Source organism: Verminephrobacter eiseniae EF01-2, from assembly GCF_000015565.1.
Taxonomy (GTDB): Bacteria; Pseudomonadota; Gammaproteobacteria; order Burkholderiales; family Burkholderiaceae_C; genus Acidovorax; species Acidovorax eiseniae.
Genome location: NC_008786.1, coordinates 1,134,470 through 1,190,192, shown reverse-complemented (window position 1 = coordinate 1,190,192; position 55,723 = coordinate 1,134,470). Strand labels below are relative to the sequence as shown.

52 protein-coding genes, 2 tRNA genes and 2 pseudogenes (2 of these 56 cut by a window edge) are annotated in these 55,723 nt (G+C 66.5%); 30 read left to right on the top strand and 26 right to left on the bottom strand.

The genetic code is table 11. From position 1 onward, the window contains the following. From bamE to mnmG, 7 genes and pseudogenes are all read right to left on the bottom strand, one after another. Positions 1–181: the beginning of an outer membrane protein assembly factor BamE gene (bamE, locus tag VEIS_RS05270; RefSeq protein ID WP_011808856.1), read on the bottom strand. The gene continues 419 nt to the left of window position 1, outside the view; the window shows 181 of its 600 coding nt (coding positions 1–181); its start codon is at positions 179–181; the stop codon falls past the left edge of the window. Positions 182–365: 184 nt separating this feature from the next. Beyond that, positions 366–1,277, bottom strand: a complete 912-nt coding sequence (locus VEIS_RS05265) for a ParB/RepB/Spo0J family partition protein (RefSeq protein ID WP_011808855.1) — start codon at positions 1,275–1,277, stop codon at positions 366–368. Between the two features lie 115 nt (positions 1,278–1,392). Then, positions 1,393–1,926, bottom strand: a pseudogene (locus tag VEIS_RS05260) (RBBP9/YdeN family alpha/beta hydrolase); the annotation flags it as partial. Between the two features lie 68 nt (positions 1,927–1,994). Beyond that, a complete protein-coding gene (locus VEIS_RS05255; protein WP_011808853.1) occupies positions 1,995–2,774 on the bottom strand; it encodes a ParA family protein in 780 nt (259 codons plus the stop codon). A gap of 20 nt (positions 2,775–2,794) precedes the next feature. Then, positions 2,795–3,409 (bottom strand): LysE family transporter, encoded by a 615-nt coding sequence (locus VEIS_RS05250; protein WP_011808852.1) that lies wholly within the window; start codon positions 3,407–3,409, stop codon positions 2,795–2,797. A 94-nt stretch (positions 3,410–3,503) separates the two neighbouring features. After that, the gene (rsmG, locus tag VEIS_RS05245; RefSeq protein WP_041949825.1) at positions 3,504–4,220 is read right to left on the bottom strand and encodes a 16S rRNA (guanine(527)-N(7))-methyltransferase RsmG; all 717 of its coding nucleotides are present in this window, start codon (positions 4,218–4,220) and stop codon (positions 3,504–3,506) included. Next, complete coding sequence (gene mnmG, locus VEIS_RS05240) at positions 4,220–6,196, bottom strand: tRNA uridine-5-carboxymethylaminomethyl(34) synthesis enzyme MnmG (protein WP_041949824.1); 1,977 nt, start codon at positions 6,194–6,196, stop codon at positions 4,220–4,222. Before mnmG ends, rsmG begins: the two co-directional genes overlap by 1 nt. Positions 6,197–6,367: 171 nt before the next feature. On the opposite strand from mnmG, the gene VEIS_RS05235 reads away from it, so the two are divergent. The 3 genes from VEIS_RS05235 to argC all read left to right on the top strand — a co-directional run bounded on the left by VEIS_RS05235 (position 6,368) and on the right by argC (position 8,713). Next, positions 6,368–6,973 carry an NADPH-dependent FMN reductase gene (locus VEIS_RS05235; RefSeq protein ID WP_011808849.1) on the top strand — a complete coding sequence of 202 codons (606 nt, stop codon included), beginning with the start codon at positions 6,368–6,370 and terminating at the stop codon, positions 6,971–6,973. Positions 6,974–7,420: 447 nt separating this feature from the next. Further along, positions 7,421–7,702 carry a GNAT family N-acetyltransferase gene (locus VEIS_RS31465; RefSeq protein ID WP_011808848.1) on the top strand — a complete coding sequence of 94 codons (282 nt, stop codon included), beginning with the start codon at positions 7,421–7,423 and terminating at the stop codon, positions 7,700–7,702. Positions 7,703–7,783: 81 nt separating this feature from the next. Beyond that, entirely contained in the window at positions 7,784–8,713 is a 930-nt protein-coding gene (argC, locus tag VEIS_RS05225) for an N-acetyl-gamma-glutamyl-phosphate reductase (RefSeq protein ID WP_011808847.1), read from the top strand. 180 nt (positions 8,714–8,893) lie between these two features. Here argC and VEIS_RS31075 read toward each other — a convergent pair. Together VEIS_RS31075 and VEIS_RS05215 are read right to left on the bottom strand one after the other, a co-directional pair. After that, positions 8,894–9,194 (bottom strand): annotated as a pseudogene (locus VEIS_RS31075) (methyl-accepting chemotaxis protein); the annotation flags it as partial. Between the two features lie 37 nt (positions 9,195–9,231). Beyond that, positions 9,232–11,496, bottom strand: coding sequence for a heavy metal translocating P-type ATPase (locus VEIS_RS05215; RefSeq protein ID WP_011808845.1), 2,265 nt, complete (start codon positions 11,494–11,496; stop codon positions 9,232–9,234). A 311-nt stretch (positions 11,497–11,807) separates the two neighbouring features. On the opposite strand from VEIS_RS05215, the gene VEIS_RS05210 reads away from it, so the two are divergent. From VEIS_RS05210 to mutY, 4 genes are all read left to right on the top strand, one after another. After that, positions 11,808–12,626 carry an MFS transporter gene (locus tag VEIS_RS05210; RefSeq protein ID WP_011808844.1) on the top strand — a complete coding sequence of 273 codons (819 nt, stop codon included), beginning with the start codon at positions 11,808–11,810 and terminating at the stop codon, positions 12,624–12,626. A 157-nt stretch (positions 12,627–12,783) separates the two neighbouring features. Continuing rightward, positions 12,784–13,746 carry an IS110 family RNA-guided transposase gene (locus tag VEIS_RS05205; protein ID WP_011808318.1) on the top strand — a complete coding sequence of 321 codons (963 nt, stop codon included), beginning with the start codon at positions 12,784–12,786 and terminating at the stop codon, positions 13,744–13,746. Between the two features lie 90 nt (positions 13,747–13,836). Further along, entirely contained in the window at positions 13,837–14,142 is a 306-nt protein-coding gene (locus tag VEIS_RS05200) for a hypothetical protein (protein ID WP_041949822.1), read from the top strand. A 283-nt stretch (positions 14,143–14,425) separates the two neighbouring features. After that, the gene (gene mutY, locus VEIS_RS05195) at positions 14,426–15,538 is read left to right on the top strand and encodes an A/G-specific adenine glycosylase (RefSeq protein WP_011808842.1); all 1,113 of its coding nucleotides are present in this window, start codon (positions 14,426–14,428) and stop codon (positions 15,536–15,538) included. A gap of 44 nt (positions 15,539–15,582) precedes the next feature. On the opposite strand, the gene rapZ is transcribed toward mutY, so the two are convergent. Genes rapZ through VEIS_RS05180 form a run of 3 tightly spaced genes read right to left on the bottom strand, consistent with a single transcriptional unit; the run spans position 15,583 to position 19,045 of the window. Then, positions 15,583–16,449: an RNase adapter RapZ gene (rapZ, locus tag VEIS_RS05190; RefSeq protein ID WP_011808841.1), complete on the bottom strand. Its 867-nt coding sequence runs from the start codon at positions 16,447–16,449 to the stop codon at positions 15,583–15,585. Continuing rightward, positions 16,449–18,146, bottom strand: a complete 1,698-nt coding sequence (recN, locus tag VEIS_RS05185; RefSeq protein ID WP_011808840.1) for a DNA repair protein RecN — start codon at positions 18,144–18,146, stop codon at positions 16,449–16,451. The genes rapZ and recN overlap by 1 nt, the downstream gene beginning before the upstream one ends. A gap of 2 nt (positions 18,147–18,148) precedes the next feature. Beyond that, the gene (locus VEIS_RS05180; RefSeq protein ID WP_011808839.1) at positions 18,149–19,045 is read right to left on the bottom strand and encodes an NAD kinase; all 897 of its coding nucleotides are present in this window, start codon (positions 19,043–19,045) and stop codon (positions 18,149–18,151) included. 28 nt (positions 19,046–19,073) lie between these two features. Here VEIS_RS05180 and hrcA point away from each other — a divergent pair, with 28 nt between their 5' ends. From hrcA to VEIS_RS05135, 9 genes are all read left to right on the top strand, one after another. Further along, positions 19,074–20,078 (top strand): heat-inducible transcriptional repressor HrcA, encoded by a 1,005-nt coding sequence (gene hrcA, locus VEIS_RS05175; RefSeq protein WP_011808838.1) that lies wholly within the window; start codon positions 19,074–19,076, stop codon positions 20,076–20,078. A 52-nt stretch (positions 20,079–20,130) separates the two neighbouring features. Next, positions 20,131–20,207: transfer RNA gene (locus VEIS_RS05170), tRNA-Ile, on the top strand. Positions 20,208–20,353: 146 nt separating this feature from the next. After that, entirely contained in the window at positions 20,354–21,775 is a 1,422-nt protein-coding gene (gene leuC, locus VEIS_RS05165; RefSeq protein WP_041950552.1) for a 3-isopropylmalate dehydratase large subunit, read from the top strand. 13 nt (positions 21,776–21,788) lie between these two features. After that, entirely contained in the window at positions 21,789–21,920 is a 132-nt protein-coding gene (locus tag VEIS_RS05160; protein WP_041949820.1) for an entericidin A/B family lipoprotein, read from the top strand. A 34-nt stretch (positions 21,921–21,954) separates the two neighbouring features. Continuing rightward, complete coding sequence (leuD, locus tag VEIS_RS05155) at positions 21,955–22,605, top strand: 3-isopropylmalate dehydratase small subunit (protein WP_011808836.1); 651 nt, start codon at positions 21,955–21,957, stop codon at positions 22,603–22,605. A gap of 71 nt (positions 22,606–22,676) precedes the next feature. Continuing rightward, positions 22,677–23,750, top strand: coding sequence for a 3-isopropylmalate dehydrogenase (gene leuB, locus VEIS_RS05150; protein WP_011808835.1), 1,074 nt, complete (start codon positions 22,677–22,679; stop codon positions 23,748–23,750). A 425-nt stretch (positions 23,751–24,175) separates the two neighbouring features. Next, positions 24,176–25,090: a dihydrodipicolinate synthase family protein gene (locus VEIS_RS05145; RefSeq protein ID WP_011808834.1), complete on the top strand. Its 915-nt coding sequence runs from the start codon at positions 24,176–24,178 to the stop codon at positions 25,088–25,090. Between the two features lie 55 nt (positions 25,091–25,145). Beyond that, on the top strand, positions 25,146–26,282 hold the full coding sequence (locus VEIS_RS05140; protein WP_011808833.1) for a branched-chain amino acid ABC transporter substrate-binding protein: 1,137 nt from the start codon (positions 25,146–25,148) through the stop codon (positions 26,280–26,282). A gap of 21 nt (positions 26,283–26,303) precedes the next feature. Continuing rightward, positions 26,304–27,257, top strand: a complete 954-nt coding sequence (locus VEIS_RS05135; RefSeq protein WP_011808832.1) for a 4-hydroxyproline epimerase — start codon at positions 26,304–26,306, stop codon at positions 27,255–27,257. Positions 27,258–27,268: 11 nt separating this feature from the next. Here VEIS_RS05135 and VEIS_RS28290 read toward each other — a convergent pair whose 3' ends face one another. The 4 genes from VEIS_RS28290 to ppc all read right to left on the bottom strand — a co-directional run bounded on the left by VEIS_RS28290 (position 27,269) and on the right by ppc (position 33,815). Beyond that, a complete protein-coding gene (locus tag VEIS_RS28290) occupies positions 27,269–27,451 on the bottom strand; it encodes a hypothetical protein (protein ID WP_157048404.1) in 183 nt (60 codons plus the stop codon). Between the two features lie 175 nt (positions 27,452–27,626). After that, complete coding sequence (locus tag VEIS_RS05130) at positions 27,627–28,493, bottom strand: HDOD domain-containing protein (RefSeq protein ID WP_011808831.1); 867 nt, start codon at positions 28,491–28,493, stop codon at positions 27,627–27,629. Positions 28,494–28,553: 60 nt separating this feature from the next. Next, on the bottom strand, positions 28,554–30,932 hold the full coding sequence (locus tag VEIS_RS05125) for a Tex family protein (protein WP_041950550.1): 2,379 nt from the start codon (positions 30,930–30,932) through the stop codon (positions 28,554–28,556). A 90-nt stretch (positions 30,933–31,022) separates the two neighbouring features. Next, on the bottom strand, positions 31,023–33,815 hold the full coding sequence (ppc, locus tag VEIS_RS05120; protein ID WP_011808829.1) for a phosphoenolpyruvate carboxylase: 2,793 nt from the start codon (positions 33,813–33,815) through the stop codon (positions 31,023–31,025). A 106-nt stretch (positions 33,816–33,921) separates the two neighbouring features. Between ppc and hemC the strand changes: the two genes are divergently transcribed. The 7 genes from hemC to galU all read left to right on the top strand — a co-directional run bounded on the left by hemC (position 33,922) and on the right by galU (position 43,196). Beyond that, positions 33,922–34,959, top strand: coding sequence for a hydroxymethylbilane synthase (gene hemC / locus VEIS_RS05115; protein WP_011808828.1), 1,038 nt, complete (start codon positions 33,922–33,924; stop codon positions 34,957–34,959). 5 nt (positions 34,960–34,964) lie between these two features. Next, positions 34,965–35,813, top strand: a complete 849-nt coding sequence (locus VEIS_RS05110) for a uroporphyrinogen-III synthase (RefSeq protein ID WP_011808827.1) — start codon at positions 34,965–34,967, stop codon at positions 35,811–35,813. After that, positions 35,810–36,883: a uroporphyrinogen-III C-methyltransferase gene (locus tag VEIS_RS05105; protein WP_011808826.1), complete on the top strand. Its 1,074-nt coding sequence runs from the start codon at positions 35,810–35,812 to the stop codon at positions 36,881–36,883. The genes VEIS_RS05110 and VEIS_RS05105 overlap by 4 nt, the downstream gene beginning before the upstream one ends. Positions 36,884–36,899: 16 nt before the next feature. Next, positions 36,900–38,195 (top strand): heme biosynthesis protein HemY, encoded by a 1,296-nt coding sequence (locus VEIS_RS05100; protein WP_011808825.1) that lies wholly within the window; start codon positions 36,900–36,902, stop codon positions 38,193–38,195. A 259-nt stretch (positions 38,196–38,454) separates the two neighbouring features. Next, on the top strand, positions 38,455–39,075 hold the full coding sequence (locus VEIS_RS05095) for a VOC family protein (RefSeq protein WP_011808824.1): 621 nt from the start codon (positions 38,455–38,457) through the stop codon (positions 39,073–39,075). Positions 39,076–39,345: 270 nt separating this feature from the next. Then, positions 39,346–42,264 carry a valine--tRNA ligase gene (locus tag VEIS_RS05090; protein ID WP_011808823.1) on the top strand — a complete coding sequence of 973 codons (2,919 nt, stop codon included), beginning with the start codon at positions 39,346–39,348 and terminating at the stop codon, positions 42,262–42,264. Between the two features lie 41 nt (positions 42,265–42,305). Next, the gene (gene galU, locus VEIS_RS05085) at positions 42,306–43,196 is read left to right on the top strand and encodes a UTP--glucose-1-phosphate uridylyltransferase GalU (protein WP_011808822.1); all 891 of its coding nucleotides are present in this window, start codon (positions 42,306–42,308) and stop codon (positions 43,194–43,196) included. Positions 43,197–43,325: 129 nt separating this feature from the next. Here galU and VEIS_RS05080 read toward each other — a convergent pair whose 3' ends face one another. The 4 genes from VEIS_RS05080 to VEIS_RS05065 all read right to left on the bottom strand — a co-directional run bounded on the left by VEIS_RS05080 (position 43,326) and on the right by VEIS_RS05065 (position 47,789). Next, positions 43,326–44,567, bottom strand: a complete 1,242-nt coding sequence (locus VEIS_RS05080) for an MFS transporter (RefSeq protein ID WP_011808821.1) — start codon at positions 44,565–44,567, stop codon at positions 43,326–43,328. Positions 44,568–44,578: 11 nt separating this feature from the next. Then, complete coding sequence (locus VEIS_RS05075) at positions 44,579–45,178, bottom strand: TetR/AcrR family transcriptional regulator (protein ID WP_041949819.1); 600 nt, start codon at positions 45,176–45,178, stop codon at positions 44,579–44,581. Positions 45,179–45,434: 256 nt separating this feature from the next. Further along, a complete protein-coding gene (locus VEIS_RS05070) occupies positions 45,435–46,421 on the bottom strand; it encodes a Bug family tripartite tricarboxylate transporter substrate binding protein (protein WP_011808819.1) in 987 nt (328 codons plus the stop codon). Between the two features lie 39 nt (positions 46,422–46,460). After that, positions 46,461–47,789 carry an arylsulfatase gene (locus VEIS_RS05065; protein WP_041949818.1) on the bottom strand — a complete coding sequence of 443 codons (1,329 nt, stop codon included), beginning with the start codon at positions 47,787–47,789 and terminating at the stop codon, positions 46,461–46,463. A gap of 95 nt (positions 47,790–47,884) precedes the next feature. On the opposite strand from VEIS_RS05065, the gene VEIS_RS05060 reads away from it, so the two are divergent. Further along, positions 47,885–48,805, top strand: coding sequence for a LysR family transcriptional regulator (locus VEIS_RS05060; protein WP_011808817.1), 921 nt, complete (start codon positions 47,885–47,887; stop codon positions 48,803–48,805). Positions 48,806–48,819: 14 nt separating this feature from the next. Here the strand turns inward: VEIS_RS05060 and VEIS_RS05055 are convergent, their stop codons facing one another. The 3 genes from VEIS_RS05055 to cysM form a co-directional block, all read right to left on the bottom strand. Beyond that, positions 48,820–49,047, bottom strand: a complete 228-nt coding sequence (locus tag VEIS_RS05055; RefSeq protein WP_011808816.1) for a sulfurtransferase TusA family protein — start codon at positions 49,045–49,047, stop codon at positions 48,820–48,822. 3 nt (positions 49,048–49,050) lie between these two features. Continuing rightward, positions 49,051–49,620 (bottom strand): NUDIX hydrolase, encoded by a 570-nt coding sequence (locus VEIS_RS05050; RefSeq protein WP_011808815.1) that lies wholly within the window; start codon positions 49,618–49,620, stop codon positions 49,051–49,053. Positions 49,621–49,806: 186 nt separating this feature from the next. Beyond that, positions 49,807–50,709, bottom strand: a complete 903-nt coding sequence (gene cysM, locus VEIS_RS05045; RefSeq protein ID WP_011808814.1) for a cysteine synthase CysM — start codon at positions 50,707–50,709, stop codon at positions 49,807–49,809. Between the two features lie 40 nt (positions 50,710–50,749). Between cysM and VEIS_RS05040 the strand changes: the two genes are divergently transcribed. Further along, positions 50,750–50,834: transfer RNA gene (locus VEIS_RS05040), tRNA-Leu, on the top strand. Positions 50,835–51,257: 423 nt separating this feature from the next. After that, the gene (locus VEIS_RS29580) at positions 51,258–51,551 is read left to right on the top strand and encodes a site-specific integrase (RefSeq protein ID WP_041949817.1); all 294 of its coding nucleotides are present in this window, start codon (positions 51,258–51,260) and stop codon (positions 51,549–51,551) included. Here the strand turns inward: VEIS_RS29580 and VEIS_RS28280 are convergent. After that, complete coding sequence (locus VEIS_RS28280) at positions 51,526–52,017, bottom strand: hypothetical protein (RefSeq protein ID WP_157048402.1); 492 nt, start codon at positions 52,015–52,017, stop codon at positions 51,526–51,528. The two genes, VEIS_RS29580 and VEIS_RS28280, sit on opposite strands and share 26 nt — an antisense overlap. Before the next feature lie 79 nt (positions 52,018–52,096). On the opposite strand from VEIS_RS28280, the gene VEIS_RS05030 reads away from it, so the two are divergent. Next, complete coding sequence (locus VEIS_RS05030) at positions 52,097–53,491, top strand: MATE family efflux transporter (protein ID WP_011808812.1); 1,395 nt, start codon at positions 52,097–52,099, stop codon at positions 53,489–53,491. Next, on the top strand, positions 53,481–54,125 hold the full coding sequence (locus VEIS_RS05025; protein WP_011808811.1) for a hypothetical protein: 645 nt from the start codon (positions 53,481–53,483) through the stop codon (positions 54,123–54,125). The genes VEIS_RS05030 and VEIS_RS05025 overlap by 11 nt, the downstream gene beginning before the upstream one ends. A gap of 99 nt (positions 54,126–54,224) precedes the next feature. On the opposite strand, the gene VEIS_RS31460 is transcribed toward VEIS_RS05025, so the two are convergent. After that, a complete protein-coding gene (locus VEIS_RS31460; RefSeq protein ID WP_407831854.1) occupies positions 54,225–54,497 on the bottom strand; it encodes a transposase in 273 nt (90 codons plus the stop codon). Between the two features lie 84 nt (positions 54,498–54,581). On the opposite strand from VEIS_RS31460, the gene VEIS_RS05020 reads away from it, so the two are divergent. Next, positions 54,582–54,779, top strand: coding sequence for a heavy-metal-associated domain-containing protein (locus VEIS_RS05020; RefSeq protein WP_011808810.1), 198 nt, complete (start codon positions 54,582–54,584; stop codon positions 54,777–54,779). Between the two features lie 323 nt (positions 54,780–55,102). Here VEIS_RS05020 and VEIS_RS28275 read toward each other — a convergent pair whose 3' ends face one another. Then, positions 55,103–55,255 (bottom strand): hypothetical protein, encoded by a 153-nt coding sequence (locus VEIS_RS28275; protein WP_232287849.1) that lies wholly within the window; start codon positions 55,253–55,255, stop codon positions 55,103–55,105. Positions 55,256–55,455: 200 nt separating this feature from the next. Between VEIS_RS28275 and VEIS_RS05015 the strand changes: the two genes are divergently transcribed. Continuing rightward, positions 55,456–55,723, top strand: the 5' portion of a protein-coding gene (locus VEIS_RS05015; protein ID WP_011808808.1) for a recombination-associated protein RdgC. The gene runs 713 nt beyond the window's last position; only the first 268 of its 981 coding nucleotides appear in the window; its start codon is at positions 55,456–55,458; the stop codon falls past the right edge of the window.

Below are 55,723 nucleotides of genomic sequence, written 5' to 3'. Positions count from 1 at the left end.
CCTGAACCTGCTCGCGGGCAACGAAATTGCCCTGCACCACATCCACCCGGTAGGGCTTGACGATGCCGGCGATGCGGCTACTGGCGCTGTCCAGACTGCTGCAAGCGGTCAGGGCCGCGATGCTGGCGCCGATCAACACCACCAGGCCCGGACGGGCGCGGCAACGGGCTTTGACGAGCATGGGTGAAGGCAGGTGAGGGGGTCACAAGGGGGTGAGCGCCCGATTGTAGCGGCTGTCCCCCGGGCCTTCAGGTGCCGGTTCAGTGCCGGTTCAGGTGCCGGTTCAGACGCCAGTTCAGGTGCCGGCCTTGGCGCGCCTCGTGCGCCCTGCCCCGGGCCTGGCCGGCCCTGCGGCAAAGACGCGATCAAGCCGCCCTGAGCCGTTCGATCAAGCCGTTGAGCGCTTCCAGCGAGCCAAACCGGATGGCCAGCTCGCCCATCTCCTCCACGCGGGCGTTGCGCTTGACGCGCTTTTTCACCCGCACTTGCACCTCGGCCATCAGCAGGTCGGACAGTTCTTCTTCCACGCGGCGCAGGTCGGGCGACTTTTCTTTCCGGGGCTTGGGTCGCGCCGGGCTGGACTCGGCGCCGATCTTCCTGACCAGCGCCTCGGCCTGGCGCACCGAGAGCTTTTTCGCTGCAATCTGGTTGCCGGCCGTGATCTGTGCGGCACGCTCGAGCGCCAGCAGCGCACGCGCATGGCCCATGTCGATGTCGCCGGCCATCAACATGGTTTGCACCGGCTCGGCCAGGTTCAGCAGGCGCAGCAGGTTGCTGGCGGCGCTGCGCGAGCGGCCCACGGCCTGGGCGGCCAGTTCATGCGTCAGGCCGAACTCCTTGACCAGGCGCTGCAGGCCCTGGGCCTCTTCGAGCGGGTTCAGGTCTTCGCGCTGTATGTTCTCGATCAGCGCCATGGCCGCAGCGGACTCGTCGGGCACGTCGCGCACCAGCACTGGCACCGTGGCCAGCCCGGCCAGCCGGGCCGCGCGGAAGCGCCGCTCGCCGGCGATGATCTCGTACTTGCCCGCGTTCTGGCCTGCGCTCAGACGACGCACCAGGATGGGCTGCAAGATGCCCTGGACCTTGATCGACTCGGCCAGTTCGTACAAAGCCCCCTCGTCCATGCGCGTGCGCGGCTGGTACATGCCGGGGACGATTTCGTCCAATGGCAGCGCGCCGGGCAGACCGGCATCGGCCGCCTGGGCCAGTTCGGCGACCTTGGGGCCGAGCAGGGCTTCAAGGCCGCGGCCCAGGCCCTTGGGTTTTTTCGTGACCATTGGAATATGCTTTCTTCGGTGTGGCGCAGCGCCCGGCGGGGCATGGGGCTGATGGGGCTGATGGGGTGGATGGGACTGATGGGCTGGCGCGCTGATCGGTGGGTGCACTGGCAGCGAGCTGGCGCAACCAGGCATGGCCCTGCTGCCAGTCGCCCAGGCCCGCCTGGGCATTGATATGTCCGCGCTGGCCCAGGTCGATGAAACGCGCGCCCCAGGACTGCGCCAAGCCTTCGGCACGCGCCCAACTGCAATACGGGTCATTGCGGCTGGCCACCAGCAGGGCGGGAAATGGCAGCACCTGGCGGGCAATGGGGCTCCAGCGGTGGAGCTGTGCGGCCAGATCGGCGCGCTCCACATCGCCGGGCGCGACCAGCAATGCGCCCTGCACCCGGTGGGTGTTGCCCGAATGGGCCGCCCACCACGCCGCCAAAATGCAACCCAGGCTGTGCGCCACCAGCAGCACCGGGCCATCCGCATCAACCACGGTTTCTTCCAGCCGCGCTGTCCAGTCGCCGCGCAGCGGGCGCAGCCAGTCGTGCTGCTCGACGCGGCGGTAGCCATGCCGGGCCTGCCACAGGCTTTGCCAATGGCCGGGGCCGGAGTTCTGCCAGCCGGGCAGCAGCAGGATGTTGGACGGCTTGAAGACCATGGAAAACTATTGTTTTGATAGCTGATGGCAAAGATGGACCATGCGCCAGAGGCAGTCTTCGCTCTGGATCACGGGGCGCCGGACATGCTGCGCACGCGCTCGACCATCTCCTGCGCAAATTCGACAAAGGCCACGCTGCCCTTGGCGGCCGGGTCGAACACCACGCCCGGCAGGCCGTAGCTCGGCGCCTCGGCCAGGCGCACGTTGCGCGGAATCACGGTGCGGAACACCTTGTCGCCAAAATGGCTCTGCAACTGGTCGCTGACCTGTTGTTGCAGCGTGGTGCGCGGATCGAACATCACGCGCAGCAGGCCGATGATTTGCAAATCGGCATTCAGGTTGGCGTGCACCTGCCGGATGGTGTTGACCAGATCGCTCAGACCTTCGAGCGCAAAGTATTCGCACTGCATCGGCACGATCACGCCGTGGGCGCTGCACAGGCCGTTGAGCGTGAGCATCGACAGTGACGGCGGGCAGTCGACGAGCACAAAGTCATACTCTGCATCGACGGCGGCCAGCGCCACCTTCAGGCGTTTTTCGCGCTGCTCGAGCGCCACCAGTTCGACCTCGGCGCCAGCCAGTTCGCGGTTCGCACCCAGCACCCGGTAGCCGCATGGCGAGGCCACGGACGCCTCTTGCACCGAGGCCGATTCGAGCAACACGTCGTACACCGTCAGCGCCAGTTGGCGCTTGTCCACGCCCGAGCCCATCGTGGCATTGCCCTGGGGATCCATGTCCACCATCAGCACGCGCTGGCCGACGCGGGCCAGACCGGCGGCCAGGTTGACGGTGGTGGTGGTCTTGCCAACGCCACCCTTTTGGTTGGCGATGCAAAAAATCTTGGCCATGGGACTGCCGTCGGGCGGGTTTATTTGGCGATGGCCAGCTTGATGCCAAAGCCGATCAAAAAGACGCCAGCCAGTTTTTCCAGCACCCGGGCCGCCATGGGGTTGGCGCGCATGCGCGCGGCCAGATGCTGCGTGAGCAGCACCACGACAAGGCCGTAGGCAAAGGTCAGCGCAGCAATCGTTGCCGCCATCAGCGCAAAGGTCAGCAGGCCCTGGTGGCGCGCCGGATCGACGAACAGCGGGAAAAAAGCCATGTAGAAAACGATCGCCTTGGGGTTGAGCAGCGTGATCAGCGCCGCCTGCCTGAAGTAATGGTGCGGCCGGATGTGGAGCACCGGCGGGGCGCCGGGAGCAGCCGTCAGCATCTTGCAGCCCAGCCAGGCCAGGTACGCGGCACCGAGCCACTGCACGGCAGCAAAGGCCGCCGGGTAAGCGCTCAGCAGCGTGGCCACACCGGCCACCGCCAACCACATCAGCAGTTGGTCGCCGGCAATCACGCCCAGCGTTGCGGCCAGGCCGGCGCGCACGCCCCCCTTGGTGGTGGAAGTGATCAAGGCCAGATTCCCCGGGCCGGGAATGGCCAGAAACAACACAATGGCGGCGACAAAGGCGCCGTAATCTGCAATACCGAACATGGGCTCTTTTCTCCCGGCGGGGCGAAGGGCAATGGAGCAATGGAGCAATGGGAGGGGTCGGCGGCGGCGCCAGCCCTTGAATGAGGCGCAGAGTTTACGCGAGCGCAGCAGGCCGCAGCCAGACGATGCAGCGCTCGGCGGCAAGCCCCGGAACCGTCAGTCGTTCCACGTGAAACACCTGCACATCGGCAGGCAGGGCGGCGATTTCGGCCCCCGGGTGCTTGCCCTTGAGCGCCAACCAGACGCCATCGGGCGCCCGCAGCGCAGACCGCGTCCAGCGCACAAAGTCGGGCAGCGCTGCAAACGCGCGGCAGCAGATGATCTCGAACGGCGTGGTCAGCGTTTCGACCCGCGCGTGCACGCCATGCAGGTTGCGCAGCCTGAGCTGCAACGCCACCTGCCCAATGAAAGCGGCCTTCTTGCCCACGCTGTCGACGCAGTGCACATCCAACTGCGGGCAGCAGATGGCAAACACCACGCCCGGCAGGCCAGCGCCCGAACCCACATCGAGCAAGCGCCGAGGCCCGGCGCCCTGCCCCGGCCCGGCCAGACCGGTCGAATGGGCCAAGTGGGCCAAGTGGGCCAACTGGCGGCGCAACGGAGCCAGCGCCGCCAGGCTGTCGAGCAGATGCTGCGTGAGCATTTCCTGCGGATCCTGCAACGCCGTCAGGTTGTAGACCCGGTTCCACTTTTGCAGCAGCGCCAGAAAATCCATCAAGCGATCGATCTGCGCAGCGTCCAAACCCGGCGCCAACACCTCGGCCCCCGATTGCAGTCGGGCACGCAGCACATCATTGCCCAGGCTGGTCATCATGCCTGCGCGTCAGCGTTGGCGGACATGAACCCCTTGAATCCGCCCTTCTTCAAATGCACCAACAGCAGCGAAATGGCCGCAGGCGTGATGCCGGTGATGCGCGAAGCCTGGCCCAGGGTCTCCGGGCGATGGCGGCTGAGCACCTGGCGCGCCTCGATGCTCAGGGCCGTGACCTGCGCATAATCCAGGCCGGCAGGCAGGCGCAGCGTCTCGAAATGGGCGGCGCGTTCGACCTCCCCCTTCTGGCGCTCGATGTAGCCCGCGTACTTGGCGGCAATCTCCACCTGCTCGACCACCGATTCGCTCAACATGCCCAATGTTTCACGTGAAACGTCGGCCGCCGCGTATTTGCCGCCGTCGAGCGACATCAGCCCGGCATAGTCCACATCGGGGCGGCGCAGCAACTCGAACAGGCTGTACTCGTGCGCCATCGGCTTGCCCAACACGCGCCCGGATTCGATGTCAGGCAGGTTGCGCGGGTTCACCCAGGTCGCCTTCAGGCGCTCAGTTTCGCGCAAAACAGCATCGCGCTTGCGGCTGAAAACCTCCCAGCGCGCGTCATCGACCAAGCCCATGCGGCGCCCCACTTCGGTCAGGCGCATGTCGGCGTTGTCTTCACGCAGTTGCAGGCGGAACTCGGCCCGGCTGGTGAACATGCGGTAAGGCTCGGTCACGCCCTTGGTGATCAGATCGTCGACCAGCACCCCCAGATACGCCTGATCGCGACCGGGCAGCCAGGGCGCATCGCCCCGGCATTGCAGCGCGGCGTTGACGCCGGCAAACAAGCCCTGCGCAGCCGCCTCCTCATAGCCCGTGGTGCCATTGATCTGGCCGGCAAAAAACAGGCCCCGGATCTGCCGCGTCTCGAAATTGCTCTTGAGCGCACGCGGGTCGAAGTAGTCGTACTCGATGGCATAGCCAGGCCGCAAGATATGCGCGTTTTCCAGCCCCGCCATGCTGCGCACCAGTTGGTACTGAATATCGAACGGCAGGCTGGTGCTGATGCCGTTGGGGTAGACCTCGTGCGTGCCCAGGCCCTCTGGCTCCAGAAAAACCTGGTGGCTGTCCTTGTCCGCAAAGCGGTTGATCTTGTCCTCGACACTGGGGCAGTAGCGCGGGCCTACGCCCTCGATCGATCCGGTGAACATCGGGCTGCGGTCAAAGCCGCTGCGGATGATCGCATGCGTTCGCTGGTTGGTGTGGGTGATCCAGCAAGGCAACTGCTGCGGGTGCATCCGTGCCCCGCCATAGGCATGGGCCATGAAGCTGAACACCGGCACCTGGCCCGCATTCACGCCACCGGGCATACCGTCGCCCGGTTGCTCTTCGCATTGGGACCAATCGATGCTGCGCCCATCGATGCGCGGGGGCGTGCCGGTCTTCAGGCGGCCCTGCGGCAGCTTGAGCTCCTTCAGACGGGCCGACAGGCCGATCGCCGACGGCTCCCCGGCGCGGCCGGCGGCGTAATGGCTCAGACCCACATGAATCTTGCCGTCGAGAAAGGTGCCCGCCGTCAGCACCACCGCGCGCGCGCAAAAGACCACGCCCACCTGCGTGACAGCACCCACCACCCGGTCGCCCTCGAGCATCAGGTCATCCACGGCCTGCTGGAACAGCCACAGCCCGGGCTGGTTCTCCAGCCTGCGGCGGATCGCGGCCTTGTACAGCAGGCGATCGGCCTGCGCGCGCGTGGCCCGCACCGCCGGGCCTTTGGAACGGTTGAGAATGCGAAACTGTATGCCGCTCTCGTCCGTGGCCAGCGCCATCGCGCCACCGAGCGCATCCACCTCCTTGACCAGATGGCCCTTGCCAATGCCGCCAATGGAGGGGTTGCAGCTCATCTGGCCCAGAGTCTCCAGGCTCTGGGTCAGCAGCAGCGTCCTTTGCCCCAGGCGCGCAGCAGCCAACGCGGCCTCGGTGCCCGCATGGCCAGCGCCGACGACGATCACATCGAATTCCTGCGGATACAGCATGAAAGCACTCCGGGGCCAGCGCCCCCATCACCAAAACACCCGGCCCGCGCAGCCGCCGGAAGGCCACCGGCCCTGCCACACCCCCGGCCAATGCAGCCGGCATCCCGGGCAGGCGGGCCGCAATTTTCCCACTTTGCGCAGACCCATGCGCCGCCGTGCTTCAATCGGGCCATGCCCACCGCACTGCCACTTCTGATCTTTGCCGGCAGCACGCGCCAGCAATCCTTGAACCGTCGCCTGGCCCGGGCCAGCGCCACCATCGCGCGCGACGCGGGCGCCAGCGTCACGCTGCTGGAGCTGTCAGACTTCGACATCCCGCTGTACCACGCCGACCTTCCAAGCACCCCCGCCGACGTGATCCGGCTCAAAGAGGTTTTGTGGCAACACCCGGCCTGGATCATCTGCTCGCCCGAATACAACGGCAGCTACACCGCCCTGCTCAAAAACACCATCGACTGGGCGTCCTGCCCGGTGCCAGCCCACGCCGACTGGCAAGACGGCATCAAACCCTTGCGCGGCAAGGTGGTGGGCCTGCTCAGCGCATCCCCCGGCGCAATGGGCGGGCGGCGCTCACAAAGCCACCTGGCATCCCTGCTCATCAACCTGGAATGCTGGCTCGCACCCAAGGCCTTTGCGCTGGGCCAGGCCAACAGCGCATTCGACGCCCAGGGCGCATTGGTGCAGCAGACCGACCGCGACCGCGTGCGCGCCGTCGTCAATCAGGTGCTATGGGCTGCGGGCCGTCTGCATGCCGATCGGATCGGCGCAGCACCGTGATCCAGCGCCGGAATATGCATCGTGTGGTGACCGTTCTGCCTGTTCTGCCTGTGCAGTACGCTGTAATGAAATAGCAAACACCAGCCATCTGTATAGCCCGCCTGACAGCCCGGCGCCCCGCATCACCTTGCAGTGAAGGCTTTCCCGGCATCCAAAGAACCCGGCGTTTCCGCCACATGGTCATCCAGCGTTGTCCGGAAAGCATGATCTGGCTACAGGGTGCAACCGGCTTGGTCTGCTTGCCCGTGGTGCTGCTGGTGCGCGAGTCGATGCTGCCCTCAGCCCCGTCCTTGTCCCAGGCGCTGATGCAAGCACCGTTGATCGGCTGGCTGCCGGTCGCCTACGTTGTGCTGGCCTCTTTCGCCATCGCACAGGTGCTGTGGGGCCGGGCCATCGGTGCCATCGGCGTCGCTGCCACTGCACCATTTGCGCTACTCATTCCAGTGCATGAGCGGCTATTGGATTCAGCATCGCCTGTGCTATGGTCATTTCCTTTATGTAGATCATTTCATCGTCTCTGGCGCCGAACGAAGCAAAGGCATAGGCCAATGCATGTGGCAGGCGCTGGAGCGGATCGCAGATGAACGCGGCTGTGAGCACATTGCGCTGGACACATTCGTCACCAATTCGCTGGCCCAGCGCTTCTGGATGAACCAAGGCTGCAGCATCGTGGGCTTGCACTTTGGCAAGCCGCTGGCGTGCCGTCCCGTAAATGGCTGCATGAAATGAAATCGATGCATTTCGTGTCGAGGCAAGGCGCGATTTCATCTGCCGTCATTTGCGGAACGGCACACGCGCAAAAGGAGCACCATGACCCGTATTTTCATTGACGGCGAAGCCGGCACCACAGGCATGAAGTTGGCCGAGCGGGTGCGCGCCTCGGGCCGTTTCGAACTGGTCACGCTGACCGAGGCCGAACGCAAGCAGACCGAGGCGCGCCGTGCGGCGCTCGATGCTTGTGACATTGCCGTGCTGTGCCTGCCCGATGAGGCTGCGCGCGAGGCGGTGGCGCTGGTCAGCAATCCGCAGGTGAAGCTGCTCGATGCCAGTGTGGCGCACCGTGTCAGTCCGGGCTGGTGCTATGGTTTTCCAGAAATGACGGCCGGCCAGCGGCAGCGCATTGCCGGCGCGATGCGCGTAACCAACCCCGGCTGCTTTGCCACCGGCGCGCTGGCCTTGCTGCGCCCGCTGGTGGATGCGGGGCTGCTGGCGGCCGACACACCCTTGGTGCTCCATGGCGTGTCCGGCTACTCCGGCGGTGGCCGCCAACTGATCGCGGCTTTCGAGGGCGACGGCCCGGATGCGATACGCAGCAACCACTATCTGTACTCGTTGGAGCAGCCACACAAGCATTTGCCGGAGATCGTGCTGCACAGCGGCCTGGCCAGCGCGCCGGTCTTCATCCCCTCGGTCGGCCGCTACCGCCAGGGCATGCTGGTCAGCCTGGTTTTGCATGCCGGCCTGCTCAGGGCCGGCCCGCACGGCGATGTGCCCGATACCTTGCTCAGCACTTACCGCCAGCATTACAGCGCCAGCGAAGACATCGCGGTGCGTGCAACGGTGCCAGGCGGGCGGCTCGACCCCGAGGCGCTCAACGACACCAACCGGATGGAGATTTTCGTGCTGGCCGACCCCGGCCGCCGCCATGTGACGGCGATTGCGCGTCTGGACAATCTGGGCAAGGGTTCTTCCGGCGCGGCGCTGGTGAATCTGGAGTTGATGGCGCGCCTGCGGGTGTGATTTGCGGGCGCCATCGACCCGCATCGGCCCGCATCAACCCGTTTGGATTTGCGCCCCGATGATGTCGCCCACACGCTGCACGCCGGCCACGATTTCCTTCATCACCGCGCCCGCATCCTGCACATGGCGCACGCCGCCGTCCACAGCGCTGACACTGTCGTGGATCAGGCCCTCGCTGGCGGCGGCGGCGGCCGAGCGCTGGGCTAGTGTCGCGTCACCGATCATCTGTCGGTCTGCACTGGCCATCGAAGCGCATCGCGGCGTTGCATCGCTTGCCAATACAGCTCGGTATGGGCTGCGCGATGCGCCTTGCGCTGCGCTCCGATGGCTGCGCGCAGCCTACGACATCTGACCGGTGACGCGACACTAGGCTGCGCACTTCGCCGGCCACCACGGCAAAGCCGCGGCCTTGCGCGCCGGCCCTGGCCGCTGCCACTGCGGCATCGAGCGCCAGGATGTGGGTCTGAAAGGCGATCGAGTCAGCCCAAGGCTGGTTGGCGACAAAGCCTCGTGCGCATTCATTGCATGCGCCAGCGCTTGAGTAAAAGAGCGTTGGCGATCACGCTGACGGAGCTGAGCGCCATGGCCGCTCCCGCCAGCATCGGGCCGAACTGGCCCAGCGCCGCCAGCGCCAGGCCCAGCAGGTTGTAAACAAAGGCCCAAAACAGGTTTTGCCGGATCTTTACCACCGTGCGCCGTGAAATATCGAGCGCCGCCATCACCAGCCGGATGTCGCCGCGCATCAGCGTGATGCCGGCCGCGTGCATCGCGGCGTCGGTGCCATTGCCCATTGCCATGCCCACATCGGCCACAGCCAGCGCCGGCGCGTCGTTGACGCCATCGCCGACCATCGCGACGGTATGGCGCTTCCCAGGCTTGCCAAGGCCGTAGCCCCCCTGTTGCAAGTCCCGAATGCACTGCGCCTTGTCGCCGGGCAAGACCTGCGCCATCACCTCGCCGGCATCGGGGTCCAGCCCGAGCTGCCGCGCCATGGCCTCGGCGGCGCCCCGGCTGTCGCCCGAGAGCATCAGCACGCGGATGCCACGGGCCTTGAGCGCCGCCAGCGCTGCGCGCGCGCCGGGTTTGGGCGTGTCGGCAAAGGCCATCAATGCCCGTGGCTCCCATCCCTGCGCGCTGCGCTGCGCCACGGCCGACACCGTGGCCCCTGCGCGCTGCAAAGCCTCGGCCCGGGGCGCCAGAGGCCCCAGGTTCACGCCCGACTCCTGCATCCAGCGCAGACTGCCCACCCGATAGCTTTGGCCTTGCAGTTCGCCTTCGCTGCCACGCCCAGGCACGGCGCGCATATCGTCCAGCGGCAGCAGGGTCAAACCGCGCTCCCGGGCGGCCTGCACCACGGCCCGGGCCAGCGGGTGCCCGCTGCCGCTTTGCACCGAGGCCACGGCCGCCAGCAGCGCCGTTGCATCCAGGCCCGGCGCCGCCTCGAACGCCGTCAGCCGGGGTTGCCCCAGGGTCAGCGTGCCGGTCTTGTCGAACACCACCGTATCGACCCTGTGGGCCAGTTCCAGCGCCTGCGCATCCTTGATCAGAATGCCGTTGCCGGCCGCCACGCCGGTGCCCGCCATGATGGCGGCGGGCGTGGCCAGGCCCAGCGCACAGGGGCAGGCCACCACCAGCACGGTCACGGCATGGATCAGCGCCGCCTCGACACCCGCGCCCGCCCGGCACCAGCCCAGCAACGTGGCCAAGGCCAGCAGCAACACCACCGGAACGAAGATCGCCGACACCCGGTCCACCAGGCGCTGTATCGGGGCCTTGGCGGCCTGCGCATCGGCCACCAGCCGGATGATCCGGGCCAGCACCGTTTCCGCCCCCACGGCCGTCACCTCCATCACGATGCGGCCATCACCGTTGACCGAGCCACCCGTCAGGCGCTCACCCACGGCGCGCGCAACCGGCAGCGGCTCGCCAGTGAGCATGGACTCATCGACCTGCGTGCAGCCTTCATGCACCCGGCCATCCACCGGGATGCGCTCACCGGGACGCAGCACCAGTTTGTCGCCCACCAGCAATTCGGCCACGGGCACCGGCACCTCTCCGTCCGGGCCCAGCAGATGCGCCACATCGGGTCGCAGCGCATGCAGTGCCCGGATGGCCGCCATGGTCTGGCGCTTGGCGCGGGCTTCCAGCCACTTGCCCAACAGCACCAGCGTGACCACCACGGCCGAGGCCTCGAAGTAAAGCGGCGGCACATGGTCCGGATGCCCGGCCGTCAGCCACAGCCACATCGACAAACCCCAGCCCGCGCTGGTGCCGAGGGCGACCAGCAGTTCCATATTGCCCGACAGCGCCTTGAGCGCATGCCAGCCGGCCTTGTAGAGCCGGGCGCCCAGGATGAACTGCACCGGCGTGGCCAGCGCACATTGCGCCCAGGCCGGCAGCATCCAGTGCCGATCGAACAACGCTCCGAGCATCGGCAGCAGCAGCGGGGCCGACAGCAGCAGGCCCAGTCCCACCGGCAGGAAACCCGGGACAGCGGCCTGGCGCGACAGTGCCTCGGGCGCCTCCTGCGGCCCCGCAACGCGCGGCTCGTAGCCCGCGTTGCGCACCGCGCGGCACGACAGGGCCGCCATCGCTGCGGCATCGGTGCCAGCGGCAAAGGTAATGCGGGCCGACTCCGTCGCCAGATTGACCGATGCCTGCTGCACACCCGGCACCTGGCGCAGCGCGCGCTCGACGCGACCCACACAACTGGCGCAACTCATGCCGCAGATGCCCAGGTCCAGCGTCTGACCGGATGCGGCGGATGCGATCGTGGTGTTCATGGTGACAATGGTGCTCGGGAAGGCGTGACTTTGCCACGCCGTCCAGTCCGCTCATTGGCCCATGGTCATGGGCCATTCCGCCCATGGACCCGGTGCACGACCCACCCAGGAAGATAGGGTCGATCTGCCCACCGCTCTTTGTCCACGCCTTCATCCACCATTTTGGGAATACCCATGAAACAGGAAAAAGCAAGCTCCGTCCCGCAGGCCCGCCACCGTCGCGTCGACGGTGCGACCTGCTGCAGATGGCAGATATGCCCGGAAGATGTCGCTGTCTGCGCAGTCCTGCGCCCACTGCCGTCGATGCTGTCATGAACAGCCGGCATCGGGCGGCGCGCCTGGCATTCGCGTTGTTTGTCATCACCACAGGTGTCAATCTGCAGGCGCCTTTGTACGCCGCCATGGCGCGCCAGGACGGCGTTGGCCTGACGGCGACTACCGTTGCCTTTTCGTTCTACGTCGCTGGCATCGTGCCCGTTCTGCTGCTCTTGGGCGGACTGTCGGATCACATTGGCCGCCGCCCGGTGATCTGGATGTCGCTGACCCTTTCCGGTGCGAGCACGCTCTTGATGCTGATTTCACCGCACATCGTCACCTTGGGCGCGGCAAGGTGGTTATTGGGCGTAGGAACCGCATTGATGTCGGCCGCCGCCCCCGCCTACATGGCGGACATCCTCGATGTCGACCATCCAGGCTCTTCGGCTTCTTGGGTCACTGCCAGCACCTCCCTGGGTTTCGGTCTGGGCCCGGCGTTGACGGGCCTGTTCTTGTTCATCGACGATAGCCTGCGTCCGCCGAGCCTGTGGCTGCATCTCGCGGGGACCATCGTGTCTGCCGCATTGCTGTCGAAGCTGCCCAAATGCAATGTGCGCCGCCAAGGCAGCTTGGTGCTCGGACTGCCGTACTACCCGGCAGGCGCCTGGTGGTTCGGTGGCGCCATCTTGCTGGCGTGGGCAACCACCGGACTGATCATCTCCATCCTGCCGGCCGTCCTGGCCCGGGTTGGTCTGACGCAATGGTCCGGGGTCGCGACCCTCTGCGCGATCAGTTGTGGCCTCGCCTTTCAGCCCGCCGCCCGACGGCTTGTATCTTTAAACCGGCCCAGCGCGGTAGAGTCTGAACGCCGTTGAGGCGGCCAGACGGGCCCGTGCAGTTTGGTAGCGGCTGGGGTGATGGAGCCCGTGACTGAGTACAGAACGCACGGCCGCCGCGCTGGTCTTCGTGAAGCCCGAACGGTTACGCGCGCCAAGCTTGAGCGCGCATGCACAAGCAAGGGATCTGAAGATCATGTCTGTTACCTCAATGACGGTGGGCATCGACGTAGCCAAGGCGCACATCGATGTCTGTGTGCTGGAGCCCAAGAGCGGGGCCCAGCGGTTTACCAACGATGCTGAAGGCCACTCGGCCCTTGCAGCGCTTTTGCAGCCCCTGGATGTGGGCCTGGTGGTAATGGAGGCCACCGGTGGCTACGAGGTGGCGCTGGCGTGTGCCCTGCAGGCCGCAGGCCTGCCCGTGGCGGTGCTCAATCCGCGCCAGGCGCGCGACTTCGCCAAGTCCATGGGCCGGCTGGCCAAGACCGACGCGGTCGATGCACGCATGCTCGCGGAGCTGGCCGCGGTGCTGCTGCGCCGCGAAGACCTGAGCCGCTTCCTGCGCCCCCTGACCGACGAGTGCCAGCAGTGGCTGGCTGCGCTGGTCACACGCAGGCGCCAGCTGCTGACCATGCTTCATTCCGAACGCCAGCGCCTGCAGATCACCCCCGCGAAGCTGCACCCAAGCATCGAGGCCATCGTGGCTGCCATCAAGGCACAGCTCAATGAGCTGGAGACGCAGATGGTGGGCCATGTGCGGGAGCACTTCGGCGATCTGGACCGGCTGCTGCAGTCGGCCGCAGGCGTTGGTCCGGTGGCCAGCGCCACGATGATTGCCGAGTTGCCCGAACTGGGCCGGCTCAACCGGCGCGAGATCGCAGCCCTGGTAGGCGTGGCGCCCATGGCCAACGATTCCGGCAGCAGCAAGGGCCGACGACGGGTGCAAGGAGGACGCTTCGAGGTCCGGCGTGTGCTGTACATGGCAACGCTGACTGCCACTCGCTACAACCCGGCCATCAAGGCCTTCTACGAACGCCTCAAGGCTGCCGGCAAGCTGCCCAAGGTCGCTCTGGTGGCGTGCATGCGCAAACTCCTGACCACGCTCAACGCCATGGTCAGAACCGGCAAACCTTGGGATAAATCGCTGCACGGCACTTGACTCGGAAGACGGTTACTCAGTCCGACCCGCTCGACCCGAACGGGTTTGATACTGTTGCCGCCGGCATATGCCCTTCTCTCGTGGGGCGCCTTGCAAGGCAATGTGGCATTGGTGCTCGTCGGCGCCTTGGTTGCCAGCAGTGCCTGTTACGGATTTATCTATCTCGGCGGATTGTCCGGCGTTGCCGCGCTTGCCGGCGCCCGGAAAGCGCGAGCCAGTTCAGGATTTTTCCTGATGGCCTATGTGGGTTTCAGCGTGCCGGTGGTTTTCACAGGAATCCTTGCCGACAACTTTGGCCTCGAGATGGCATTGGGCACCTTCGGCGTGCTGTTGGCAGCCGGCGTGGGCCTGATGCTGATGCGGCCTGGAGAAAATTCCCCAACGAGCAATGGCTGACGCCGTATGGCGGGCCAGGCAGGAAATGCTGCGGCCCAGGCATTGCCGATTCCCGGTTTAGACTTCGGCGCACCGGCATCTGCGGTGCCGGTGCTGGCTGCGTTACACGCCGTTCATCGATTTTCGGGAGCAAAGTGGGCTTATCGTTCAAGCAGCCGTTCGACCGGCATGGCCTCTGGTGGCGGGCATTCGCTGCGCCGTTCGAGCGCCCGTTGCAGGAGTGCCGGGCCAGGCCCATTGCCTGGTCCGGGATGGCGCCGGCCAGTATGCGTGGCGTCGCGCGATGAGCGACGCACGGCCGCCCGAAGGCGCTCATACCGCAGGCGCAGGTACTCCAGTGAGTGTGCAAGGAGTCGCCGAGCGCGTGATGGCCTGGCAAGCCTCGCATGGCCGCCATCATCTGCCTTGGCAGAACAGCCGTGATCCGTATCGCGTCTGGCTGTCGGAGATCATGCTGCAGCAGACCCAGGTCCGTACCGTGCTGGAGTACTACGCCTGTTTTCTGGCGCGCTTTCCCGATGTCGGCGCTCTGGCCAAAGCGCCCCGGGACGAAGTGATGGGGCTTTGGAGCGGCCTGGGTTACTACAGCCGCGCACGCAATCTGCACCGCTGTGCGCAGCAGGTGATGGCCGAGCATGGCGGGGCGTTCCCGAATACCGCCGAGGCGTTGGCGACGCTGCCCGGCATCGGCCGATCGACAGCGGGGGCCATCGCGGCGTTCTGCTTTTCCGAGCGGGTGCCGATTCTCGATGCCAACGCACGGCGGGTGCTGACACGTTTGTCCGGTTTCGCCCGGGATCTGGCATCGGCCGGCAATGAGCGTTTGCTGTGGGAACTGGCGCAGTCCTTGTTGCCCACGCGCGACTTGGCGCAGACCATGCCCCGTTACACCCAGGGTCTGATGGACCTGGGGGCATCCCTGTGCACGGCGCAGGCGCCGCGCTGTTCACTGTGCCCGTTGACGGGCTCTTGTGTGGCCTTCAGGGACGGCGCGCCTGAGCGCTATCCGGTCAGGACGCGCAAACTGTCCCGGCGCCCGGAGTCCTGGCAGTTGCTGCTGGTGCGCGATGGCCAAGAGCAGGTGTGGCTGCAGCGGCGCCCGCCGACGGGCATTTGGGCGGGTCTGCATTGCGTGCCGGTTTTCGCCGACACGGCCTCTCTGGCGGCCTTCGTGGCTGCGCTGGGCGCCGGGCGCGATCTGGTGCAAGAGCGATTGCCGCCCTTTGTGCATGTGCTGACGCACAGGGACCTGCATTTGCATCCGGTCTTGGTCCGTGGGAATTTCGTGACCCGCCCATCCGATGATGGCCAATGGCTGGGGCCCGACCGATGGCCGGCGCTTGGTTTGCCGGCGCCGATTCGCAAACTGCTGGCCGCCACGCAAACCAGGCGGTGATTGGCGGCCAAACCAAAGCCGCCGACCAAAACCGCCACTCACGCTCACTGGCGCCCGTCCAGCTCCCTGTGCCGTTTCAATGCCGTCCAGCGATTGCCGAAGGACTGGGCCAGTCTTTCCACCAGATAGACCGAGCGGTGCTGGCCGCCGGTGCAGCCTATGGCCACCGTGACATAGCTGCGGTGGTTGCGGTCGAGCAGTTCGAGCCAATGCGCCAGGAATTGCTCGATATGGGCCCGCATCAGGTCCACATCCGGCTGGAGTTGCAGAAAGTCCGCGACCGGTTCGTCCAGGCCCGTCAGCTCGCGCAGCGCCGGTTCGTAATAGGGGTTGGCCAACATGCGCACATCGAACACATAGTCTGCATCCATGGGTATGCCGCGCTTGAAGGCGAAGGATTGGAAGACCAGCGTCAATTGCCCTTGCGCGCCGGGCATCAGGCTTTTGACGTAGCTTTGCAGTTGTGAGGCCCGTATCTGGCTGGTGTCGATGACATGCGATGCTTCGCGCAGGTCGGCCAGCAGTTCGCGCTCGAGATCGATGATCTGCACCAGGGCCTTGCGTTCTTGTTGCGGATCGTCATGCGACAGCGGGTGGCGGCGGCGCGTTTCGGAAAAGCGCCGGACCAGGGTGTCGATGGTGGCATCGAGAAAAATCGATTGCACCGCCACGCCCTGGCTGCGCAGGCGGTGCAATTCTTGCGGCACCTGGTGCAGCGAGGTCGCGCTGCGCACATCCATCGCAATCGCAACGCGGTTGCCGTGGTGGTGGTGCTCCAGCGCCACGAAGGCCGGCAGCAGTTGCGGCGGCAGGTTGTCGACGCAGTAATACCCGGCGTCTTCGAGCGCATGCAGGGCCACGGATTTTCCCGATCCCGACATGCCTGTGATCAGCACGATTTCCAGCACCATCAGTCTTGCCCTGGCGAGGTTTGCCGGGTTTGCCGGGTTTGCCGGGTCGTGCCTGCGGCGCCGAGCATCTCGCGCGCATGGGCCAGCGTGGTCTCGGTCGCGCGCTCTCCGCCGAGCATGCGGGCCATCTCGGCGATGCGCTGCTCGCCTTGCACGGCCAGCACCGTGCTGCTGGTGCCGGCTGCGCCCTTTTGCTTGGTGACCACGAGGTGCCGGTGCGCGCATGCCGCCACCTGGGGCAGGTGGGTCACGGCCAGCACTTGGCGCGCCTGGCCCAATTGCTGCATCAGCCGGCCCACGGTTTCGGCGACCGCGCCGCCGACGCCGGCATCGACTTCATCGAAGATCAGCGTAGGGGCCAGGCCCAGTTCGCTGGTCGTGACCGAAATCGCCAGCGAGATGCGCGACAGTTCGCCCCCCGAGGCCACCTTGCCAACCGGCCGGGGGCTCATGCCCGGGTGCGCGGCAACGAGGAAGGCCACCTCGTCGATGCCATGGGCGGCCGGCTCCTGGGCCTTGCTCACCGCGACCTCGAACTTTCCCCCTTCCATGCCCAGGCCCTGCATGGCCCGGGTGATGGCCGTCGATAGCCGGGGCGCAGCCTTGGCGCGGGCCACGGACAGCGCCCGCGCGGCCGCCTGATAGGCTTTGGCGCTGGCCGCTTGTGCCGCTTGCAGTGGCTCCAGATCAGTGGCGCTATCGAGCTGGCGCAGTTGGGCTTTCCAGTCGTCGAGCAGCGCGGGCAGTTGTGCCGGCGGGCGTTTGTACCGGCGGGCCAGGCCCATCCACAGCGACATGCGGGCATCGAGCGCAGCAAGGCGCTGAGGATCGAGCGGCGCGCGCCGCAGGTACGATTGCAGCGAACGCAGCACATCGCTGGCTTGCGCCAGGCTCGATGAAAGAATCTCTGCCAGGTTGGCGAACTCCGGCTCGATATGTTCCTGGGCTTGCAGCAGCGCATGGGCGCGTGCGAGACCGGCAAGGGCGCCGCTCTCGTCGTCTTGCAAGCTCCGGATCGCTCCATCGGCCCCATCGACCAGCGCCTGGGCATGCGACAGGCGCCGGTGCTGCGCATCGAGCTCATCCCATTCGCCAGCCGCTGGCGCCAATTTGTCGACTTCGCCGATTTGCCACTGCAGGCGCTCACGCTCTTGCTGCCAACCGGCCTGGGCCTGGCTGGCCTGCTGCAATGCTTTTTGATCCGCGCGCCACTGTGCCCACCGGGCGGCGGTCTCGGCGGCGCTGACTGCGGCAAAAGCGTCGAGCAGGCCGCGCACCGATTCCGGGCGGGTCAGGCTTTGCCATGCGTGCTGGCCGTGGATATCGAGCAGCATGTCGCCGAGCGCGCGCAACTGGGCGGCGGTGGCCGGCGTGGCGTTGATCCAGGCGCGGCTCTTGCCCTGCGCATCTACCGTGCGCCGCAGCAGCAACAGATCGTCGCCGTCAAAGCCGGCCTCTTGCAGCCACGGCAGCACATGGGCCGGGCAGTCGAACTCTGCGCAGATATCCGTCTTGTGCGCCCCCTCGCGCACCACGCCCGCCTCCGCGCGCGCGCCCAGTGCCAGTTGCAGCGCGTCTATCAGTATCGATTTGCCGGCGCCGGTCTCTCCGGTCAGCACCGTGAAGCCCGCATCCAGCTCCAGTTCCAGGGCCTGAACGATCACAAAGTCACGCAGCGTGATTCGTCTGAGCGCCATGGTCAGGGGTCTCCGTCGTTCCAGCGCAGTTTCTTGCGCAAGGTGGCGAAGTAGTTCCAGCCCTGCGGGTGCAAAAAGCGCACGCAATGCGCTGACCGGCTGAGCAAAATCCTGTCGCCATGGAGCAACGAGGCCAGCGACTGCATATCGAAGCTGGCGCTGACATCCCGGCCGCTGACGACTTCGACCGCCACCTCGGTGGCGTCCGACAGCACGATGGGGCGGTTGGACAAGGTATGCGGCGCGATCGGAACCAGAACCCAGCCAGGAATCGACGGATGCAGCATCGGGCCGCCAGCGGACAGCGAATAAGCGGTCGATCCGGTGGGCGATGCGATGATCAGCCCGTCCGCCCGCTGATTGGCCACGAAGCGGCCGCCGACCTCCACGCGCAGTTCCACCATGCCGGCGGTCGCCCCCCGGTTCACGACCACATCGTTCATCGCCAGCGCCTCGAACACCACCTGCCCGGCGCGCATGACGCAAGCCTGTATCAGCGGTCGCGAATCCTCCTCGTAGTCGCCTTCGAGCATCGGGGGCAAGGTGGCTTGGTAGGTATCGAACGGGATGTCGGTGATGAAGCCCAGGCGCCCCTGGTTGATGCCGACCAACGGCGTGCCGAACCGGGCCAGCCTGCGGCCTATGCCCAGCATCGTGCCGTCGCCCCCTACCACCAGACCCAGATCGCAGCGGGCGCCGATGTCCTCGACCGTCAGCGACGGGTAGTGCAGCAAGCCGGTATTGCTGGCCGTTTCCACCTCGATGGCAACGCTGCAACCCTGGTGCTGCAAAAACCGGGCAATGCCGTCGAGCGCCTGGCGCGAACTCTCACCGATGGCGCCTGCGGACGAAGCCTGGTACTTGCCAATGAGGGCAACATGGCGGAAATTGGACGTCATCGCGAAATTACATCATTAAAATCCCCCCATGCTGGATGACCGTGCCAAGTTGTTGCTCAAAGCCTTGGTCGAGCGCTATATCGCCGATGGGCAGCCCGTAGGCTCCAGAACCCTGTCGCAGGCGTCCGGGATCGACCTCTCGCCGGCGACGATCCGCCATGTGATGGCCGACCTGGAAGATTTGGGGCTGATTGCCAGCCCGCACACATCGGCAGGCCGCAGACCCACGGCGCGCGGCTACAGGCTGTTTGTCGACACCATGCTGACGGTGCAGCGCGACCCGTTGACCGCGCCCGAACTGGCGCCCGAGCAGCCGCAAAAGGTCATCGCCAATGCGGCGCAGTTGCTCTCCAGCCTGTCGCAGTTCGTGGGGGTGGTGATAGCGCCGCGCCGCAGTTCGGTGTTCCGCCACATCGAGTTTTTGCGGCTTTCGGAGCGGCGCTTTCTGGTCATCATCGTCTCGCCCGAGGGCGATGTCCAAAACCGGGTCATCTTCACCGATATCGATTATTCGCAGGCGCAGCTCATCGAAGCCTCCCATTTCCTGAACTCGCATTACACCGGCCTGGCGATGGAGCAGGTGCGCGAGCGTCTGAAGTCGGAGGTGGACATGTTGCGCAATGAGATTGCGGCGCTGATGCAGGCCGCAGTGAATGTCGGCTCGGAGGCGCTATCCGATGTGCAGGATGAAGTCGTGATCTCCGGCGAGCGCAACCTGTTGGCGGTCAGCGATTTCTCCAGCGACATGGACCACCTGCGCCGGGCCTTCGATCTGTTCGAGCAAAAGACGCAAATCCTGCGGCTGCTGGACATATCGAGCCAGGCCCAAGGCGTGCGCATCTACATCGGCGGGGAAAGCCAGGTCGTGCCTTTCGAGGAGCTCTCGGTGGTCAGCGCCTCCTACGAGGTCGACGGCACGATGGTAGGCACCTTGGGCGTGATAGGGCCGACCCGCATGCCCTACGACCGGATGATACAAATCGTGGACATCACCTCGCGGCTGCTGTCCAACGCGCTGAGCCACCGCAAATAAAGCCCCCTACAATGGGGCGCTCGCCCGGCGGCAGAAGAACCCGGCAGAACCAGGGCCGTTAGCTCAATTGGTCAGAGCAGTCGACTCATAATCGATTGGTAGCTGGTTCGAATCCAGCACGGCCCACCATCCACCCCGCGCCATGATCGTGGCCCGAACCGCGTGCGCGGCATATGGAGTGCGCGACCATGTGCCCTGCGCCCATACGCGCCAGCAGCACCCCGAACACTAAAATCCGAAACCCGGCCACCCGCCTGAACCAGGAAAGCCACGCCATGGGACGCACCCTGTACGACAAAATTTGGGACGAGCATGTCATCCACACCGAAGAGGACGGCACCGCCACCCTCTACATCGACCGCCATCTGGTGCACGAAGTCACCAGCCCCCAGGCGTTCGAGGGCCTGCGCGTGGCGGGCCGCAAGGTCTGGCGCATGAGTTCCATCGTCGCGACGGCCGACCACAACACGCCCACCACGGGCTGGGAGCGGGGCTATGACGGCATCACCGATCCGGTCAGCAAAGAGCAGATCACCACGCTGAACGACAACATGGCGCAGCTCCAGCCTGCGGCCTTCTTTCCGTTCATGCACCAGCGCCAGGGAATCGTCCATGTGATCGGCCCGGAAAACGGCGCCACCCTGCCCGGCATGACCGTGGTCTGCGGCGACAGCCACACCTCGACCCACGGCGCCTTTGGCGCGCTGGCGCATGGCATAGGCACCTCCGAAGTCGAGCATGTGCTGGCCACGCAAACGCTGCTGGCCAGAAAGGCCAGGAACATGCTGGTGCAGGTGCAAGGCCATCTCGCCCCGGGCATCACGGCCAAGGACCTGGTGCTGGCCATCATCGGCCACATCGGCACCGCCGGCGGCACGGGCTACACCATCGAGTTTGCCGGCCCGGCCGTCCGCAGCCTGTCGATGGAAGGCCGCATGACCATATGCAACATGGCCATCGAAGCCGGCGCGCGCGCCGGCCTGGTGGCGGTCGACGACAAGACCATCGACTACGTCAAAGGCCGCCCGCTCGCGCCCGACGGCGTCGAATGGGAGCAGGCCGTGGCGTACTGGAAGACGCTGCACTCGGACGCCGATGCCCCGTTCGACACCGTGGTCCGGATCGACGCCAGCGCCATCGGCCCGCAGGTCACCTGGGGCACCTCGCCGGAGATGGTGCTGGGCATAGATGCCCGCGTGCCCGACCCGGACAAGGAAAAAGACGCCGGCAAGCGCGACGCCATCGAGCGCGCGCTCAGCTACATGGGGCTGGCCCCCGGCAAGGCGATCGACGACATCCGCATCGACAAAGTGTTCATCGGCTCATGCACCAACAGCCGCATCGAAGACATGCGCGCCGCCGCCGCCGTGGTCCGCAAGCTCGGCCGCAAAGTGGCGGGCAATGTGAAACTGGCCCTGGTGGTGCCCGGCTCGGGCCTGGTCAAGGAGCAGGCCGAGCGCGAGGGCTTGCACCACATCTTCAAGGCCGCAGGCTTCGAGTGGCGCGAACCCGGCTGCTCGATGTGCCTGGCGATGAACGCCGACCGCCTGGAGCCCGGCGAGCGCTGCGCCAGCACCAGCAACCGCAACTTCGAGGGCCGCCAGGGCGCCGGGGGCCGCACCCATCTCGTCAGCCCCGCGATGGCCGCCGCTGCCGCAGTGCACGGCCATTTCGTCGATATCCGCGCATTTGCCTGAAAGGAGGCACGCCATGACCAGGAGCGCCACCCTCATCGCCCTCACCCTCGCGCTGGCCTGCCTGCTGGCTGGCTGCAACACCGTCAAAGGAGTGGGCAAGGACATAGGCGAAGCCGGCAACGCGATCGAGCGGGCCGCACAATGAGCACCCCCGCAAGAACGCCCGAAGGACGCCCACCATGCAGAAATTCACGGTACTCCATGGCCTCGTGGCCCCGATCGACCGCGAGAACGTCGATACCGACGCGATCATTCCCAAGCAGTTTTTGAAGTCGATCAAGAAAACCGGCTTTGGCCAGAACCTGTTCGACGAATGGCGCTACCTGGACCATGGCGCGCCCGGCCAGGACCCGGCCAGCCGCCGGCCCAACCCCGACTTCGTGCTGAACCAGCCGCGCTACCAAGGTGCCGCCATCTTGCTGGCGCGCAAGAACTTTGGCTGTGGCTCCAGCCGCGAGCACGCGCCCTGGGCGCTGGAGCAGTTCGGCTTTCGGGCCGTGATCGCGCCCAGCTTTGCCGACATCTTCTTCAACAACTGCTTCAAGAACGGCCTGCTGCCGATCGCGCTACCCGCAAGCGCCGTGGACCAGTTGTTCCACGAAGTGCTGGCCTTCCCTGGCTACCATCTGACCATCGACCTGGAGCGCCAACTCGTCGTGCGCGCACAAGGCGCCCAGATCGCGTTCGATGTGCAGCCGTTTCGCAAATACTGCCTGCTCAACGGCTTTGACGACATCGCGCTGACCCTGCGCCAGTCTGACAAGATCAGGGCCTTCGAAGCGCAGCGCCTGGCCACCAAGCCCTGGCTGGCGCGGACCATGATGCGTTGAACAAGAAACACAACCCAAGCCTCTGGCGCAGCATTTACCTGCACCAGAGGCTATTGAAAATGTAGCGACCCATGAAAATCGCAGTTTTGCCGGGTGACGGCATAGGCAAGGAAATCGTCGCCGAGGCCGTCAAGGTGCTGAACGCGCTGGGGCTGAAGTTCGAGCTGGAATCGGCCCTGGTGGGCGGCGCCGCTTACGAAGCCCATGGCCACCCGCTGCCCGAATCGACGCTGCGCCTGGCCCGGCAGGCCGACGCCATCCTGTTCGGCGCCGTCGGCGACTGGAAATACGACCAGCTCGACCGGTCGCTGCGCCCCGAGCAGGCGATCCTGGGTCTGCGCAAGAGCCTGGGCCTGTTTGCCAACTTTCGCCCCGCCATCTGCTACGAGCAACTGGTGGGCGCATCGAGCCTCAAGCCCGAACTGATCGCGGGCCTGGACATCCTGATCATCCGCGAATTGACCGGCGACATCTACTTCGGCCAGCCCCGCGGCCGCCGCCAGGCGGCAGATGGCCCTTTCCCCGGCGCGCAAGAAGCCTTCGACACCATGCGCTACAGCAGGCCCGAGATCGAACGCATCGCCCATGTGGCCTTCCAGGCCGCCCGCAAGCGCAGCAAAAAGCTCACCAGCGTAGACAAGGCGAATGTGCTGGAGACCTCCCAGTTCTGGAAGGACGTGCTCACCGAAATCCATGCCCAGTACCCGGACGTGCAGTTGCAGCACATGTACGTCGACAACGCCGCGATGCAACTCGTCAAGGCGCCCAAAGCATTCGACGTGGTGGTCACCGGCAACATGTTCGGCGACATCCTCTCGGACGAAGCCGCGATGCTCACCGGCTCCATCGGCATGTTGCCCTCGGCCTCGCTCAACGGCAGCCAGCAGGGCCTGTACGAGCCCAGCCACGGCAGCGCCCCGGACATCGCCGGCAAGGGCCTGGCCAACCCGCTGGCCACCATCCTCTCGGCCGCGATGATGCTGCGCTACAGCCTGAACCAGCCAGCCGCCGCCGGGCGCATCGAAGCAGCGGTGCAAAAAGTGCTGGCCCAGGGCTTGCGCACGCCGGACATCCACAGCCCGGGCACCACCCGGGTGGGCACGGCGCAAATGGGCGATGCGGTGGTCCAGGCCCTGACCACCTGACCATCCGCCGATCACCGCCTGGCATCACGCGCATCACGCGCCAAAATAGCCCTTGACATAGCCCAAAGCCTTGGACAGTTGCCCGGCAGCCTCCAGCACCCGTGGCGCCAACACCTCAGAGCGGGGCTTCGATCCGGAACGCCTTCCTGCCAGGGGGTTTTTCAAGCGCAAGGCGTGGCCGCATGCAGCCGCGCGCCAACCAGCGCTGGCATGAAAGATGCTCGTCACACTTTGCCGCTTTGCCCGGTGCCACGATACGAACCATGACAAACCCTGACCAGGGGGCCACGGACATTCGACTACCATACCCTGTCGTCTTTGCACCTCCATACCTGCGCACGCCCCTCCGTTGCAGGCCACAGCATGTCGGCCCTCGCCCTTCAGCCCCTCGGTCCCGTTGCGCCACTTTGCAAAAAATCCCGCCCATGAGCAGTCCCCGCTGGCAAGGCATTTTCCCCGCCATCACCACCAAGTTCCACGCCGATGAAAGCCTCGATGCCGAAGGCACGGCCCGCCATATCGACTTTCAGATCCGCAACGGCATCCATGGCCTGGTCACCTGCGGCTCGCTCGGCGAAGCCAGCACCCTGACGCTGGAAGAAAAGCTCGAAGTGGCCAGGATTGCGCTGCAGGCCGCCGCCGGCCGCGTTCCGGTGCTGGCCAATGTGTCCGAAACCAGCACCCGCGAAGCGCTGCGCTACATCGATGGCGCCAACCGGCTCGGGGTGGCCGGCTTCATGGTGATGCCATCGGTGATCTACGTGGCCGATGCGCGCGAAGCCATGCTCAACGTGCGCACCATGGCCAAGGCCGCACAGCAACCGATCATGGTCTACAACAACCCCGTGGCCTACCGCGTCGACCTCAAGCCCGAGCACATGCTGGAGCTGGCCGACTGCGAGTGGATCAGCGCCATCAAGGAAAGCAGCGACGACATTCGCCGCATCACCGATCTGCGCAACACCGTGGGCCAGCGCTACCAGCTCTTCCTGGGCGTCGACGACCTGGCCTACGAAGGCCTGGCCCTGGGCTGCGATGGCCTGCTGGCCGGCGTGGGCTGCGCCTTCCCGCGCGAGACCGTGGCGCTGTACGAACTGATGAAGGCCGGCCGCTTTGCCCAGGCCCTTGCGCTGTACCAGTGGATGACGCCCATGCTGCACCTGGATGTCTCGACCAAGCTGGTGCAAAACCTCAAGCTGATCGACGTGCTGGTGGGCGTAGGCACCGAGCATATGCGCCGCCCGCGCCTGCCGTTGATCGGCCCGGAGCGCGCTGCCATCGAACGCATCGTCCGGCACGCGCTGGACACGCGCCCCGCCGAATACCGGTCGCTTGCCTGACACTGTGACCGCCCCTTTCCCAACCCCCCATCCCACCCTCCCGCAAAGACCTGCCATGACACAAAAAACCGGACTCATGATCTCCGCCACCTTGGCGACACTGACGCTGCTGTCGGCGACGGCGCTGGCGCAAGAGCAGCGCGTCGCGATCGGCCACACCGGCCCCCTGTCCGGCCCGAATGCATTCGCCGGCAAGGACAACGAAAGCGGCGTGCGCCTGGCCATTGAAGAGCTCAATGTGAAAAAGATCATGGTCGGGGGCAAGGTGCTGAAGTTCGATCTGGTCTCCGAAGACGACCAATGCGACGCCCGCACCGGCGTCAGCGTCGCGCAAAAGCTGATCGACAGCGGCATCCAATACGTCATGGGGCCTTATTGCTCGGGCGTGGCCATTCCTGCATCGCGGGTGTACAGCGAAGGCGGGGCCATGCTCTCGACCGTGGCCACCAACCCCAAGGTGACCGAAAGCGGCTACAAGAACCTGTTTCGCATCACCGCCGGCGACACCCAAATCGGCTCGAACATGGCGGCCTATGCGGCCAAGGTGCTCAAGGTGACCCAGGTCGCCGTGATCGACGACCGCACCGCCTACGGCCAGGGTGTGGCCGAGCAGTTCGCCAAGGATGCCAAAAAGCAGGGACTGACCCTGGTGGGCCAGGAGTTCACCACCGACAAGTCCACCGATTTCCTGTCCATCCTGACCAGCCTCAAGGCCCGGCAGCCGCAGGCGATCTTTTTTGGCGGCTACGCGCCGCAGGCCGCGCCGATGGCGCGCCAGATGAAGCAACTGGGCCTGCCCGCCAAACTGCTCGGCGGCGACACCCTGTGCAGCGTCGAGGTCGGCAAGCTCGGCGGTGATGCGGTCAACGACACCGTCATTTGCGCCCAGGGCGGCTCGATGCTCACCAAGGTCGCCGACGGCCCGGCCTTCATGGCCAAGTACAAAGCGCGCTTCAACCGCGACCCCGATGTCTATGCGGCCTCGTTCTACGACCAGATGATGTTCATCGCCGAGTCCATGCAAAAGACCCAATCGGTACAGCCGGACAAGGTCGGCGCGCAAATGTACCAATCGAGCTACCAGGGCGTGGCCACCACCTATTCCTACGACGACAAGGGCAACCTGAAACAGGCGCCGATCACGGTGCAGATCTTCAGGAACGGCCTGCCCGTGCCGCTGGGCAGCTATTGACATATTGCAGCCCGGCATCTCATGCGACGCATACGGGTGCTCGACTCCCACACCGGCGGCGAACCCACGCGGCTGGTGCTCGACGGCTTTCCTGATTTGGGCTGCGCCAGCATGGCCGAGCGCCGCGCGCTGCTGGCCGGCCAGCATGACGCCTGGCGCGCGGCGACGGTGCTGGAGCCACGCGGCAACGACGTCATCGTCGGCGCGCTGCTCTGCCCGCCCGTAGACCCGGCCAGCGCCGCCGGCGTGATCTTCTTCAACAACACCGGCTACCTTGCCATGTGCGGCCACGGCACCATCGGACTGGTGGCCTCGCTGGCTTACCTGGGCCGCATCGCGCCCGGCGAGCACCGCATCGAAACGCCGGCCGGCACCGTCGGCGCCACGCTGCACGAGGATGGCTCGGTCAGCGTGCGCAATGTGCCGGCCTACCGGCTGCACCGCCAACTCGCGCTGCAGGTGCCGGGCCAGCGCAGCGTGGTCGGCGATGTGGCCTGGGGCGGCAACTGGTTCTTTCTGGTGTCCGAGCATGGCCAGCGCGTGGCCAGCGACAACCTGCCAGCCCTGAGCCACTACACCAGCGCCATCCGGCAGGCCCTGCAAACGCAGGGCATCCGTGGCGACGACGGCGGCGCGATAGACCATATCGAACTCTTTGCCGACGACGATCGGGCCGATAGCCGCAACTTCGTGCTGTGCCCGGGCGGGGCCTACGACCGATCACCCTGCGGCACCGGCACCAGCGCCAAGCTCGCCTGCCTGGCCGCCGACGGCAAGCTGCAACCCGGCCAAATCTGGCGCCAGGCCAGCATCATCGGCAGCCAGTTCGAGGCCAGCTATGCGCTGGCGGACGGCCAGCCCCGGCACGGGCGCGCGCAGATCATCCCCACCCTGCGCGGCCGCGCGCACATGAGCGCCGAAGCCACGCTGCTGATCGAAGACAGCGACCCCTTCGGCTGGGGCATCCGGCCCTGAACAGACGACGGTCACGATGCGGCGCGGGCCGTCGAGACGCCGCCGAAGCGTTCAAAGCCGGGGATGACGGTATCCGCCAACGGGTCCAGCAGCGCATCGAATGCCTGCCGCGCCTTGCCGTTCCCGGGCGTTCCTGGAGCTCGCGCCCGAATTTCGCGGTGAATTCGACGCTCTGCCCATTGCCCATTGCCCATTGCCCATTGCCTATTGCCCATTGCCTGCTGGCGGCCACTGCCCACGGTGCGCGCCCGACGCCGGTCTGGGCAGGAGGGGCCGCGCGGCGGCGCTCGGGCGCGAACCCGGCGTTCACGCGATCGGCCTGCGCCCGGGGCGCACGGTCTGGTCTGCGGGGATTCCGTGCGCGGCGCGCTATATATCCAAATCGTGATCGGCGGCCACGGATTGGACGCTCCAGTCGATCGGGTCTTGTTGCAGCACCATGTCGATGTCCAGGCCCAAGGCCAGGCCGATTTCATCCGGGAAGGACACGGCGATTGCCTTTTCGCTCATTTCGGCCTCGCGGGCACGGGCGCGCCAAGCGGCCAGGTGCAGGATGCCTGCGAGCGGCTCATAGACTTGGTTGTCAAACGGCGCGCTCTGGTGCTGCAAGGCGTCGATCACCACTTCGGGCAATTGCCAGCGGCGCGCGCAGCCGGCCGTCACATGGCCGTAGTTGTAGCCCAGGATGCGCTGCTCGATCTTGTCGCGGCGCGGGTCGAACGGCGCCACCAGGGTATTGACCGCCTGGGCCTTTTCCGGGTCGGCCAGGTGGATCACCAACTCACCGAGCGCATGCAGCAGGCCGGCGGTGTAGGCGGCCACCTGGTTCTGGTGCGCGATGCCGGCCAGTGAGCGGGCCAGCCTGGCGGTGTTGCTGCTGTAGCGCCAAAACTGCCGCATGTTCACGCCCCGCACCGAACGCGCGCTGCCCAGTGGCGCCGAGGTGCCCAGTGCGCGCAGTTGCTCCTGGCCCAGCAGCGCCAGCGCTTCGGGAATGCCCGCGATCTGGCGCGGCAACCCGATGGCCGACGCATTGGCCTGCTCCAGCAGCCGGGCGGCGAGGGCCGGGTCGGTGCCAAAGATCTGGTTCAGGCGCCGCAGGCAGGGCGGCTCGTGGGCCAATTCGCTCATCAGCAGCGCCACGGCGCGCGGCAGGCTGGGCAATGCCGTCGAGTAGGCCACGACCTGGGCCGCCGGATGGGCACCGGCCTGGGTCAGCAATGCGTTCGGCTCCATGGAATGAGGGCGCCAGTGGTTCGGGTGCTGGCGATTATGGACTGCGGGGTCGCCGATCTGCTATCCGCCCGGCGACCTGTTCCTGGCCTGTTGCAACTTCGCAAATGCCGAGGCCATCGCCGACTGCGGCGCCGGCCCGGGCGCACGGCGCTGCGGTTGCTGGTTGCGCGCTGGCGCTGCATAGCGGTTGTCGCGCGGCGCATGGCGCTCGCCGGCCGGGCGCGCTGGCGCGGCGTCGAGCTTCATCGTCAGGGCGATGCGCTTGCGCGGCAGGTCCACCTCCAGCACCCGCACCTTGACGATGGCGCCGGTCTTGACCACTTCGCGGGCGTCGTTGACGAACTTGTGCGCCAGTTGGCTCACATGCACCAGCGCGTCCTGGTGCACGCCCAGGTCGACGAAGGCGCCGAACTGGGCCACGTTGCTGACCGTGCCTTCCAGCACCATGCCCTCCTTCAAGTCCGTGATGTCTTGCACGCCGTCGTTGAAGCGGGCGACCTTGAAGTCCGGGCGCGGGTCGCGGCCGGGCTTTTCCAGTTCGGCCAGGATGTCCCGAACGGTGATGAGGCCGAATTTTTCGTTGGCAAACAGTTCCGGCCTGAGCGTCTTGAGCATGTCGCAGCGGCCCATCAGTTCGGCCACGGGTTTGCCGGTGCGGGCCATGATCTGCTCGATCACCGGGTAGGTCTCGGGGTGCACGCCGGTCATGTCGAGCGGGTTCTCGCCGCCACGGATGCGCAAAAAGCCCGCGCTCTGCTCAAAGGTCTTGGCCCCCAGGCCGGCCACGTCCAGCAGTTGCCGGCGGCTCCTGAATGCGCCATGGGCCTCGCGCCAGCACACCACGGCTTTGGCCACGCTGGCCGACAGGCCCGAGACGCGGCTCAGCAGGGGCACGCTGGCGGTGTTCAGGTCCACGCCCACCGCATTCACGCAGTCTTCCACCACCGTGCCCAGGGTGCGGGCCAGTTCGCTTTGGTTCACGTCGTGCTGGTACTGGCCCACGCCTATGCTCTTGGGGTCGATCTTGACCAGTTCGGCCAACGGGTCTTGCAGGCGGCGCGCAATGCTGGCGGCGCCACGCAGGCTGACGTCGACATCGGGCAGTTCCTGCGATGCGTATTCGCTGGCCGAGTACACCGAGGCGCCGGCCTCGCTGACCACCACTTTGTCGATCGCGCGGCCTTGCCCGGCAGCCTGCGCGATCAGGTCGGCGGCCAGTTTGTCGGTCTCGCGGCTGGCGCTGCCGTTGCCGATGGCGATCAGGCTCACGCCCTGCTTTTCGGCCAGCCGGGCCAATGTGCGCAGCGCGCCGTCCCAGTCGCGGCGCGGCTCGTGCGGGTAGACGGTGGCGGTTTCCACCAGTTTGCCGGTGGTGTCGACCACGGCCACTTTGACGCCGGTGCGGATGCCCGGGTCCAGCCCCATCACCACACGGGGGCCGGCCGGCGCGGCCAGCAGCAGGTCGCGCAGGTTGTCGGCAAACACTTTGATGGCCACCTTTTCGGCCTCCTCGCGCAGGCGGGCAAACAGTTCGCGCTCGGTCGAGAGGCTGAGTTTGACGCGCCAGGCCCAGGTCACGCATTTGCGGATCAGGTCGTCCGCCGGGCGGCCCGCATGGCTCCAGCCCAGGTGCAGCGCGATCCGGCCTTCGGCGACGCCGGGCTGGCCAGGCCCGGGCTCGACGGGCAGCGCCAGCCGCGCTTGCAGGATCTCCAGTGCGCGCCCGCGGAATACGGCCAGCGCGCGGTGCGAGGGCACGCGGCCTATCGGCTCGTCGTATTCGAAGTAGTCGCGGAACTTGGCCACTTGCGGGTCGTTGTCGTCCTTGCCGTCGAGCTTGCGGCTGCACAGCAGGCCATCGGCCCAGAGCCATTCGCGCAGGCTTTGCACCAGCCGGGCGTCTTCGGCCCAGCGCTCGGCCAGGATGTCGCGCACCCCGTCGAGCACGGCGGGCACGGTGGAAAAATCGGCCTCGGGCTTGCCATCGGCCGACAGTTGCGCCGGCCGGATGAAGGCGAGGGCTTCTTGCGCAGGGTCCAGCCCGGGGTCGGCCCAGAGCTTGTCGGCCAGCGGCGCGATGCCGGATTCGCACGCGATCTGGCCCTTGGTGCGGCGTTTTTGCTTGTACGGCAGGTACAGGTCTTCGAGTTCCTGCTTGGTGGGCGCGGCGGCGATCGCGGCGCGCAGCGCGTCGGTGAGCTTGCCCTGTTCGGCGATGCTCTTGCTGACGGCGACGCGGCGCTCTTGCAGCTCGCGCAGGTACGCCAGGCGCGCTTGCAGTTCGCGCAGTTGTATGTCGTCCAGCGTGCCGGTCGCCTCCTTGCGATAGCGCGCGATGAAGGGCACCGTGGCACCCGCGTCGAGCAGTTCCACCGCTGCGCGCACCTGTGGTTCCCCAACCCTGATTTCTGCGGCCAACTGCCGAATGATCTGCTGCATCTGCATCTGCGCATCTGTGGAGCGCCAGAAAAAACACGAAGCGCGCGAGTGTGCCACACGCCACACGCGCAGCGCGGGGCGCCGCGCCCGTCACCCGGTATTGCGCAGCCCTGCGGCGATCCCGTTGATCGAGATGTGGATTCCGGTCTGCACGCGCTCATCATCCTGGCCGGCACGCCAGCGGCGCACCAGTTCGACCTGCAAATGGTGCAGCGGGTCGATGTATGCGAAGCGGTGCTTGATGGAGCGCGCCAGCGCGCTGTTGTGCGCCAGGCGCTGCTGGTCGCCGGTGATGCGGCTGAGCGCATCGGCGGTGCTGTGCCATTCGGCCTCGATGGCGGCAAAGACCTTTTTGCGCAAGCGGGCGTCGCTGACCAGTTCGCTGTAGCGCCCGGCCAGCGCCAGGTCGCTCTTGGCCAGCACCATGTCCATGTTGGACAGCAGCGTGCGAAAGAACGGCCATTGGCGGTACATCCTTTGCAGCAATGCCAACTGTGCCCCGGGGGTCTTGCCTTGCAGGTTCACGAAGGCCGCCACCGCCGCGCCAAACCCGTACCAGCCGGGCAGCGTCAGCCGGCATTGGCCCCAACTGAAGCCCCAGGGAATGGCGCGCAGGTCTTCGATCTTCTGGCTGGCCTTGCGCGCTGCGGGGCGCGAGCCGATGTTGAGCTCGGCGATCTCGCGGATCGGCGTGGCGTTGAAGAAGTACTCGGTGAACCCCGGGGTCTCATACACCAGCGCGCGGTAAGCGGCCATGCTGGCCTGCGAGAGTTGCCCGGCCGCTGCCAGAAAGGTCTTGGGCGCCGGCTTGGTCGGTTGCAGCAGCGTGGCTTCGAGCGTGGCGGCGACCAGGATTTCGAGGTTGCGGCGGCCGATCTCGGGGTTGGCGTACTTGGAGGCGATGACCTCGCCCTGCTCGGTCAGCCGGATCTGCCCGCGCACGGTGCCCGGGGGCTGCGCCAGGATGGCCTGGTAACTCGGGCCGCCGCCCCGGCCCACGGTGCCGCCACGGCCATGGAACATGCGCAGTTGGATGCCGTGGCTGGCGGCCAGCTCGTCGAACAGTTGCACCAGCGCAATCTCGGCGCGGTACAGCTCCCAGTTGCTGGTGAAGATGCCGCCGTCCTTGTTGCTGTCGGAGTAGCCGAGCATGATGTCCTGCTCGCCCCCGCTGCGTTGCACCAGCGCTGCCACGCCGGGCAAGGCGTAGAACTCGCGCATGATCGGCGCGGCGTTGCGCAGGTCGGCGATGGTCTCGAACAGCGGCACGACGATCAGCTGGTTGCGCGCTGCGGCATCATCGAGCGTGCCGCTCATCAGGCCCACCTCCTTGTGCAGCAGCAACACCTCCAGCAGGTCGCTCATGGTCTCGGTGTGGCTGATGATGTAGTGGCGTATCGCCTCGGCGCCAAAGCGCTCGCGCAGCGCGCGGGCGGTCTCGAAAATCGCCAACTCGCCCTGCGCATGCGCCGAATACCGCGCGCCGACGACGCGCAACGGGCGCGCATCGTTGAGCAGCCGGATCAGCAGCGCGCGCTTGCCGGCTTCGGGCAGATCGGCGTAGCGCTCCTGGACGCGGGCCGTGGCCAGCAGTTCGGCCACCACCAGCTCGTGCTTGTCGGAGCTTTGGCGCAGATCCACCGTCGCCAGGTGAAAACCGAACACCTGCACGGCGCGGATCAGCGGGTGCAGGCGCCCTGCGGCCAGCGCCGCGCCATGGTGCGCTGTCAGCGAGTCCTCGATCACGCGCAGATCGGCCAGAAACTCCTGCGCACTGGCGTAAGCGTTCTGCGGCGCGACCGCATGGCGCGCCGCCTCGCCGCCGGTCAGCGCCTTGAGCGTCGCGGCCAGGCGGGCGTAGATGCCGGTCAGCGCCAGGCGGTAGGGTTCGTCCTGGCGATGCTCGTTGCGGTCGGGCGAGCGCAGCGCCAGCGCCTGCATCGGGGCCGAGACCTGCACCAGGCGCGTAGACAGCGAGAGCTCGCCGCCCAGGTAATGCACCTCGGTCAGGTAGTGGCGCAGCGCCACCTCGGCCTGGCGGCCCAGCGCGTATTGCAGGGTCTGCGCGGTGGCGTTGGGGTTGCCGTCGCGGTCGCCGCCAATCCACTGGCCCATGCGCAAAAAACTGTGCACCGGGTGCTGGCCGAGCGCGTTTTCCAGCGCGGCATAGATCTCGGGGATCTCGCGCAAGAAGGTGGCCTCGTAATAAGACAGCGCGTTCTCGATCTCGTCGGCCACCGTGAGCTTGCTGTAGCGCAGCAGCCGCGTTTGCCAGAGCTGGGTCACGCGGGCGCGCAGCAGGGCCTCGTTGGCGGCCAGCGCGCGCGGGGTCAGCGCATCGTTGGCGCCGTCGTACAAGCGGGCGCGCGCCTGGATGTCGTCGCGCTCGGCCAGCAATTGGGCGATGCTGCGCTCGGCGTCGAGAATGCTCTTGCGCTGCACCTCGGTCGGGTGGGCCGTGAGCACCGGGGCCACATGGCTGCCGGCCAGCGTCTGCGCGATGGTCTGGGGCGCAATGCCGGCCGCGCGCAGGCGCGCCAGGGCCAGTTCGATGCTGCCCTCCTGGGTGTCGCCGGCGCGCTCGTGCACCGCGCGGCGGCGAATGCGGTGGCGGTCTTCGGCCAGGTTGGCCAGATGGCTGAAGTAGGTGAAGGCGCGGATCACCCCCACCGTCTGCCCGGTCGACAGCGACTCGAGCAGCTTCTTGAGCGCGCGGTCGGCCTCCTGGTCGGCATCGCGGCGAAAGCTCACCGAGAGTTTGCGCACCTGCTCGACCAGCGCGTAGACCCGGGGCCCCTCCTGCTCGCGGATCACGTCCCCCAGGATGCGCCCGAGCAGGCGGATGTCGTCCATCAGCGGCAGATCCTTGTCGGCTGGTTGCATGCGGTATCTCCGGCAGGGACTCGAAGGGGAGGGTGGAGGGCGGGGGCGGTTCCGGCGCGCGCCATGCTAGCATCGCCGGCCCCATGATGACCCGCAGGTGACGAACTTGAGCCGCACGCGCCCCTCTCCGATCGTCATCGCCACGCGCGCCAGCCGCCTGGCCCTCTGGCAGGCCGGGCATGTGCAAGCCCTGCTCCAGGCCCGGGGCCACAGCGTGCAACTGCTGGGCATGACGACCCGGGGCGACCAGATTCTGGACCGCTCGCTGTCCAAGGTGGGCGGCAAGGGGCTGTTCGTCAAAGAACTGGAAGCGGCGCTCGCCGAAGGCCGCGCCGACATCGCCGTGCATTCGCTCAAGGACATGCCGATGGAACTGCCCGCCGGCTTTGCGCTGGCCTGCGTGCTCGAACGCGAAGACCCGCGCGATGCCTGGGTCTCGCCGCAATACGCCACGCTCGAAGCCCTGCCCCCGGGCGCCGTCGTCGGCACCTCCAGCCTGCGCCGCCAGGCGCTGCTGCAAGCCCTGCGGCCCGACCTGCGCATGGAGCCGCTGCGCGGCAACCTCGACACGCGCCTGCGCAAGCTCGACGCAGGCCAGTACCAGGCCATCGTGCTCGCGGTCGCCGGCCTCAAACGCCTGGGGCTCGAAGCACGCATCCGCGCCCCGTTCGCGCCCGCCGCGCTGCTGCCCGCCGCCGGCCAGGGCGCATTGGGCATCGAAGTGCGCAGCGAGCGCCAAGACCTGTGCGCCGCGCTGGCCGCGCTGGCACACCAGCCGAGCTGGCTGGCCGTGGCTGCCGAGCGTGCCGTGAGCCGGGCCATGGGCGGCAGTTGCTCCATGCCGCTGGCGGCATATGGCCAGTTCCATGGCGCCGTGCTGCAGCTCGATGCCGCCTGGGGCGACCCGCAGGGACAAGCCCCCCTGGTGCGCGCGCAAGCGAGCGCCACCGTCACCACGCTGGCGCAGGCCGAGGCCCTGGGCAGCGCGCTGGCCCGGCGCCTGTGTGCGGACGGTGCCCGGCCCCTGGTTCCGGTGCACGATCCGGCCCACGGTCTGGTGCACGATCCAGTCCACGATTTGGCCCATGACCTGGGCCACGACCTGGGCCATACCCCGGCCGATGGCCTGAGCCATCGCCGCTGAGCGCCATGACCGTGGCCCGGGTGATCGTCACGCGGCCCGCCCGCGAGGCCGCGCACTGGGTGGCGCAACTGGGCGCGCATGGCATCAGCGCCGCCGCGCTGCCGCTGATCGCCATCGCCCCCTGCACCGACCCCGCCGCGCAACAGGCGCTGCGCGCCGCGCGCGCGCAGCTTGCGCACCAGCGCCCACCCTACCGGGCGCTGATGTTCGTCAGCAGCAACGCCGTCGCCCATTTCTTTGCCTCCGATGAGGGACCACTGGCGCCGGCAGCGCAGGCGCTCGGCGCCACGAAAACCAGGGCCTGGGCGCCCGGCCCCGGCACCGCCTGCGCGCTGCTGCAAGCCGGCATTGCGCGCCAGTGCATCGACCGCCCGGCGCCCGAGGCCGCGCAGTTCGACTCCCGGGCGCTGTGGCAACAGGTCGCCGCGCAAGTCCGGCCCGGCGACCGCGTGCTGATCGTGCATGGCCGCAGCCGGGGCGCCCCTGCCAGCGCACAAGACCACCAGGGCCGCCAGGGCCACCAAGGCCGCGACTGGCTGGCACGCCAGATCGGCGCAGCCGGCGGGCAGGTGCAATGGCTGCCGGCCTACGAGCGCAGCGCGCCCCGGCTCAGCGCGGCCGAGCTGACGCTGGCACGACAGGCAGCGCAGGACGGCTCGGTCTGGCTGCTCAGCAGCGCCGAAGCCCTGGCCCACCTGGCAACGGCCCTGCCCGCCCAGCGCTGGACGGCAGCGCAGGCCCTGGCCACGCACCCGCGCATCGCCCAGGCGGCCCGGGCAGCGGGCTTTGGCCGCGTTCGGGAATGCCGCCCGGCACTGCGCGAGGTGCTCGCCTCGATAGAATCGGCCGCATGAGCCCCGTATCGTCCGCCAACGATCCGCCCCCCGCCGCATCGGTCTTTGCCACCTGGCGCAGCAGTCTGGCCATCACCGTGCTGGGCACCATCGCCGCAGCCGCCGCGCTGAGCAGCGGCATGCTGTGGCAAAAGCTCGGCGCCATCCAGGAACAACTGGCCCGCCAGTCGGCGGAATCGGGCGCGCTGGCCATCGAGGCCCGCACCATGGCCCGGCAGGCGCAAGAACTGGTGCGCGAGAGCGCTGCCAGGCTGTCGGTCGCCGAAACCCGGATCAGCGAAGTGGCGCTGCAGCGCAGCCAGCTCGAAGAACTGATGCAGAGCCTGTCGCGCTCGCGCGATGAGAACCTGGTGGTGGACATCGAATCGGCCGTGCGGCTGGCGCAACAACAAGCGCAGCTCACCGGCAGTCTCGAACCCCTGGTGGCCGCGCTCAAAAGCGCCCAGCAGCGCATGGAACGCGCCGCCCAGCCGCGCCTGGCCCCGGTGCAACGCGCGATGGACAACGACCTCGATCGCCTGGGCCGCGCCAGCGTCACCGACACCGCCGGCCTGCTGGCCCGGCTCGACGATCTGGTGCGCCAGGTCGACGAGCTACCGGTGCAAAACGCCGTGGCCCAGGTCGCGGCCGGCAGGCGGCAGTCCGGCCTGTCTGGCGCCACCCCTGCCGCGCAGCCGGCCCACCAAGGCCGGCCGGCCTGGTGGCACGCGGCGCTGCAAAACGGCTGGGAAGTGGTGCGCGACGAGGTCCGGGGCCTGGCCCGGGTCAGCCGCATCGACCAGCCCGAAGCCATTTTGCTGGCGCCCGAACAGGGCTTTTTTCTGCGCGAAAACCTCAAGCTCAAGCTGCTCAATGCGCGCCTGGGCCTGCTGGCGCGCCAGTTCGACGCGGCCCGGGCCGACCTGAACGCCGCCACCGCCGCATTGAACAAGTATTTCGACCCCGCATCGCGCCGCACACAATACGCGGCCTCGATGCTGCAACAGGCCCAGGCCGGCATGAGGGCCGCCCCGTTGCCGCGCCTGGACGAAACCCTCTCTGCGCTGGCCACGGCCGCCGCAGGGCGCTGAAGGCGGACCGCCCCCGATGCGCGCCGCCCTGTGGCTCCTGAGCTTGTTTGCCGTGGCCGTGGCCGTGGCGCTGTTTGCCGGCAACAACCAGGGCACGGTCACGCTGTACTGGCCGCCCTACCGCATCGACCTGTCGCTAAACCTGGTGCTGCTGCTGCTGGCCTGCAGCTTCGCCATATGGCACGCGGCGCTGCGCGCATTGGCCGCGCTGCTGGAATTGCCGCGCCAGGCGCGCCGCTGGCGCCAGCAGCAAAAAGAGCGCGCCATGCACGGCGCGCTGCTCGATGCGCTGACCCATATGCTCGGCGGCCGCTTCCTGCGCGCGCGCAAGACCGCCGCGGCCGCGCTGGCGCAAGAACAGGCCCTGGCCGCCAGCGGGGCCGCCGCCACGCCCCATGCGCGCCAACTGCGCGCGCTGGCCCACATGATTGCCGCCGAATCCTCGCATGCGCTGCAAGACCGCGCGCTGCGCGAAAGCCACTGGCATCGAGCCCTGCAACAGACCCCGGCCGGCGGCAGCGCGAACGAGCAGGAACTGCGCGAAGGCATACAGATGCGCGCCGCGCACTGGTCGCTCGACGAGCGCGATCCGGACGCCGCGCTCGAACGGCTCGCCGCCCTGTCGCAGGGCGCCGCGCGGCGCACGCTGGCGCTGCGCATCAAACTCAGAGCCGCGCGGCTGGCGCGCCAGACCCAAGAGGCGCTCGACACCGCGCGCCTGCTGGGCAAGCACCGCGCGTTCTCGCCCGACGCCGCACAAAGTCTGGTGCGCAGCCTGGCCACCGAACTGATCCACGGCGCGCGCGACAGCGCGCAGTTGCAGCAGATCTGGCAGGGGCTGGAAAGTGCCGAGCGCCAGATGCCCGAACTGGCCATCCACGCCGCCCGGCAATTGGCCGCATTGGGCGGCGCTGCCAGCCAGGTGCGCGCCTGGCTGCTGCCGGTATGGGAGCGCATGCTCGAACAGCCCGGCGCACTGACCGACCAGCACGCCCTGATGCTGGTGCAGACCCTGGAGGCCGCCGGACTCGATGCGCTCGACGCCGCCTGGCTGGCGCGCATCGAATCGGCCCAGCAGGCCCAGCCGCGCGATGCCCGGCTGCAATACCTGGCCGGCATGGCCTGCCTGAAACACCAGTTGTGGGGCAAGTCCCAGCAGTTGCTGACCCAGGCCAGCCAACAATTGACCGACGCCAGCCTGCGCGCCAGCGCCTGGCGCCACCTGGCCGAACTGGCAGAGCAGCGCGGCGACGACAGCGCCGCCGCCAGCGCCTGGAAAAAGGCCGCCGGCAAGGCCCTGGAGGAACCATAGGAGGTCACACTTGCGGCTTGCGGCTTCCGGCAAGAGGGCATTGCGGCATCCGGCGCCGATCTTTCCAAAGGCATCGATCCGCTGGCGCACATCTGCCACTTCTTCTTTCGCATACCGGTGCATGATCGGCGCTACCGCCGATTTCCAGGCAACGAAACCACCGACGCCATCCATGGGCGACCGAAGCACCCGGCCGCGAGCGGCCCGAGGGCACAGGCAGTCGCCAAGCATCCACCCGCCTGAAGAAAGGAGCTTTCGCATGACCGCTGCCCGCCCACCCGATCCGGCCACCCTGCCCGCGCCCGCCGCGATACAGCAGTTGCACCACTACGCCTACAGGGCCCGCGACGCCGAGGAAACGCGCCAGTTCTACGAGGACATCCTGGGCCTGCCGCTGTACCACATCATCCAGAGCGACTATGTGCCCAGCACCGGCGAGTACTGCCCCTACACCCATTTCTTCTTTCGCCTGCGGGACGGCTCGTTCATCGCCTTCTTCGACCTCGGCGACGACATCAAGGCCGAGCCTTCGCCGAACACCCCGCTGTGGGTCAACCACATCGCGCTGCGCGTGGACACGCTGCAGGAGCTGCAAGACACGCGCCAGCGTCTGCAAGCGCATGGCATCGAGGTGCTCGGCGTGACCGACCACCATATCTTCAAGAGCATCTACTTCTTCGACCCCAACGGCATCCGCCTGGAACTGGCGGTCCAGTTGGCCGACGCCGAGCAGATGGCCCGGGACAGCCGCGTCGCCCACGCCCGCCTGAGCGAATGGACGGCGCGCAAACGGCAATGGCGCAAGGACCGCGCGGCGGGCAACGCGCCAGCAGCGCTGCGGCCCGGGCAGAACGACCGGCCGGAGTTGCTCCCCGGGTGAGGCGGCCGCCAGCGGTCCATGGGGGTCCATAGCGGCCCATATCGACGCTGGCGCATGGTTTGCCTTGCATGGTTTGCCTTCACAGTCAGCTATGTAAAAGATAGCAAACCAGGGCCTGCGCAGGTCACGGCCCGGGGTGAGGGCGCAGGTCCGTCCTTTAGAATGCCCGCTCCACCCCTGCTGCATGTTCAGGCGCGCTCGGCGGCGGCCTCCTGCACTGCCCTGTCTGCACTGCCGTCTGCCTGATCTACCCTTTCTGCCTTGACCCCCATGAGTTCGCCCCTGCAACAACCCGGTCTCGACAGCCTGTCGAAGTCTTTTGAACCCGCCGCCCTGCAAGCCCGGTGGGGCGCTGAATGGGAGCGTCGCGGCTATGGCGTCGCAGGGTTTCGGGGCAGCGGCGCGCCCCGGGCGGACGCTGCGGCGTTCTCGATACAGTTGCCGCCCCCGAATGTGACAGGCACGCTGCACATGGGCCATGCGTTCAACCAGACCATCATGGACAGCCTGACGCGCTACCACCGCATGCGCGGCTTCAACACCCTGTGGCTGCCCGGCACCGACCATGCCGGCATTGCCACGCAAATCGTGGTCGAGCGCCAGTTGCAGGACCTGGGCCTTCGCCGCCACGACCTGGCCCCCACCCCGGCCGAAGCGCGCGAATGCTTTGTCGCCAAGGTCTGGGAGTGGAAGCAACGCTCGGGCAACACCATCACCACGCAGATGCGCCGCCTGGGCGACAGCGTGGACTGGAGCCGCGAATACTTCACGATGGACGACAAGCTGTCGAAGGTGGTCACCGACACCTTCGTCACGCTGTACGAGCAGGGCCTGATCTACCGTGGCAAGCGCCTGGTCAACTGGGACCCCCAACTGCAATCGGCCGTGTCCGACCTGGAGGTCGAAAGCGAAGAAAAAGACGGCTGGCTATGGCATATCGCCTACCCGCTGGCCGATGGCTCGGGCCGGTTGACGGTGGCCACCACCCGGCCCGAGACCATGTTCGGCGATGTGGCGCTGATGGTGCACCCCGAGGACGCGCGCTACCGGTCGCTGATCGGCAAGAGCGTGCTCCTGCCGCTGTGCGAGCGCCAGATCCCGGTGATTGCCGACGCCAGCGTGGATCGGGAATTCGGCACCGGCGTGGTCAAGGTCACACCGGCGCATGACCAAAACGACTACGCCGTGGGCCAGCGCCACCAGTTGCCAATGATCGTGGTGCTGACGCTGCAAGCCAGCATCAACGACAACGCGCCGGCAAAGTACCGCGGCCTGGACCGCTTCGTGGCGCGCCAGGCCGTGCTCGCCGATCTGCAAGCCTGCGGCGCCCTGGTCGAAACCCGGGCGCACAAGCTCATGGTGCCGATCTGCACCCGCACCGGCCAGGTGGTCGAGCCGATGCTCACCGACCAGTGGTTCGTCGCGCTGAACAAAGTCTCCAGCCAAGACCCCGGCGGCCAAAGCATTGCGCAAAAAGCGCTGGCCGCCGTGGCCAGCGGCGCGGTGCAGTTCGTGCCCGAGAACTGGGTCAACACCTACGACCAGTGGCTGAACAACATCCAGGACTGGTGCATCTCGCGCCAACTGTGGTGGGGCCACCGGATTCCGGCCTGGTACGACGAAGACGGCCGCGTGATCGTGGCCCGCAGCGCAGCGCAGGCGCAAGCGCTGGCCCCCGGCAAGACACTGCGCCGCGACGAAGACGTGCTCGACACCTGGTACTCGGCCGCCCTCTTGCCGTTCAGCACCATGGGCTGGCCGGACCAGGGCCGCAACGCCAGCGCCACCGGCGACTTCGACCTCTACCTGCCCTCCAGCGTGCTGGTGACGGGCTACGACATCATCTTCTTCTGGGTCGCCCGGATGATCATGATGACCACGCATTTCACGGGCCGCGTGCCGTTCCGGCAGGTCTACATCCACGGGCTGGTGCGCGACGCGCAGGGCAAGAAAATGTCCAAGTCCGAAGGCAATGTGCTCGACCCCGTCGACCTGATCGACGGCATCGCGCTGCAACCCTTGCTCGACAAGCGCTGCACCGGCCTGCGCAGGCCCGAAACCATTCCGCTGGTGCGCGAGAACACGCAGCAGGAATTCCCCGCCGGCATACCGGCCTACGGCGCCGACGCGCTGCGCCTGACCTTCGCCGCGCTGGCCAACCTGGGCCGCAGCATCAACTTCGACAGCAAGCGCTGCGAGGGCTACCGCAACTTCTGCAACAAGCTGTGGAACGCCAGCCGCTTCGTGCTGATGCACTGCGAAGGCCAGGACTGCGGCCTGGCCCGGCACAGCCAGCAACACAGCGCGCCAGCCGGCCAGCCCGGCGGCCCGGCCCCTGATGGCGACCTGGCGTACAGCCTGGCCGACCGCTGGATCATCTCGCTGCTGCAACAGACCGAGGCCGAGGTGGCAAAAGGCTTTGCCGAATACCGGCTGGACAACGTGGCCAACGCCATCTATGACCTGGTCTGGAACGAGTTCTGCGACTGGTACCTGGAAATCGCCAAGGTGCAGTTGCACAGCGGTGGCGCCGCCGAACGGCGCGCCACGCGCCGCACGCTGATCCGCACGCTCGAAGCCATGCTGCGCCTGGCCCACCCCATCATCCCGTTCATCACCGAAGCGCTGTGGCAAACCGTGGCCCCGGTGGCCGGTCTGCCGGGCGAATCGGTCAGCATTGCGCACTACCCGCAGGCCCGGCCCGAGAAGATCGACCCGGCCGCGCTGGCCCACATGGATCGCGTCAAGGCCCTGGTGGCGGCCTGCCGCACCTTGCGCGGCCAGATGAACCTCTCGCCCGCGACCCGGCTGCCGCTGTACACCACGGGCGCGGCCGAATTCATGCGCGGCACGGCGCCGGTGCTGCAAGCCCTGGCCAAACTCAGCCAAGTGCAGGTCTTCGATGACGAAGCCGCCTGGGCCGCCGCCGCGCAGGCGGCCCCCGTGGCCGTGGTCGGCCCGATCCGCATCTGCCTGCACATGCCGATCGACGTGGCGACTGAAAAAGCGCGCCTGGCCAAGGAAATCGCGCGCATCGAAGACGCCATCGCCAAGAGCCAAGCCAAATTGGGCCATGCCGCCTTTGTCGCCAAAGCCCCGCCCGCCGTGCTGGCCCAGGAGCGCCAGCGGCTGGCCGACTTCGTGGCAATGCGGGGCCGATTGAGCGATCAACTGGCGCGCCTGGGCTAAAGACCACATGCCACGGGCCGACCCGCCCTGAAGTAACAGCCATGACCGTCGCCAGCACCATCCGCAAAGCCGTGTTTCCCGTCGCCGGCCTGGGCACGCGCTTCTTGCCCGCCACCAAGGCATCGCCCAAAGAGATGCTGCCGGTGGTGGACAAGCCGCTGATCCAGTACGCCGTGGAAGAAGCCTACGCCGCCGGCATCCGCCACATGATCTTTGTCACGGGCCGCAGCAAACGCGCCATCGAAGACCATTTCGATACCGCCTACGAGCTCGAAGCCGAACTCGAAGCCGCCGGCAAGCATGAGTTGCTGGCCCTGGTGCGCTCCGTGCAGCCCGAGGACATGGATTGCGCTTTTGTGCGCCAGCCCCGCTCACTGGGCCTGGGCCACGCCGTGCTGTGCGCCGAACCGCTGGTGGGCCAAGAGCCTTTTGCCGTGCTGCTGGCCGACGACCTGATGGTGCCCCCGCCGGGCGGCCAGCCGGTGCTGCAACAAATGGCCGCCGCCTTTGGCCAGCAAGGCCGCTCGGTGATCGCCGTGCAAGAAGTGCCCGCAGACCAGGTGCACCGCTACGGCATCGTGGCCGGCGAACCTGCCGGCGGCCCCCTGATCCGCATCGAGCGCATCGTCGAAAAGCCCAAGGCCCACGCCGCCCCGTCGCGCATGGGCGTGGCCGGCCGCTACATCCTGACACCGGCGATATTCGAGCAGATCCGCCACCAGCCGCAGGGCGTGGGCGGCGAGATACAGCTGACCGACGGCATCGCCCGCCTGCTGCACAGCGAGGCCGTGTACGCCTTCCAGTACCAGGGCAAGCGCTACGACTGCGGCAGCAAGCAAGGCTTTTTGCAAGCCACGGTGGAACTGGCGCTGCAACACCCCCAGGTCGGCGCGCCGTTTCGCGACTACCTCCGGGCGCTGGATTTGACGTGAGACGCGGCTGTAGGCTGCATGATCGGCAGCGCGCTCCACTGCCGCCAAAAACCGCTGTCACCCGGGCGCCGAAGGCTTTGCGGGTGAGCGCAGCGGGCGCGACGACGGGCCGGTGGCCAACCACGGCCTCTACGTTTGCGTTTGCGTTTGCGTTCCCGGTTCCGTTGCGAAGTAAAGCAACGCAAGAACGGGCAAGGCAAAACCGATACAGCAGGTGAGCCACCACCCGGCCTCGGCATAGGCCCACCCGCCCAGACCCGACCCAAGTGCCCCGCCAATGAAGAAAGTGCTCATGTAGAGTCCGTTCAGCCGCGCCCGAAGTGCGGGATCGAGCCCGAAGATGGCGCGCTGTCCCAGCGTCATGTGGGCCGACACCCCAAAGTCCAGAACCACGGCAGCAACGACCAGAAATGCCAGCCTCCAATGCGAGCCGGGCTCTCCGATCGAGGTCATGAGAAACGCCCCTGCGACAGCCAGCATGGCCGCCCACGTGGCGATGCGCGTCCAGCCGCGGTCCGCGACCCGGCCCGCGATCGGTGCCGCAATGGCACCGGCCACGCCGGCCAGCGCAAAGAGCGCAATTTCGCCCTGAGACAGATGGAACGACTCCGTGAGCAACAGCGGCGTCGTCGTCCAAAAGAGGCTGAAGGCGCCGAACAGGCAAGCGTGGTACAGCGCCCTGCGCCGAAGGACTGGCATCGTCGTTGCGATCCGCCCCATCGATGCCAGAAGATCCGCGTAGCGCAGTCTGGAAGTGGGAACACGTCGCGGCAGCATCCACCCGAGCAGCAGGGCAAGTCCCGCCATGGCCGAGCCGGACAGCATGAACACGACATGCCAGGACGACAGTTGGGTGATGAAACTCGCGACAGGCCTTGCCAGCATGATGCCAAGCATGAGCCCGCTCATCACGTTGCCCACCACGCGGCCCCGCTCCGCCTCTGGTGCCATGTGGGCGGCGTAGGGAACCAGCACCTGCACAGCCACCGTGCCCAGTCCCACGAACAAGGAGGCGGCGAGAAAGAACCCGGGTTGGGTCGAAGCCCCTGCCGCCAAGAGAGCCACTGCGGCGAGCACGACCAGGACCAAGGTCAGGCGGCGGTTCTCGAACAAGTCCCCGAGCGGAACGATCAACAACAGACCGGCACCGTAGCCGATCTGGGTCATCGTCACGATCAGTCCCGTGGCGGCGCGCGGCAACCCCAAAGACGCGCCAATCAAGCCGACCAGTGGTTGCGCGTAATAAATGTTGGCCGCCAGCAGACCGCAGGCTGCAGCGAGGAAAACCGTCATCCAGGAGGACAGATGCGTCGAAGCGCGTGGAATCTTCTGATCTGGTGGTTGCAAGAGGCTATTGGTATTTGGCTTCATATTGGACTCAATCAATCGAGAACTTTCATCGCGACCTCTACTGCGGCAGACATGGCTGCTTTGGAAGGGCCCGTCTTCCCCACGACACGCAGACCCTGGAGAAGGCACAGCATGAACTTCGCCGTGGCCTGGCTGTCGACCTTGGCGGGAATCGAACCGTCGCTCTGACCCACGCGTATCAGTCGGATCAACAACTTCTCTCGGCGCTGGAGCGAATCGACCACGCGGTCGGCCACTTCTTCATCGAAGGCGGCCAATTCCACGGCCGTGCTGACCACCAAACATCCGTGTTGCCCCTCGGCGCCATGCGAGAGACTCGCGTAGAACGCGAGGATCCGATGCAATTTTTCTCGCCCCGTCGATGCAGCGTCGATCGCAGTCATCAGTTGCGCCCCACGCATGGACGCTTGACGGTCGAACGCCGCGAGAAAAACGGCCCGCTTGTCCTTGAACGCCTTGTAGATGCTGCCGGCCGTCAACCCCATCGCTTCACCCAGTTCGCCGATCGATGTGGCGTGGTAGCCGCGCTGGCAAAAAATCCGGATCGCTCGGTCCAACGCCTCGTCTATGTCGAACTCGCGCGGACGACCCCGGCTACGGGGCAGGTCCATCGGGGCCGATCCAGGAATTGTGGGCATGGCCCGGATTATAGGAAATGATCAATTCCAAAATCGAATGCTTTGATTTTCCACAATCACAGTGAGGGCTTCGCTGCTTTCCAAACTGCCACGACGCGGATTGGCCCCGCACGGTGGCCGGCAGGCACCCCGGTGTGGGGCGCTGACCACGAAGGTGCGCGCCACGGCGCCTTGTGTTCCTGCGCCACATCCGGGTCGCTTCGCGCCGGCATGGACGAACGCTGGCGTCTCAATCCCATTGCAGCTTGGCCTGGTGCGCCAATGTCTGCCAGCGCTGCATTTCCTGGAGCACGAATGCCGTGCTCTGCTGCGCCGTGGCCAGCGTCGGTTCGACCCCAGCCGCCGCATAGGCGGCCTGAACCTCGGGGGCCTGCAATGCCTTGTTGATGGCGGCATTGAGCGCCTGCACCCGGTCATCAGGCACACCCGTGGGAGTGGCCACCACAAACCATTGATCGGCATTGAAGTCGGGCAGGCCGGCTTCCTGCAAAGTGGGCACATCGGGCAACAGGCCCGAGCGCATGGCCGTGGATATGCCATATGCGCGCAGCCTGCCGGCCTTGATATGGGGTAGCACCGGGGTGATGCCGAGCAGCCCCAATGGCACTTGGCCGCCGACCACATCCGTGACGGCCTGGCCGCCGCCCTTGTATGGAATATGCGTCATCTGCGTCCGGGCGAGCTGATTGAGCAACTCGCCGGTCAGATGCTGGCTGGTGCCGTTGCCGGAGGTGGCGTAGCTCAAGACCCCGGGATTTTTTCTGGCGGCGGCCAGCAGTCCCTCCAAGGTCGGCGGCAGGGCCGTCGCCATCGTGCCCACGAGCACCATAGGCCCCCGGGCGAGGATGGCGAGCGCCGTCATTTCCTTGCCGATCTGCGGCCTGGGGATATGCGTCAGCGTCGGGCCGGGGATGCTCACCAGGGTCAGCCCGTCCTGGGCCGCTTTGGCAGCGGCCTGCAACGCGATCGCGCCTGCGGCACCCGGCCGGTTCTCGACGATCACAGCTTGATCGAGTTGGCGCGCCAGCGCGCGCGCAACGACGCGGGTCAGGACATCCGTGGTGCCGCCGGCCGGTTGCCCGACCAGCCAGGTGATGGGCCGACCCTGCGTGTCGATGGGCCGACCCTGCATCGCACTTTGCGCCCAAAGCCAGGGCGAGGCGGTAGCGCCGAGGGCGGCCAATGCGCGCCGACGTGACAGACGGGTGGTGTTCATCGCGGTCTCGCTCCGGGGGATGGTGCGGTGGCAGGGCCGTCAATCCAACTGCCCGGGCCGGGTGTTGGGGTGCTGCACGAAGCTGTCCTGAAACGCCTTGACCAGCTTGAGCATCGGAGCGCGCACCCAGGTGTTGTAGGCCATCACGTCCATCTGTTCCTTGGGGTCGCGGGTGATGTTGAACAGGTAGGGCGATTCCAGCTTGCCCTTGCTTTCGTTGACCACGGGCTCCCAGTAGAAGTGGAGCTTCCAGTCGCGCCACTTGACCGCGCGCAGTTCCTCCTTGATGTAGAAGGGAAAGCCCTCGCGCGCCGATGCGCTCTGCCGGCCCAGGAAGAAGGGCAGTTGATCGACGCCATCGATCGGGCGGTCCTGCGGAATGCGGGCGCCGGCCACGCCGGCCAGCGTCGTAAACAGATCGGTGACATGCACGATCTCGTTGCTCACCCGCGCGGCGGAGATATGCCCCGGCCAGCGCACGATGCAGGGCACGCGCAGACTGCCTTCCATCGCCGTGTGGTAGGTGCCGCTCCAGGGGCCGGCCGTGCCGCGGTAAGGCACGCGGAACTCAGGCCCGTTGTCGCTGCAAAAAATCAGCACGCTGTTTTCGGCCGCGCCGAGTTCGTCCAGCGCCCGAACCACTTGCCCGACACGGTGGTCCAGTTCCACCATCGAGTCGGCGAAGTCGCCAGCGCCAGTGCGCCCGGCAAAGTCCGGGTGCGGCAGCGTCGGGAAATGCAGGTGGATCAGCGGCAGGTAAAGAAAGAACGGCCGGCCTGTCGATGCGTTGCGCCGCATGAAGGCGATGGACTGCTCGACCAGCTCGGCGTCGATCTGCCGGCGGCTATCGAGGTCGTACACCTTCAGGTTTTCCGAAGGCTGGCCGCTGCGCCCGCGCATGATCCAGGGCAGATCGACCACGGCGGGGTCAAAGCCGACGGTCGAGGTGAACTGGCTCTCGTCGGTGGTGCGCGCAATTCCGTACCACTCGTCGAAGCCGCGATCCGAAGGCAAGCGCCCGGGCACATCGCCCAAATGCCATTTGCCGTAATGCGCGCTCGCATAACCCTGCGCCGACAACAGTTGCGCCAGCGTGATCTCGCGCCGCGTCAGGCCCTGCGGCAGACCCGGCGGCACCGATTGCAGGCAGCCGGTGCGGATCGGATGGCGCCCCGTCATCAGCGCCGAGCGTGTCGGCACACAGTCGCTTTCGACGTTGAAGTTCTGCAACCGCAGGCCCTGCGTTGCCAGGGCGTCGATGTTCGGCGTGGGCGCGCCCCGCAGCGCGCCGCCGCCGTAGCAGCCAGGCTCACCCCAGCCGAGGTTGTCGGCCACGATGAGAACGATGTTGGGGGTGCTGACAGACATGGTGGCGGCTTTGCAAAAGTGCGGATGCCGACAATCTAAGTGCCGCCACCGGCCCGACCCATTCCTGACCCGGGGGGAAGCCATAAACTGCAGGAATGCCCTTGTCGATCCGCGATATCGAGTATTTCCTCGCCGTTGCCAAGACCGGCCTGCTTTCGGCCGCCGCCGATGAACTGGGCGTCACCCAATCGGCACTCACCAAGGCCGTGCAGCGGGTCGAGGCCGAGTTCGACCTGCCCCTGTTCGAGCGCAGCGCACGCGGCATGGCCCTGACTTCGGCCGGGCAGCGGATGCTCGGGCAAGCGCATCGCCTGCGCGCCGATTACGCCGACCTCGTGCTGCTGGCCAATGAGATGCGGGCGCGGCAATCGGGCCTGCTGCGCGTGGGCGTGACCGACACCACGGCGGGCAACCGCGTTGCGCTGGCACTGGGCTCCTTGCTGGCCCAGCGCCCGGGACTGCGGGTGCATCTGCGCGTCGATCGCTCGGATGCGCTGGCGGCCCTGCTGCATGAAGGCGCGCTGGACTTGGCGCTGGTGCCGGTGTACGAAGGCCAGCGGCTCGACGCTGACCGGACCAGGATCGACAACGACCCGATGCTGCCCCTGGTACGAACCAGGCACCCGTTGCTGCAACGCGCGCGCGTGGGCCTGGCCGATGTGGCCGCTTATGGCTGGATCACCGGACCGGCCAATGCGGCGCTATCGATGACGATCGCCGGGATCTTTGCGCGCCACCAACTGCCCGCGCCCCGGGTCGTGATGGAAGTGCCGTTCGTCTCCGGCCTGAACCTGTCAGTGCTGGCCGCCACCGACCTGGTGACGATGGTGCCGCGCTCGTTCATGCGGCAGGTCGAAGATCAGCAATTTGGCGTGCTGCCCGTCGCCGCACTGCATGTGCCGCGTGCCGTGGAGTTGCTGTCGCGCCCCGGCGCGGGCTGGTCGCCGTTGATGCAGACGCTGCGCGACAACCTGCTGGCTCTTGGGCAAAAGCGGGGGCGCCCGGCCGGTTCCTGAGTCTTTCGGCCCCGTCAACGCCGGCGCAGGACATGGACATATTCCTCGCCCACCGTCTTTTGCTCCACCAGCGCATTGCCTGTCTGCCTGGAAAACGCCTGAAAATCCCGCAACGACCCGCTGTCGGTGGCCAGCACCTTGAGCAGTTGGCCGCTGGCCATGTCGGCCAGGGCCTTTTTCGCCTTGAGGATCGGAAGGGGGCAGTTCAGGCCCCGGGCATCGACTTCTTTGTGAATGTCCATGGCTCATCGATCCTTGGGCGGCAGGTCCAGCCCGCGCCGGCGCTCGGCATTTTCTTCGGCGCTGAAGAACACCGGCTCATGCCCGCGCGTGCGCAACCAGTCGGCCAGCGCATAGCCGGTGCCTGCAGGCCAGCAGCGCAGGTCCGCCAACTCATACAGCCGGTAGTCCGCCAGTTCAGCAGACAGGCGCACCTGCCCCTCGGCCAGCACATGGTAGGCAATGATCACCTGGTTCATGCGCAGGAACTCGTAAACGCCGACCAGGGTGGTCGAGCGCACATCGAGGTCGGTCTCTTCCTTGACCTCGCGCGCAATGCCCTGCCGGGGCGACTCGCCCGCCTCCATGAAGCCGGTGATCAATGCAAACATCTTCGCGGGCCAGGCCGCATTGCGCGCCAGCAGCACCTTGCCGCCGATCTCCACAATGGCCGCCAGCACCGGCGTGGGGTTGTTCCAATGCGTCCAGCCGCAGGCAGGGCAGCGCAGCCGCTCCTTGTCGCCCCCGTCTTCGGGCGCGGTAATGGCTTGCAGCGCCGTCGCGCAATGCGTGCAGTGGCGGGTTTCGTAGTTCATCGTTGCTCTTTTTTCAATAACTGCATGCTCGATCGGATCGAGCGCCAACAGCCCCTTGATTCAAATCCTGTGGCGCCGCCACCCATTCCATCTCTAAATCGTTCGTGAACGCGAAGGCAAAGCACAGGCAGTACGAATGTACGGCAAGCGACGCCGACAAAGTGCACGGATGATTCGGGAATGGAATCAGGCCGGAAAGACGCCCGTCGACAAATACCGGTCACCACGGTCACAGACGATGAACACGATGGTGGCGTCGCTGACGCGCGCGGCGATCTGCTGCGCCACCCAGCAAGCACCCGCTGAGGAGATCCCCGCAAAAATACCCTCTTCACGCGCCAGGCGGCGGCACATGTCTTCGGCATGGTCCTGGTTCACGAACACCAGTTCGTCCACCCTGCTCGGCTCATAAATCCGGGGCAGATATTCCTGCGGCCACTTGCGGATGCCGGGAATGCGCGCGCCTTCCTCAGGCTGCGCACCGATGATGCGGACCGCCGGGTTCTTTTCCTTGAGCAAGCGCGACACCCCCGTGATGGTGCCCGTGGTGCCCATGGCGCTGACGAAATGCGTGATGCGCCCGTCGGTCTGCTGCCAAATCTCGGGGCCCGTGGTTTCGTAATGGATGCGCGGGTTGTCGGCATTGGCAAACTGATCGAGCACCTTGCCCTGGCCACGCTTTTGCATGGCTTCGGCCAGATCGCGCGCATGCTCCATGCCCCCGCTTTTCGGTGTCAGCACCAGTTCGGCACCAAAAGCCCTCATGGTCTGCGCGCGCTCGATCGACAGATCCTCCGGCATCACCAGCACCATGCGATAGCCCTTGATCGCCGCCGCCATCGCCAGCGCGATGCCGGTGTTGCCCGAGGTCGCCTCGATCAGCGTATCGCCCGGGCGGATATCGCCCCGCTCTTGCGCACGGCTGATCATGGACAGCGCAGGCCGGTCTTTGACCGATCCCGCAGGGTTGTTGCCTTCCAGCTTGCCCAGCACCACCGTGCCGCGTGCGCCGTTGTCCCTGGCCCCGATGCGCTGCAGCACCACCAGCGGCGTATGGCCTACTGCGTCTTCGATCGTCGGATATTTCATACGCCCTACTGTGCCATAATCTGCGGCCTCACGAGTCACCGCCCGGGTGGCGAAATTGGTAGACGCGCTTGACTCAAAATCAAGTTCCGAAAGGAGTGCCGGTTCGATTCCGGCCCCGGGCACCACACCAATGTTCGTGATTGTGCAGCCACCGCACAATCGTAGATAAATCAAGGGGTTACGGGCGCTTGGGGTTTTCTGGAGTGCGTGTCTCGCAGATGTTTGCACGCCGTTGTCCCCAAAATTTCCCCCAGCGGATCCCCAAATGGCGACTCCCAAGAAGACGGCTGCCGGCTGCTGGAACGTGCAAATCGAGGTGGCGTGCGTGCGTGACAGCGGCACCTTTGACACCAGGCGCGAGGCGCTCGCCTGGGCTCAGCGGCACCCCGCGCAACTGCGACAGGCCAGGCACGCTGCGCCCGGGAATACCAAGACCCTGCGTGATGCCTTGCGTGACTATGCCCAGAAGGTCTCGCCTACCAAGCTCACGCTGCTGGGCCATGTGCTGGAGATTGCGCGGCGCGAGTGGGGGGATACCGGTCAACTCGATGAAGGATGTGACGCGCCCTGCGGCGCCCGATCACCGCGAGGTGCTCATCGCCGGCCCGCAGGTTCGACGCATGCTCAGGCAGTTGGGCTGGCGCGGTGCTGGCCAGCCGGTGCGCAGTGTGAGCGAGGCGATGGCGGTGTGCATGTCGGCGGCGCTGCTGACCGGCATGCGCGCCGGCGAGTTGTGCGCTTTGGCCAGGCGCGATCTGCACGAAGACCATGCCGTCTTACATACCAGCAAGACGGGCAAAGGGCGCCATGTGCCGCTTACCGCAACGCGCGCAGTGCCCTGATGCACTGCGCGAGGGTGCCCAGAACTTGGGCGCGGTCGGCCTGCGCAGGTTTGGCGGCGTAGTGCATGGCCAGCGCCACGGTGTGCGCGGTGACCGGGCGCGCCCGGTAGGTCTTGCGGGGTTTCTTGTTGCGGCTCATGCGATCAACCTTTGCTGTGCCTGCTGCCCGATCAGCGCTGCGCTGCAACCGGGGTTCCGCCACACGACCTCGGTGCGGCCTTGCCGGCCTTGGCAACCGCCGTGCGTTCAAAGCGCTGCCAGTGCGGGAAAATCTTGCGGTCAGCGTGAAATAACCATAGCGTCCTAGTGTCGCGTCACGGATCAGATGTCGTAGGCTGCGCGCAGCCATCGGAGCGCAGCGCAAGGCGCATCGCGCAGCCAATACCGAGCGTATTGGCAAGCGATGCAACGCCGCGATGCGCTTCGATGGCCAGCGCAGACCGACAGATGATCGGTGACGCGACACTAGCCAGCGGTTTGCGCCCGTCGACAATGCTGGTGCGCCGACGCTGGGCCGAGCACTGCAACACGGAACAAGAGCCAGCATGACGACAGCGACCCGAAAACTCGACCTGGGCCTAGCGCGCGAAGTAGTGCGCATGTCCTTGCCTCTGATGGGGACGATGGCCGGCAACCTCCTGATGATGCTGGTCGACCGGATCTGCCTGGCGCAGTACTCCAGCGACACCCTGGCAGCATCCGGCCCCGCGGTCTTCACCGCAATGACCGTCATCACCTTCTTCACCGCGACCACCAACCTCTCCCGCTCGTGTGTGGCGCAGGCTTTCGGTCGTTCCGGAGAACCGGCGGCGCGGGCTGAAGGCGTGCTGGGCATGCTCATCGCAGCAGGCCTCGGGCTGATCCTGCTGTGCCTGTCACCGCTGCTCGGCATGATCCCCTCGCTGAGCGACCGCCCACCCGCAATTCGCGCCCTGGAGTCGAGCTTCCTGGAGCTCTCCGCGCTCTTCGGCGCCGTGATGGTACTCAACGTGTCGATGTCCGCCTACTTCAACGGCATCGGCAAGACCCGGATCTCGCTGTATGTCGGGCTGCTCGGCCAAGTCGTCGCCGCGCTGGCCATCTACGGCCTCGTCTTCGGCCGTTTCGGCCTGCCCGAACTCGGCATGCGCGGATCCGCCCTGGGCACGCTCGTCGGTTGCGTCTCGATGCTGGTGTGCTATGCGTGGCAGTTGCCGCATGGCTTCCTCAGGGAGGGCCTGAAGCATTGGGCGGATGCGGGAAAGGCGGCGCTGCGCGCGCAGGTCGTACTTCGACTTCGCCGCGGCTTCGCGTCGGGTACGGCAGCGGGCATGGACGAACTCGGAAATACCAGCTTCGTCTGGCTGGCCGCAGTCCTCGGGCCGATTGCACTGGCGGCCAACAACGTCAACCTGACGCTGAACTACCTCGCAATCATTCCCATCATCGGGTTGGGCATCGGCTGCAGCGTGCTTTGCAGCAACGCCATCGGCCGCAACGAATACGAGCAGATCCCGCCGATCCTCAAGGTGACGTTGTTGATCGAAGGCGCATACGTCCTCGTCGTGAGCCTGGCGCAATTGCTCGCGCCCATGATGTTGCTCGAGCCGTTCGGCCTTTCGACGACCGATGTGCAGATCCAGACCACCGCCGTCGACACCACTCGGGTGCTGTGGACCTTTTCGGCGTCGTTCGTGTTCTCCATGACGGGTGCGGCAGTGCTTGAGGGCTTCGGGATGACGCGATTCATCCTGGTCACCCGGATCGGCCTGATGTGGGGCCTCAGCCTCCCCTTGATCTACCTGGCGACGCACCACGGCGCAGGTGATCCGGCATGGCTGCCACGGATCTGGATCATTGGCTCGGTCTTCGAGTTCGCCATCGGCTGCATCTATTTCTGGAACATCCGGCAAGCTACCCGAAAGCGCCTCAACTACCTGCAGGTCCAACATGCCGCCTGAGACCGCATCACCACAGCACGTCCATCGCTTTCCCGCCGTGGCGGTCAACTGCTTCACCGGCAGCCTCGCCCAGCTGCTGAACCGTCGCGGCACACCCGTGAACGAGTCCAGGATGCTGGAACTCGGCGAGGGCTACCTGTTCCGCTGCGGCCTCGATGAATGGGGCTATCCCGAGTACACCTTCGCCGTACAGGACGTCGGCCTGCTGGGCTGCACTCGCCTGGGCGCCAGGATGGAATCCGCCCCCATCGACGGGCCGGACGGACTGGACCAACTTGCCCGTCTTTGCCGATCGAATGGCGGCGCGGTGGTCTGGGTCAACACCAGTCGGCTCACGCACGACGTCTTCTATTCGCAGAATCCCGCGTACCTTCACGCGCTGCTGGTCACCGCCGTCTCCGAAGACGGACACCAGATCCAGATCCACGATCCACTGGTCGTCAATCGCGAGCGCTACGGGTGCGAGACGTGGGTCGATGCCGAAGCATTTCGCGTCGCGCTGACGGACCAGGTCCGCACGGAAACGTACAACCACATGGGCCTGGCCCATTCGATCTCGGACGTCCCGGCGGCGTTGCAGCAGACGACTGCGACTCAGACCCTGGTGGCCTTGCTCCGGCAGTCCGAACGTTAAGTTCTACCAGGAGATGCGCGCGCGCCTACCACCTGACGCCCGATGTCGAGGCGACCATGTATGTCTCGATGGCCAGCCAGGACGAAACGCCAGGGCGTGTTAACAATCAAGTAATCCAAATATAAGTACAAACCAGATTGAGAAACGACAGGTAGTTACGCGCCAGCTTTTCATAACGAGTTGCGATTCTTCGGAATTGCTTGATCCGATTATGCTGTCAATCAGGGCATCGGCATCGTAGCCCTTGTCAGCCAGTACCGCATCGGTTTTCAAGCCTTCCAACAGCGACTTGGCTTGTGTAATATCGGCTACCTCGCCACCAGTGAGCAGCCAACGCACTGGGCTACCGAGCGCATCGACAACGACGTGAATCTTGCTCGTCCATCCACCACGCGAACGGCCTATTGCCTGTGGCCCCTCTTATTTCCCCGTAAACCAAAGATACAAGGAAACCCCATGCAAACCACCACCTTCCAAGTGCAAGGCATGAGCTGCGGCCATTGCGAGCGTGCCGTCACCCAGGCCGTGCAACGGTTGGACCCCCAGGCCACCGTGCACATAGACCGCGCCAGCGGCAAGGTCGATGTTGCCAGCAGCGCGCCGCGCGAAGCCCTGGCCGCAGCGATTGCGCAAGAGGGCTACAGCATCACATGAGCATGGACAGCACTGCGGGCCTGAACAGGCGCCGCTGCACCGTCGCCCGCCCCGGCTGGGGTTGGCAATGTCCCTGTCTTTCTATGTCTTTCATATAAGGAATAGTCGTAGTAGTAAGATGCCGGCCTGTCTGTGCACAAGTGCTTTTTTTCCAATGTTGGTGCGCACTTGGCCGCAGGCCAAGCCTGTGCACCGACCCCCCTTGCCGCTGTCATCGTGGTGGGGACAAAAACCGGTGCAGGCCGATGTCTGTGGATGAACCGTCGCTTGTGCCGGAACCATCCCCAGATTTGCCCACAGCCGGTTTTGCGCCTAGTGTCGCGTCACCGATCAGATGTCGCAGGCTGCGCGCAGCCATCGGAGCGCAGCGCAAGGCGCATCGCGCGGCCCATACCGAGCTGTATTGGCAAGCGATGCAACGCCGCGATGCGCTTCGATGGCCAGCGCAGACCGACAGATGATCGGTGACGCGACACTAGCCGTATCGACCCCTGCGCAAGGGGCCAGGGCCGGGTCCATCGGGCGCAGCAGCCCCATGCTGCTACCGCTTCGTTGACCTGTATCAAAATGCCGGTCGGCGCTGGATTCAAACGTTTTTTCTGCTGTCAAAACAATAGTACTTTCAGCGCAAACCAAAACAGTCCGTTCGACGACCCCATGATCAAAAGGTTTTTCAGTGTTCAAAAACATCATCGTGTACCGCATCGCGCCGCATTGGCAGATGCAACTGACGCAACTGGAACAAGCGCTGGCCAAGGCGCCCTTCATCGAATGCGGCGCCACGCAGGAACAATCCCTGGGCTGGACGCCGCCACGCGGTGCGCATGGCCTGTTGGCCGAATCGGTCGGGGGCCAATGGATCTTGCGCTGCATGGTCGAAACCAAGCTGCTGCCCGGTCCGGTGCTGGCGCGCAAGGTCAAGGAAAAAGCCGGGCATATCGAGC

What these genes read in the sequence shown, in the direction of transcription:
- VEIS_RS05265 (WP_011808855.1), bottom strand. Translation starts at nt 1,277, where the DNA reads ATGGTCACGAAAAAACCCAAGGGCCTGGGCCGCGGCCTTGAAGCCCTG.
- VEIS_RS05255 (WP_011808853.1), bottom strand. Translation starts at nt 2,774, where the DNA reads ATGGCCAAGATTTTTTGCATCGCCAACCAAAAGGGTGGCGTTGGCAAG.
- VEIS_RS05250 (WP_011808852.1), bottom strand. Translation starts at nt 3,409, where the DNA reads ATGTTCGGTATTGCAGATTACGGCGCCTTTGTCGCCGCCATTGTGTTG.
- rsmG (WP_041949825.1), bottom strand. Translation starts at nt 4,220, where the DNA reads ATGACCAGCCTGGGCAATGATGTGCTGCGTGCCCGACTGCAATCGGGG.
- mnmG (WP_041949824.1), bottom strand. Translation starts at nt 6,196, where the DNA reads ATGCTGTATCCGCAGGAATTCGATGTGATCGTCGTCGGCGCTGGCCAT.
- VEIS_RS05235 (WP_011808849.1), top strand. Translation starts at nt 6,368, where the DNA reads ATGCCCACCGCACTGCCACTTCTGATCTTTGCCGGCAGCACGCGCCAG.
- VEIS_RS31465 (WP_011808848.1), top strand. Translation starts at nt 7,421, where the DNA reads ATGAGCGGCTATTGGATTCAGCATCGCCTGTGCTATGGTCATTTCCTT.
- argC (WP_011808847.1), top strand. Translation starts at nt 7,784, where the DNA reads ATGACCCGTATTTTCATTGACGGCGAAGCCGGCACCACAGGCATGAAG.
- VEIS_RS05215 (WP_011808845.1), bottom strand. Translation starts at nt 11,496, where the DNA reads ATGAACACCACGATCGCATCCGCCGCATCCGGTCAGACGCTGGACCTG.
- VEIS_RS05210 (WP_011808844.1), top strand. Translation starts at nt 11,808, where the DNA reads ATGAACAGCCGGCATCGGGCGGCGCGCCTGGCATTCGCGTTGTTTGTC.
- VEIS_RS05205 (WP_011808318.1), top strand. Translation starts at nt 12,784, where the DNA reads ATGTCTGTTACCTCAATGACGGTGGGCATCGACGTAGCCAAGGCGCAC.
- mutY (WP_011808842.1), top strand. Translation starts at nt 14,426, where the DNA reads ATGAGCGACGCACGGCCGCCCGAAGGCGCTCATACCGCAGGCGCAGGT.
- rapZ (WP_011808841.1), bottom strand. Translation starts at nt 16,449, where the DNA reads ATGGTGCTGGAAATCGTGCTGATCACAGGCATGTCGGGATCGGGAAAA.
- recN (WP_011808840.1), bottom strand. Translation starts at nt 18,146, where the DNA reads ATGGCGCTCAGACGAATCACGCTGCGTGACTTTGTGATCGTTCAGGCC.
- VEIS_RS05180 (WP_011808839.1), bottom strand. Translation starts at nt 19,045, where the DNA reads ATGACGTCCAATTTCCGCCATGTTGCCCTCATTGGCAAGTACCAGGCT.
- hrcA (WP_011808838.1), top strand. Translation starts at nt 19,074, where the DNA reads ATGCTGGATGACCGTGCCAAGTTGTTGCTCAAAGCCTTGGTCGAGCGC.
- leuC (WP_041950552.1), top strand. Translation starts at nt 20,354, where the DNA reads ATGGGACGCACCCTGTACGACAAAATTTGGGACGAGCATGTCATCCAC.
- VEIS_RS05160 (WP_041949820.1), top strand. Translation starts at nt 21,789, where the DNA reads ATGACCAGGAGCGCCACCCTCATCGCCCTCACCCTCGCGCTGGCCTGC.
- leuD (WP_011808836.1), top strand. Translation starts at nt 21,955, where the DNA reads ATGCAGAAATTCACGGTACTCCATGGCCTCGTGGCCCCGATCGACCGC.
- leuB (WP_011808835.1), top strand. Translation starts at nt 22,677, where the DNA reads ATGAAAATCGCAGTTTTGCCGGGTGACGGCATAGGCAAGGAAATCGTC.
- VEIS_RS05145 (WP_011808834.1), top strand. Translation starts at nt 24,176, where the DNA reads ATGAGCAGTCCCCGCTGGCAAGGCATTTTCCCCGCCATCACCACCAAG.
- VEIS_RS05140 (WP_011808833.1), top strand. Translation starts at nt 25,146, where the DNA reads ATGACACAAAAAACCGGACTCATGATCTCCGCCACCTTGGCGACACTG.
- VEIS_RS05135 (WP_011808832.1), top strand. Translation starts at nt 26,304, where the DNA reads ATGCGACGCATACGGGTGCTCGACTCCCACACCGGCGGCGAACCCACG.
- VEIS_RS28290 (WP_157048404.1), bottom strand. Translation starts at nt 27,451, where the DNA reads ATGGGCAATGGGCAATGGGCAGAGCGTCGAATTCACCGCGAAATTCGG.
- VEIS_RS05130 (WP_011808831.1), bottom strand. Translation starts at nt 28,493, where the DNA reads ATGGAGCCGAACGCATTGCTGACCCAGGCCGGTGCCCATCCGGCGGCC.
- VEIS_RS05125 (WP_041950550.1), bottom strand. Translation starts at nt 30,932, where the DNA reads ATGCAGCAGATCATTCGGCAGTTGGCCGCAGAAATCAGGGTTGGGGAA.
- ppc (WP_011808829.1), bottom strand. Translation starts at nt 33,815, where the DNA reads ATGCAACCAGCCGACAAGGATCTGCCGCTGATGGACGACATCCGCCTG.
- VEIS_RS05110 (WP_011808827.1), top strand. Translation starts at nt 34,965, where the DNA reads ATGACCGTGGCCCGGGTGATCGTCACGCGGCCCGCCCGCGAGGCCGCG.
- VEIS_RS05105 (WP_011808826.1), top strand. Translation starts at nt 35,810, where the DNA reads ATGAGCCCCGTATCGTCCGCCAACGATCCGCCCCCCGCCGCATCGGTC.
- VEIS_RS05100 (WP_011808825.1), top strand. Translation starts at nt 36,900, where the DNA reads ATGCGCGCCGCCCTGTGGCTCCTGAGCTTGTTTGCCGTGGCCGTGGCC.
- VEIS_RS05095 (WP_011808824.1), top strand. Translation starts at nt 38,455, where the DNA reads ATGACCGCTGCCCGCCCACCCGATCCGGCCACCCTGCCCGCGCCCGCC.
- VEIS_RS05090 (WP_011808823.1), top strand. Translation starts at nt 39,346, where the DNA reads ATGAGTTCGCCCCTGCAACAACCCGGTCTCGACAGCCTGTCGAAGTCT.
- galU (WP_011808822.1), top strand. Translation starts at nt 42,306, where the DNA reads ATGACCGTCGCCAGCACCATCCGCAAAGCCGTGTTTCCCGTCGCCGGC.
- VEIS_RS05080 (WP_011808821.1), bottom strand. Translation starts at nt 44,567, where the DNA reads ATGAAGCCAAATACCAATAGCCTCTTGCAACCACCAGATCAGAAGATT.
- VEIS_RS05075 (WP_041949819.1), bottom strand. Translation starts at nt 45,178, where the DNA reads ATGGACCTGCCCCGTAGCCGGGGTCGTCCGCGCGAGTTCGACATAGAC.
- VEIS_RS05070 (WP_011808819.1), bottom strand. Translation starts at nt 46,421, where the DNA reads ATGAACACCACCCGTCTGTCACGTCGGCGCGCATTGGCCGCCCTCGGC.
- VEIS_RS05065 (WP_041949818.1), bottom strand. Translation starts at nt 47,789, where the DNA reads ATGTCTGTCAGCACCCCCAACATCGTTCTCATCGTGGCCGACAACCTC.
- VEIS_RS05060 (WP_011808817.1), top strand. Translation starts at nt 47,885, where the DNA reads ATGCCCTTGTCGATCCGCGATATCGAGTATTTCCTCGCCGTTGCCAAG.
- VEIS_RS05055 (WP_011808816.1), bottom strand. Translation starts at nt 49,047, where the DNA reads ATGGACATTCACAAAGAAGTCGATGCCCGGGGCCTGAACTGCCCCCTT.
- VEIS_RS05050 (WP_011808815.1), bottom strand. Translation starts at nt 49,620, where the DNA reads ATGAACTACGAAACCCGCCACTGCACGCATTGCGCGACGGCGCTGCAA.
- cysM (WP_011808814.1), bottom strand. Translation starts at nt 50,709, where the DNA reads ATGAAATATCCGACGATCGAAGACGCAGTAGGCCATACGCCGCTGGTG.
- VEIS_RS29580 (WP_041949817.1), top strand. Translation starts at nt 51,258, where the DNA reads ATGAAGGATGTGACGCGCCCTGCGGCGCCCGATCACCGCGAGGTGCTC.
- VEIS_RS05030 (WP_011808812.1), top strand. Translation starts at nt 52,097, where the DNA reads ATGACGACAGCGACCCGAAAACTCGACCTGGGCCTAGCGCGCGAAGTA.
- VEIS_RS05025 (WP_011808811.1), top strand. Translation starts at nt 53,481, where the DNA reads ATGCCGCCTGAGACCGCATCACCACAGCACGTCCATCGCTTTCCCGCC.
- VEIS_RS05020 (WP_011808810.1), top strand. Translation starts at nt 54,582, where the DNA reads ATGCAAACCACCACCTTCCAAGTGCAAGGCATGAGCTGCGGCCATTGC.